The 56,176-nt window shown below is 73.5% G+C and carries 50 protein-coding genes and 2 tRNA genes (1 of these 52 cut by a window edge); 16 read left to right on the top strand and 36 right to left on the bottom strand.

Annotation, left to right across the window (positions count from 1 at the left end; genetic code table 11):
* A protein-coding gene (locus AKI01S_RS15575) for a tripartite tricarboxylate transporter substrate binding protein (RefSeq protein WP_067817187.1) crosses the window boundary here: on the bottom strand, positions 1-592 show its 5' portion. Its footprint begins 398 nt before the window's first position; 592 of the gene's 990 nt are visible here — the first part of the coding sequence; it begins with the start codon at positions 590-592; the stop codon falls past the left edge of the window.
* 151 nt (positions 593-743) lie between these two features.
* On the opposite strand from AKI01S_RS15575, the gene AKI01S_RS15570 reads away from it, so the two are divergent.
* Positions 744-2,333: a sensor histidine kinase gene (locus tag AKI01S_RS15570; protein WP_067817181.1), complete on the top strand. Its 1,590-nt coding sequence runs from the start codon at positions 744-746 to the stop codon at positions 2,331-2,333.
* Between the two features lie 6 nt (positions 2,334-2,339).
* On the top strand, positions 2,340-3,023 hold the full coding sequence (locus AKI01S_RS15565) for a response regulator (RefSeq protein WP_067817178.1): 684 nt from the start codon (positions 2,340-2,342) through the stop codon (positions 3,021-3,023).
* 9 nt (positions 3,024-3,032) lie between these two features.
* On the opposite strand, the gene AKI01S_RS15560 is transcribed toward AKI01S_RS15565, so the two are convergent.
* From AKI01S_RS15560 to ppdK, 6 genes are all read right to left on the bottom strand, one after another.
* Entirely contained in the window at positions 3,033-3,455 is a 423-nt protein-coding gene (locus AKI01S_RS15560; RefSeq protein WP_067817175.1) for a GtrA family protein, read from the bottom strand.
* Positions 3,456-3,562: 107 nt separating this feature from the next.
* A complete protein-coding gene (locus AKI01S_RS15555) occupies positions 3,563-4,744 on the bottom strand; it encodes an MFS transporter (protein WP_067817172.1) in 1,182 nt (393 codons plus the stop codon).
* 39 nt (positions 4,745-4,783) lie between these two features.
* Positions 4,784-6,022 (bottom strand): NAD(P)/FAD-dependent oxidoreductase, encoded by a 1,239-nt coding sequence (locus AKI01S_RS15550; RefSeq protein ID WP_067817169.1) that lies wholly within the window; start codon positions 6,020-6,022, stop codon positions 4,784-4,786.
* Between the two features lie 96 nt (positions 6,023-6,118).
* Positions 6,119-7,369 carry a deoxyguanosinetriphosphate triphosphohydrolase gene (locus tag AKI01S_RS15545; RefSeq protein WP_067817166.1) on the bottom strand — a complete coding sequence of 417 codons (1,251 nt, stop codon included), beginning with the start codon at positions 7,367-7,369 and terminating at the stop codon, positions 6,119-6,121.
* Positions 7,370-7,419: 50 nt separating this feature from the next.
* Positions 7,420-8,181 carry a YdcF family protein gene (locus tag AKI01S_RS15540; protein WP_067817163.1) on the bottom strand — a complete coding sequence of 254 codons (762 nt, stop codon included), beginning with the start codon at positions 8,179-8,181 and terminating at the stop codon, positions 7,420-7,422.
* A 127-nt stretch (positions 8,182-8,308) separates the two neighbouring features.
* Positions 8,309-10,999, bottom strand: a complete 2,691-nt coding sequence (gene ppdK / locus AKI01S_RS15535) for a pyruvate, phosphate dikinase (RefSeq protein WP_067817161.1) — start codon at positions 10,997-10,999, stop codon at positions 8,309-8,311.
* Positions 11,000-11,308: 309 nt separating this feature from the next.
* Between ppdK and AKI01S_RS15530 the strand changes: the two genes are divergently transcribed.
* The gene (locus AKI01S_RS15530) at positions 11,309-13,219 is read left to right on the top strand and encodes a glycoside hydrolase family 15 protein (RefSeq protein ID WP_369688721.1); all 1,911 of its coding nucleotides are present in this window, start codon (positions 11,309-11,311) and stop codon (positions 13,217-13,219) included.
* A gap of 59 nt (positions 13,220-13,278) precedes the next feature.
* Here the strand turns inward: AKI01S_RS15530 and AKI01S_RS15525 are convergent, their stop codons facing one another.
* The 3 genes from AKI01S_RS15525 to AKI01S_RS15515 form a co-directional block, all read right to left on the bottom strand.
* Entirely contained in the window at positions 13,279-15,030 is a 1,752-nt protein-coding gene (locus AKI01S_RS15525) for a bifunctional metallophosphatase/5'-nucleotidase (protein WP_067817155.1), read from the bottom strand.
* 85 nt (positions 15,031-15,115) lie between these two features.
* A tRNA-Glu gene (locus AKI01S_RS15520) sits at positions 15,116-15,187 on the bottom strand.
* A 6-nt stretch (positions 15,188-15,193) separates the two neighbouring features.
* A tRNA-Glu gene (locus AKI01S_RS15515) sits at positions 15,194-15,265 on the bottom strand.
* A 394-nt stretch (positions 15,266-15,659) separates the two neighbouring features.
* Between AKI01S_RS15515 and AKI01S_RS15510 the strand changes: the two genes are divergently transcribed.
* Positions 15,660-16,454, top strand: a complete 795-nt coding sequence (locus tag AKI01S_RS15510; RefSeq protein ID WP_169813965.1) for a septum formation family protein — start codon at positions 15,660-15,662, stop codon at positions 16,452-16,454.
* Positions 16,455-16,460: 6 nt separating this feature from the next.
* Here AKI01S_RS15510 and AKI01S_RS15505 read toward each other — a convergent pair whose 3' ends face one another.
* Positions 16,461-16,988 (bottom strand): M15 family metallopeptidase, encoded by a 528-nt coding sequence (locus AKI01S_RS15505; protein WP_245681638.1) that lies wholly within the window; start codon positions 16,986-16,988, stop codon positions 16,461-16,463.
* 130 nt (positions 16,989-17,118) lie between these two features.
* Here AKI01S_RS15505 and AKI01S_RS15500 point away from each other — a divergent pair, with 130 nt between their 5' ends.
* Positions 17,119-17,784, top strand: a complete 666-nt coding sequence (locus AKI01S_RS15500; protein WP_067817147.1) for a response regulator transcription factor — start codon at positions 17,119-17,121, stop codon at positions 17,782-17,784.
* Complete coding sequence (locus AKI01S_RS15495) at positions 17,781-18,986, top strand: sensor histidine kinase (protein ID WP_067817144.1); 1,206 nt, start codon at positions 17,781-17,783, stop codon at positions 18,984-18,986. The genes AKI01S_RS15500 and AKI01S_RS15495 overlap by 4 nt, the downstream gene beginning before the upstream one ends.
* Here AKI01S_RS15495 and secD read toward each other — a convergent pair.
* Positions 18,904-21,177, bottom strand: coding sequence for a protein translocase subunit SecD (secD, locus tag AKI01S_RS15490; RefSeq protein ID WP_067817141.1), 2,274 nt, complete (start codon positions 21,175-21,177; stop codon positions 18,904-18,906). The two genes, AKI01S_RS15495 and secD, sit on opposite strands and share 83 nt — an antisense overlap.
* A gap of 75 nt (positions 21,178-21,252) precedes the next feature.
* Positions 21,253-21,684, bottom strand: a complete 432-nt coding sequence (locus AKI01S_RS15485; RefSeq protein ID WP_067817139.1) for a hypothetical protein — start codon at positions 21,682-21,684, stop codon at positions 21,253-21,255.
* A gap of 236 nt (positions 21,685-21,920) precedes the next feature.
* Here AKI01S_RS15485 and AKI01S_RS15480 point away from each other — a divergent pair, with 236 nt between their 5' ends.
* Entirely contained in the window at positions 21,921-22,598 is a 678-nt protein-coding gene (locus tag AKI01S_RS15480; RefSeq protein ID WP_067817135.1) for a hypothetical protein, read from the top strand.
* A 58-nt stretch (positions 22,599-22,656) separates the two neighbouring features.
* On the opposite strand, the gene AKI01S_RS52810 is transcribed toward AKI01S_RS15480, so the two are convergent.
* The 5 genes from AKI01S_RS52810 to AKI01S_RS15455 all read right to left on the bottom strand — a co-directional run bounded on the left by AKI01S_RS52810 (position 22,657) and on the right by AKI01S_RS15455 (position 26,682).
* Positions 22,657-22,881 (bottom strand): hypothetical protein, encoded by a 225-nt coding sequence (locus AKI01S_RS52810; protein ID WP_067817132.1) that lies wholly within the window; start codon positions 22,879-22,881, stop codon positions 22,657-22,659.
* Positions 22,882-22,942: 61 nt separating this feature from the next.
* Positions 22,943-23,311: a hypothetical protein gene (locus tag AKI01S_RS15470; RefSeq protein WP_067817131.1), complete on the bottom strand. Its 369-nt coding sequence runs from the start codon at positions 23,309-23,311 to the stop codon at positions 22,943-22,945.
* Between the two features lie 98 nt (positions 23,312-23,409).
* Complete coding sequence (locus AKI01S_RS15465; RefSeq protein WP_067817128.1) at positions 23,410-24,798, bottom strand: glycine--tRNA ligase; 1,389 nt, start codon at positions 24,796-24,798, stop codon at positions 23,410-23,412.
* A gap of 226 nt (positions 24,799-25,024) precedes the next feature.
* Positions 25,025-26,281 (bottom strand): DUF1906 domain-containing protein, encoded by a 1,257-nt coding sequence (locus AKI01S_RS49195; protein ID WP_218009692.1) that lies wholly within the window; start codon positions 26,279-26,281, stop codon positions 25,025-25,027.
* Between the two features lie 116 nt (positions 26,282-26,397).
* Positions 26,398-26,682 (bottom strand): antibiotic biosynthesis monooxygenase family protein, encoded by a 285-nt coding sequence (locus AKI01S_RS15455; RefSeq protein ID WP_067817121.1) that lies wholly within the window; start codon positions 26,680-26,682, stop codon positions 26,398-26,400.
* A gap of 94 nt (positions 26,683-26,776) precedes the next feature.
* On the opposite strand from AKI01S_RS15455, the gene AKI01S_RS15450 reads away from it, so the two are divergent.
* From AKI01S_RS15450 to AKI01S_RS15430, 5 genes are all read left to right on the top strand, one after another.
* The gene (locus AKI01S_RS15450; protein WP_083999626.1) at positions 26,777-27,763 is read left to right on the top strand and encodes a metal ABC transporter substrate-binding protein; all 987 of its coding nucleotides are present in this window, start codon (positions 26,777-26,779) and stop codon (positions 27,761-27,763) included.
* Positions 27,760-28,458 (top strand): metal ABC transporter ATP-binding protein, encoded by a 699-nt coding sequence (locus AKI01S_RS15445; RefSeq protein ID WP_439951670.1) that lies wholly within the window; start codon positions 27,760-27,762, stop codon positions 28,456-28,458. Before AKI01S_RS15450 ends, AKI01S_RS15445 begins: the two co-directional genes overlap by 4 nt.
* Positions 28,455-29,348, top strand: a complete 894-nt coding sequence (locus AKI01S_RS15440; protein ID WP_067817112.1) for a metal ABC transporter permease — start codon at positions 28,455-28,457, stop codon at positions 29,346-29,348. Before AKI01S_RS15445 ends, AKI01S_RS15440 begins: the two co-directional genes overlap by 4 nt.
* Before the next feature lie 13 nt (positions 29,349-29,361).
* Entirely contained in the window at positions 29,362-29,748 is a 387-nt protein-coding gene (locus AKI01S_RS15435) for a Fur family transcriptional regulator (protein WP_067817109.1), read from the top strand.
* A gap of 67 nt (positions 29,749-29,815) precedes the next feature.
* A complete protein-coding gene (locus AKI01S_RS15430) occupies positions 29,816-30,241 on the top strand; it encodes an OsmC family protein (RefSeq protein WP_067817106.1) in 426 nt (141 codons plus the stop codon).
* Between the two features lie 45 nt (positions 30,242-30,286).
* Here AKI01S_RS15430 and AKI01S_RS15425 read toward each other — a convergent pair whose 3' ends face one another.
* From AKI01S_RS15425 to recO, 3 genes are all read right to left on the bottom strand, one after another.
* Positions 30,287-31,087, bottom strand: coding sequence for a TauD/TfdA dioxygenase family protein (locus AKI01S_RS15425; RefSeq protein WP_067817103.1), 801 nt, complete (start codon positions 31,085-31,087; stop codon positions 30,287-30,289).
* Between the two features lie 131 nt (positions 31,088-31,218).
* Entirely contained in the window at positions 31,219-32,016 is a 798-nt protein-coding gene (locus AKI01S_RS15420) for an isoprenyl transferase (protein WP_067817100.1), read from the bottom strand.
* Positions 32,013-32,780, bottom strand: coding sequence for a DNA repair protein RecO (gene recO / locus AKI01S_RS15415; protein ID WP_067817097.1), 768 nt, complete (start codon positions 32,778-32,780; stop codon positions 32,013-32,015). The genes AKI01S_RS15420 and recO overlap by 4 nt, the downstream gene beginning before the upstream one ends.
* Before the next feature lie 138 nt (positions 32,781-32,918).
* Between recO and AKI01S_RS15410 the strand changes: the two genes are divergently transcribed.
* Positions 32,919-33,944 carry a M4 family metallopeptidase gene (locus tag AKI01S_RS15410; protein WP_067817094.1) on the top strand — a complete coding sequence of 342 codons (1,026 nt, stop codon included), beginning with the start codon at positions 32,919-32,921 and terminating at the stop codon, positions 33,942-33,944.
* 23 nt (positions 33,945-33,967) lie between these two features.
* On the top strand, positions 33,968-34,222 hold the full coding sequence (locus tag AKI01S_RS15405) for a protealysin inhibitor emfourin (RefSeq protein ID WP_067817091.1): 255 nt from the start codon (positions 33,968-33,970) through the stop codon (positions 34,220-34,222).
* A gap of 63 nt (positions 34,223-34,285) precedes the next feature.
* Here AKI01S_RS15405 and AKI01S_RS15400 read toward each other — a convergent pair whose 3' ends face one another.
* The 12 genes from AKI01S_RS15400 to ddaH form a co-directional block, all read right to left on the bottom strand.
* Positions 34,286-35,845, bottom strand: a complete 1,560-nt coding sequence (locus AKI01S_RS15400; protein WP_067817088.1) for a glycoside hydrolase family 13 protein — start codon at positions 35,843-35,845, stop codon at positions 34,286-34,288.
* Between the two features lie 41 nt (positions 35,846-35,886).
* Positions 35,887-36,804 carry a carbohydrate ABC transporter permease gene (locus tag AKI01S_RS15395; RefSeq protein WP_067817085.1) on the bottom strand — a complete coding sequence of 306 codons (918 nt, stop codon included), beginning with the start codon at positions 36,802-36,804 and terminating at the stop codon, positions 35,887-35,889.
* A 6-nt stretch (positions 36,805-36,810) separates the two neighbouring features.
* Positions 36,811-37,740, bottom strand: coding sequence for a carbohydrate ABC transporter permease (locus tag AKI01S_RS15390; protein WP_067817081.1), 930 nt, complete (start codon positions 37,738-37,740; stop codon positions 36,811-36,813).
* Between the two features lie 92 nt (positions 37,741-37,832).
* The gene (locus AKI01S_RS15385) at positions 37,833-39,197 is read right to left on the bottom strand and encodes an ABC transporter substrate-binding protein (protein WP_067817078.1); all 1,365 of its coding nucleotides are present in this window, start codon (positions 39,195-39,197) and stop codon (positions 37,833-37,835) included.
* A 196-nt stretch (positions 39,198-39,393) separates the two neighbouring features.
* Complete coding sequence (locus AKI01S_RS15380; RefSeq protein WP_067817075.1) at positions 39,394-40,419, bottom strand: LacI family DNA-binding transcriptional regulator; 1,026 nt, start codon at positions 40,417-40,419, stop codon at positions 39,394-39,396.
* 172 nt (positions 40,420-40,591) lie between these two features.
* Positions 40,592-42,304 (bottom strand): 2-isopropylmalate synthase, encoded by a 1,713-nt coding sequence (leuA, locus tag AKI01S_RS15375; protein ID WP_067817071.1) that lies wholly within the window; start codon positions 42,302-42,304, stop codon positions 40,592-40,594.
* Between the two features lie 225 nt (positions 42,305-42,529).
* Positions 42,530-43,237: an urea ABC transporter ATP-binding subunit UrtE gene (urtE, locus tag AKI01S_RS15370; RefSeq protein WP_067817068.1), complete on the bottom strand. Its 708-nt coding sequence runs from the start codon at positions 43,235-43,237 to the stop codon at positions 42,530-42,532.
* Between the two features lie 214 nt (positions 43,238-43,451).
* Positions 43,452-44,201, bottom strand: coding sequence for an urea ABC transporter ATP-binding protein UrtD (gene urtD, locus AKI01S_RS15365; RefSeq protein ID WP_067817065.1), 750 nt, complete (start codon positions 44,199-44,201; stop codon positions 43,452-43,454).
* A complete protein-coding gene (gene urtC / locus AKI01S_RS15360; RefSeq protein ID WP_067817062.1) occupies positions 44,198-45,268 on the bottom strand; it encodes an urea ABC transporter permease subunit UrtC in 1,071 nt (356 codons plus the stop codon). Before urtC ends, urtD begins: the two co-directional genes overlap by 4 nt.
* Positions 45,265-46,143: an urea ABC transporter permease subunit UrtB gene (gene urtB / locus AKI01S_RS15355; RefSeq protein ID WP_067817059.1), complete on the bottom strand. Its 879-nt coding sequence runs from the start codon at positions 46,141-46,143 to the stop codon at positions 45,265-45,267. The genes urtC and urtB overlap by 4 nt, the downstream gene beginning before the upstream one ends.
* 37 nt (positions 46,144-46,180) lie before the next feature.
* Positions 46,181-47,413, bottom strand: a complete 1,233-nt coding sequence (gene urtA, locus AKI01S_RS15350) for an urea ABC transporter substrate-binding protein (protein WP_083999624.1) — start codon at positions 47,411-47,413, stop codon at positions 46,181-46,183.
* Positions 47,414-47,538: 125 nt separating this feature from the next.
* Positions 47,539-48,333, bottom strand: a complete 795-nt coding sequence (gene ddaH / locus AKI01S_RS15345; protein WP_067817053.1) for a dimethylargininase — start codon at positions 48,331-48,333, stop codon at positions 47,539-47,541.
* A 145-nt stretch (positions 48,334-48,478) separates the two neighbouring features.
* On the opposite strand from ddaH, the gene AKI01S_RS15340 reads away from it, so the two are divergent.
* On the top strand, positions 48,479-49,171 hold the full coding sequence (locus AKI01S_RS15340; protein ID WP_157419859.1) for a hypothetical protein: 693 nt from the start codon (positions 48,479-48,481) through the stop codon (positions 49,169-49,171).
* Here the strand turns inward: AKI01S_RS15340 and era are convergent.
* From era to AKI01S_RS15325, 3 genes are read right to left on the bottom strand one after another with little or no spacing between them, the layout of a single operon-like run.
* Positions 49,116-50,039, bottom strand: a complete 924-nt coding sequence (era, locus tag AKI01S_RS15335) for a GTPase Era (protein ID WP_083999622.1) — start codon at positions 50,037-50,039, stop codon at positions 49,116-49,118. The genes AKI01S_RS15340 and era overlap by 56 nt on opposite strands.
* 47 nt (positions 50,040-50,086) lie before the next feature.
* Positions 50,087-53,497 carry an ATP-binding protein gene (locus tag AKI01S_RS15330; protein WP_067817043.1) on the bottom strand — a complete coding sequence of 1,137 codons (3,411 nt, stop codon included), beginning with the start codon at positions 53,495-53,497 and terminating at the stop codon, positions 50,087-50,089.
* Between the two features lie 48 nt (positions 53,498-53,545).
* Positions 53,546-55,663, bottom strand: a complete 2,118-nt coding sequence (locus tag AKI01S_RS15325; protein ID WP_067817038.1) for an MMPL family transporter — start codon at positions 55,661-55,663, stop codon at positions 53,546-53,548.
* A 108-nt stretch (positions 55,664-55,771) separates the two neighbouring features.
* Here AKI01S_RS15325 and AKI01S_RS15320 point away from each other — a divergent pair, with 108 nt between their 5' ends.
* Positions 55,772-56,107 (top strand): cytidine deaminase-like protein, encoded by a 336-nt coding sequence (locus AKI01S_RS15320; RefSeq protein ID WP_067817234.1) that lies wholly within the window; start codon positions 55,772-55,774, stop codon positions 56,105-56,107.
* Positions 56,108-56,176 lie beyond the last annotated feature (69 nt).

The raw sequence follows: 56,176 nt of genomic DNA, 5'->3' as shown, positions 1-56,176 counted from the left end.
CGCCGCCGTCGAACGGCACGTAGTTGACCTGCCGGGGCGGGACGCCGGCCGCCCGCGCCATCAGCATCGGCGCGAGGTGGTCGGGGCCGCCCGGCGAGGAGCCGCCCCCGACCGGGACCGACCGGGGCCGGGCGCTCCATGCCCTGATCAGGTCCTGGATCGTCCGGTACGGCGAGTTCTTGCCGACCACGACGATGTCGGACTCCTCGATGAGCCGCGCGACCGGCGTGGTGTCGGCCAGCGTGGACGGCGAGCGGTTGGTGTGCACCGATCCGACGACGCCGAGCCCCATGGACATGGCCAGGCGGCCGTTGCCGCGTTCGCCGACGATCCGGCCGAGGCCGACGGTGCCGCCCGCGCCGGGCAGGTTGAACACCTCGATGTTCTTGCTGAGGCCCGCCTCCTCCATGGCCTTGACGGCGGTGCGGGCCGTCAGGTCGTAGCCGCCGCCGGGGGCGTTGGGCACCAGGACCCGCAGTCCGGGGATCGCGGTGCCGGTCGTTCGGTCGTCGCCGCCGGACACCAGGGGTGGGACGCACGTCACCAGCAGCGCCGCTCCCAGCGCCGCCAGCCATGCTCGGGGTTGTCTCATCCGGCCTTACCTCGGGAAACGTTACGGTGTGTGGTCTGGGCCACATGGTGCCCGCCCGGCGGCCGCGTGTCGCTCTTTGGGAGCTATCGATACTTTTGGTCGTTTCGGTCACGCCGGTAGGGTCGCCATCGCCCGGATCGGGAGGTGGGAGATGGGTCCGGCGGGCTCGCTGGCACGGCAGTTGCTGGTCTGGCAGCTACTGATCGTCTTCGCGCTGCTGGGCGGCGTGGCGGCGTACTCGACCCTGCACAGCAACGCGGTGTTCCGCGACACCGAGGGTCGCAAGCTGCTGGCCGTCGCCGAGAACGTCGCGGCCACGCCGGGCGTGCGCGCCTCGCTGGCCGACCCCGCCCGGCGCGACGCGCTGCCGTCGTTCGCCGAGGGGGCCCGCACGCTGTCCGGCGCCGACGCGGTGGTGATCACCGATCGGGACGGGCGGGTGCTGACCGCGCCCGACCCGGCCCTGGTGGGGCGGCCGCTGGCGTTCGGCGACAGCACCGTGCGGCGGGGGCGGGCGTGGGTCGGCGAGGCCGGCGGGCGGCTCGCCGCGCACGTCCCGGTGATCGGCGACGCCGGCCGGGGCACCGTCGGGTACGTCGCGGTCAGCCGGGACACCCCCGGCCTGTGGGCGGGGGTCGCCGGCTCGCCCGGCACCGCGCTGGCGCTGCTGGCGATCACCACGGTGATCGGCGTCGCCGGGTCGTTCCTGCTGGCCTCGCGGGTGAAGCGGCAGACGCTCGGGCTGGAGCCGCGCGAGATCACCGGGCTGATCGAGCACCGCGAGGCGCTGCTGCACGGCATCAAGGAGGGCGTGATCGCGATGGACCGGGACGACCGGGTCACGCTGGTCAACGACCGCGCCCGCGAGCTGCTGGCGCTGCCCGCCGACGCGGTGGGCACCGCCGTGGACGACCTGGGGGTGCACGAGCGGCTGCGCGACGTGCTCACCGGCCGCGCCCCGGGCGCCGACCAGATCGTGCTGCGCGCGGGCCGCGTCCTGGTGATCAACCGGCTGCCGGTCCGCGCGGGCGGGCGGCTGATCGGCGCGGTCGCCACCCTGCGCGACCGCACCGAGCTGGCGACGCTGCGCGAGGAGCTGGCGGTCTCCTCCCGCACCACCGACACGCTGCGCGCCCAGGCGCACGAGTTCACCAACCGGCTGCACACGATCGCCGGGCTGATCGAGCTCGGCGAGTACGACGAGGCCCGGTCCTATGTGAACCTGGTCAGCAGCGCCCATGACGACCGGCACGACCAGGTCACCGCCCGGATCGAGGACCCGGCCGTGGCCGCGCTGCTGATCGCCAAGGCGAGCCTGGCGGCCGAGCGCGGCATCGGGATGCGGCTGGCCCCGACCAGCCGCCTGGCGCCGGTCGACGAGGCGCTGTCGGGCGACCTGGTCACGGTCGTGGGGAACCTGGTCGACAACGCGCTGGACGCCCTGTCCGCCGGGGGCGGCGACGACTGGGTGGAGGCCGAGATCCGCGACGACGCCGAGACCGCCGACGGCCGCCCCGCGGTGGTGGTCGTGGTGCGGGACTCGGGGCCGGGCGTCGCCCCGGAGATCGCCACCGAGGTGTTCCGGCGCGGCTTCACCACCAAGGCCGCCGAGCAGGGGCGGCGCGGCCTGGGGCTGGCGCTGACCCGGCAGATCTGCGTGCGCCGGGGCGGTTCGGTGGACGTGCGCAACGACAGCGGAGCAGAATTCACCGCCGTCCTCCCGTCGGCCCGCAGAGAGTGAGGGAACATGATCCGCGTCCTGGTCGTGGACGACGACTTCATGGTCGCCAAGGTGCACGGCGGCTATGTCGCACGGATCCCCGGCTTCACCGTGGCGGGCGTGGCGCACACCGGCGCCGACGCGCTGCGCGCCGTCCGCGACCTGCGCCCGGACCTGGTGCTGCTGGACGTCTACCTGCCCGACATGGACGGCCTGAGCGTGCTGCGGGAGCTGCGCGCCGACCCCGCCACCGCGCACATCGACATCATGATGATCACCGCGGCGCGGGACGTGGGCACCATCCGGGGTGCGCTGCGCGGCGGGGCGCTGCACTACCTGATCAAGCCGTTCTCGGCGGCGGCGCTGCGCGCCCAGCTGGAGCACTTCGCCGCCCTGCACGCGCGGCTGCACCAGATCTCGCCCGGCGCGGCGGCGGCGCAGGAGGACGTGGACCTGATGTTCGGGTCACGGCCGCGCACGGCCCGCACGTTCCCCAAGGGCCTCAGCGAGCAGACCGCCGACCTGGTGGAGCAGGCCCTGCGGTCCCATCCGGAGGGCCTGTCGGCGGCCGAGTGCGCGGAGCTGACGGCGCTGTCGCGGCCGAGCGCGCGGCGCTACCTGGAGCACTTCGCCGACACCAACCGCGCCGAGGTGCGGCTGCGCTACGGCGGGACGGGCCGCCCCGAGCGCCGCTACCACTGGCGTTCCTAACCGGTGCTCCTAGACGGCGGCCGGAGTGAAGATCCACTTCTTGTAGGACCAGTAGCGGAACGCCGAGGCCAGGCCCAGGCCGACCAGCAGGCCCATGTTGTAGGCGATCCCGCCGTGCAGGCCGAGGACGTAGAAGGTGAACCCGGTGACCAGCACCTGGATGGCCATGCCGATGCCGTTGAGGCCGAAGAACAGCGCCATCTCGCGGCCGGTGCCGTCGCTGCCGCTGCCGCGGAACGTCCAGTGCCGGTTCAGCAGGTAGGACGACAGGGTGGAGGCGGCCGTCGGGATCACGACGCTGGTGAGCGGGGAGCCGCCGAGCCAGTGCCGCAGCACGTTGGCGCCGCCGATCGTGATCACGGTGCCGAGGAACCCGACGAAGCCGAAGCTGAGCAGCTCACGGAGGAATGTGCGGCGATCCCGCCCATTCATGACCGGTTTGACCGGTCTTGACCGCTCCAAGGTGCTCACTTGCCCAGACATTACCCGAGTCGGACAAATGCCCGCTCTCCGGTTGGGCAAAGATCACCGGGGACGGGTCACCGGTCGGCGGCGGCGGTGGCCCCGGCCAGCGCCACGATCGCCCCGGCCAGCACCGCCGGGACGGCCAGCGCCCACGGCAGCCCCAGCCCCTCGGCCACGAACCCGATGACCGGAGGCCCGCCCAGCAGGCCCAGATAGCCGACCGCGGTGACCCGCCCGATGCCGGTCGCGGCGGGCACGCCCGGCAGGTTGCCCGCCGCGCTGAACGTGACCGGGGCCACCACGGCGATCCCCAGCCCGAACAGCGTGAATCCGGCCACGGCCGCCACCGGGTGGTGCGCCACCAGGCCGAGGCCGAGCCCCAGCGAGCCCACCAGCGAGCCGGCGCGCAGCACCCGGACGGGGCCGAACCGGTGCACCACGCGGTCGCCGGCCAGCCGCCCCACCGTCATGGCGACCGCGCACCCGGCGAAGCCGAGCCCGGCCGTGCCGGGCGCCGTGCCCAGGTCCTCGCGCAGGTAGACGGCGCTCCAGTCGGCCATCGCGCCCTCGCCGACGAACGAGCACAGCCCGATCACGCCCAGCAGCGGGAGCGTCCACCGGGACACCCGCGCGGCCCTCCCCGCGCCGGCCGTCCCGCCCCCGGCGGGCTCGGGGGTGACGTCGGCGGCCGGGCCGAGCATGCCCCGGCCGCCCAGCAGCAGCACCGCCGCCAGCACCACCGCCATCGCCGACAGGTGCGCCGGGACCGGGACGCCCGCCTGCGCCGCGCCCGCCCCGACCAGCGCGGCCAGCAGCGTCCCGACGCTGTAGGAGCCGTGCAGCCCGGACATGATCGGGCGCTCGTAGGCGCGTTCCACCGCGACTCCCTGGGCGTTCATCGCCACGTCCATCATCCCGAGGCCCATGCCCAGCAGGAACAGCGCGCCGGTCAGCGACGGCAGGTCCCACGCGAACCCCAGCGGGACCAGCACCAGCGCCCCGCCCGCGCCGGTCGCCAGGCTGGTGGCGCGGCTGCCCCAGCGCGCCACGGCGCGGCCCGCGATCCGGACCGCGAAGAACACCCCGAGCGGCGCGCCCAGCAGCGCCACGCCGAGCGCCCCCTCGCCGAGCCCGAGCTCCTGCTTGATCTGCGGGATGCGGGCCACCCAGGCGGTGCCGACCAGACCGTGCACCAGGAACGCCAGGGTCACCGCGACCCGCGCGCGGCGGCGCGGTGCGGTCGTCTCGGTCGGCACGTGACGACCCTACGCCGACCCCGCCGGGAGGGAAAATCTTCAACTACCGGTGGCCAGCAGCTCCGGCAGCGGCGTCTTCGGGTCCGCCAGGCGTTCGGGATCCACCCGGACACCGGCGCGGATCAGCGCCTGCACGTCCTCGACCACGTCCCACACGTTGACGTTCATGCCCGCCACCACGCGCCCCTCCGACAGCCAGAACGCCATGAACTCCAGCGAGGGCACGTCGCCCCGGAACACCACCCGGTCGTAGTCCCCCGGCGTCGCCAGGCCCGACATCTCCATGCCCAGCTCGTACTGGTCGGTGAAGAAGTACGGGATCGGGTCGTACACGACGTCCCGGCCGAGCATCGACCGGGCCGCCGCCGGGCCGCCGTTCAGGGCGTTGGCCCAGTGCTCCACGCGCAGCCGCCGCCCCAGCAGCGGGTGGTAGGAGCTGGCCACGTCCCCGGCGGCGTAGATGTCGGGGTCGGAGGTGCGCAGCGCGGCGTCGGTGAGGACGCCGTCGGAGACCTCCAGCCCGGCCCGCTCGGCGAGCTCGCTGTTGGGCCGCACCCCGATCCCGGCGATCACCACGTCCGCCGGGATCTCCGCCCCGCCGGAGGTCACCACCGCCGACACCTGGCCCGCGCCCCAGAACCCCGCCACGCCCTGGTCCAGCCGCAGGTCCACGCCGTGCCGCCGGTGCAGCTCCGCGAAGATCTGGCCGACCTCGCCGCCGAGCACGCAGTACAGCGGGGTCGGGTTCGGCTCGATGATCGTGACGTCGTTGCGGTACTCGCGCGCGGCGGCGGCCGTCTCCAGGCCGATCCAGCCCGCCCCGGCCACCACCACGCGCCGCCCGCCGGGCGCGAGCGCCTCGCGCAGCCGCGCCGCGTCGGAGAGGGTGCGCAGGTAGTGGACGCCCTCCAGCTTGGAGCCGGGCACCTCCAGCCGGCGCGGCGACGCCCCGGTGGCCAGCAGCAGCTTGTCGTAGCCGATGCGGTCGCCGTTCTCCAGCCGCACCTGCTTGTCCCGCCGTTCGATGGCGGTCACCACCGTGGACGGGCGCAGCTCGACGTCGTGCTTGTCGTACCAGTCCGGCTCGTGGACGTGCGTCTTGTCACGGGGTTCTCGCCCGAGCAGGAAGCCCTTGGACAGCGGCGGGCGCTCGTAGGGCCGCTCCACCTCCGCGCCGATCAGCACGACGCGTCCGCGGAACCCCTCCTCGCGCAGGGCCTCGGCCGCCTTGGCGCCGGTCAGGCTCGCGCCGACGATGACGAACGTCTCCTCGGGCATGGTGACCTCCCGTTGTGGGGACCCGTAGGGGTTCCGTTCTTGTATCCCTACAGCGACGCCACCAACCCGACAAGGGTCATGTAAAGCCCCGGAGGGTTAAAAACCTCTCAGCCGGCGGTGCCGCATCATCGCCGAGGTGTCGGTCAGCGAGGCGATCTGGTCCACCACCACCCGCAGCCGGGCCGCGTCGTCCGCGGCCTCGGCGAACGAGGCGCGGAACGCCGGGTCCAGCGAATCCGGCGCGGCGGCCAGCATCAGGTCCGCCAGCTCGATGATCAGCTCGCGCTGCCGGGCCCGCGTCTCCTCGTGGTTGATCCACACGTAGTGCGCGGTGATCCCCTTGAGCAGCGCGCACTCCAGCCGCTGGGCGCGCGGCACGATCAGGTCGGCGGCGTAGCGGGTCAGCGGCCGGTCCCCGTGGGCGTCGCGGGTGGCGTCCTCGGCGGCCACGCAGAACCGGCCGATCAGCGTGCTGGTCAGGTTCTTCAGCGCCGCCAGCGTGCGCGGGGTGCCGTCGTAGCGGTCCGGCCAGTAGGGCTGCGCCAGCAGGTCGGCGAAGCGCTCCTCCAGCTCGGCCAGGTCGGAGTCGGGGCAGTACAGCTTGATCGCGGTGGCGGCGACCAGGCGGCGCTCGGCGGGGTCGGCCAGCCGGGCGAAGTCGACGTGCCCGGCGGTCAGGGCGTCCTCCAGGTCGTGGACCGAGTAGGCGACGTCGTCGCTCCAGTCCATGACCTGCGCCTCGAAGCAGGCGCGGCCGGGCGGGGTGCCGTCGCGGACCCAGTCGGCGACCGCGCGGTCGTCCTCGTAGATCCCGAACTTGCCGTTGACCGCCTCCGACTGCGGCCACGGGTACTTCATCGAGGCGTCCAGCGCGGCGCGCGTCAGGTTCAGGCCGACGCTGCGGCCCTCCAGCGGCGGGCCGTCGGGCCCGAACGACTTGGGCTCCAGCCGGGTCAGCACCCGCAGGCTCTGCGCGTTGCCCTCGAAGCCGCCGCAGTCACGGGCCACCACGTCCAGCGCCGCCTCGCCGTTGTGCCCGAACGGCGGATGCCCGATGTCGTGCGCCAGGCACGCGGTCTCCACCAGGTCCGGGTCGCAGCCCAGCGACTTGCCCAGCTCCCGGCCGATCTGGGCGCACTCCAGCGAGTGGGTCAGCCGGGTGCGCAGGCTCTGCACGTTGCCGTCGGGCTCGGCGCCGGGCGAGGCGACCTGGGTCTTGGCGGCCAGGCGGCGCAGCGCGGCGCTGTGCAGGACGCGGGCGCGGTCGCGTTCGAAGGCGGTGCGGTCCCGGCGCTTGGGGGGTTCGGGAGCCCAGCGCTGACGGTCGTGGTGCGAGTACTCCTTCATCGTCCCCCCAGCGTATGCGGCTCGTCCGACATCGCGCCGAACGGCGGATGTCATCCGGTCGGCGTCCCCTCCGGCAGCTTCTTCACGGTCTCGCTGGGGGCCTTCACGCTTTTTCCGAACAGCACGTAGGACAGGTAGCCGCCGGTCTCGCGGACGATGTAGCCGAACTGGGTGTCGCGGGTCTGCACGCTCGGCCCCGAACGCGTCGGCGAGGACGCGGCGCGGATGCCGTTGTCCTCGGCCATCCGCTTGGAGCGCAGCCCGTGCCAGGGGTCGGTGACCAGCACGGCGCTGTCCCAGCCGGACCGCTGGTAGAGGCGGCCGGCGGCCTGGAAGCTCTGCAGGGTGTCGCGGCCCTCGGGGACGGCCACCACCCGGTCGGCGGGCATCCCGCCCCGGTTGATCAGCCAGCGCCGCCCGGCGTCGGCCTCGGTGAAGCGGTCGCCGGGGGCCTTGCCGCCGACGGTGACGATGCGCGGGGCGACGCCCTTGCGGTACAGCTCCAGCGCGTGCTGGAGCCGCCACTGCAATGTCGGGGACGGGCGGCCGTCGTACTGCGCCGCGCCCAGCACGATGATCGCGTCGGAGCGGGGGCGCTCGTCCTGGCGCGCCTGGTACCACACGCGCCAGGCGACGGTGAGGGGCGTGAGCACCGCGATGGCGACCAGCCCGGCGACCACGCCCACGGTGATGATGAACGCGCGGGAGCGGGGCTCGCGTTCGCGGCGCGCGCGCTTGCCGGAGCGCCTGCCGGGGCGCTCCTGCGGCTCGTCGTTCCACTCGGGTTCGGGCAACTGGACTTCCAATGTCATCGCGCTCGCCACGTTAAATGAGACGACGCGGGGAAGGGTCCCGGTTCGGCCCGACACGCCGGGAAGGACCGTGGGATCCGTCACCGGATCCCACGGTCCCTCACCTCGCCTCTCTCACGTCACTCCGTCAACGGTTGTCGCTCCCGTCCGCCTCGATCACGGCGCGGCCGGCCTCCAGGCGGGCGACCGGGACGCGGAACGGCGAGCAGGACACGTAGTCCAGGCCGACCTCGTGGCAGAAGTGCACCGACTCGGGGTCGCCGCCGTGCTCTCCGCAGATGCCGAGCTTGATGTCCGGGCGGGTGCGGCGGCCCTCCTCGGCGGCGATCCGCACCAGGCGGCCGACGCCCTCGCGGTCCAGGGTCTCGAACGGGGAGACGCCGAAGATGCCGAGCTCCAGGTAGCGGCCGAAGAACGCGGCCTCCACGTCGTCGCGGGAGAAGCCCCAGGTGGTCTGGGTGAGGTCGTTGGTGCCGAAGGAGAAGAACTCGGCGGCCTCGGCGATCTGCCCGGCGGTCAGCGCGGCCCGGGGCAGCTCGATCATGGTGCCGATCAGGGCGGGGACGTCCACTCCGGTCTCGGCGGCGACGTCGGCCAGCACCCGCTCGGCCTCCTCGCGGACCGCCTCGAGTTCCTGGACGGCCCCGACGAGTGGGATCATGATCTCGGGTCGCGGGTCGCCCCCGGCCCGCCTCCGCTCGGCGGCGGCTTCGGCGATCGCCCTCACCTGCATGGAGAACAGGCCGGGAATCACCAAACCGAGCCGCACGCCGCGGAGTCCAAGCATAGGGTTCTGCTCGTGCAGGCGGTGGACCGCTTCGAGCAGTTTGCGGTCCTTCGGGTCGGCGTCGTCGGCTGCGAGGGCCACCTTCACCGAGAGCTCGGTGAGGTCGGGGAGGAATTCGTGCAGCGGCGGGTCGATGAGCCGGATGGTCACCGGCAGGCCGTCCATGGCCTCGAAGATGCCGACGAAGTCCTGCTTCTGCAGCGGCTCCAGGGCCTCCAGGGCCGCGCGCCGCTCGTCGTCGGTCTCGGCGAGCACCAGCTTCTCGACGAGCCGGCGGCGGTCGCCGAGGAACATGTGCTCGGTGCGGCACAGGCCGATGCCCCGCGCGCCGAAGCGGCGGGCGCGGGCGGCGTCCTCGGGGTTGTCGGCGTTGGCGCGGACCCTCAGCCGGGCCTGGCCGTCGGCGTGCCCCATGATCCGGTCGACGGCCGTGACCAGCTCGTCGCCGTCGGCGGCGCCCAGCTCGCCCTCGAAGTACCGGACGACCGGGGAGTCCTGGACCGGCACCTCGCCGAGGAACACCTCGCCGGTGGAGCCGTCGATGGAGATCACCTCGCCCTCCTCGACCACGACGTCGCCGGGCGCGGTGAACCGGCCGGCCTTGACGTCGACGTCGAGCTCCTCGGCGCCGCAGACGCAGGTCTTGCCCATGCCGCGGGCGACGACGGCGGCGTGCGAGGTCTTACCGCCGCGCGAGGTCAGCACGCCCCTGGCGGCGACCATGCCCGCCAGGTCGTCGGGGTTGGTCTCGCGGCGGACCAGGATGACGTCCTCGCCGCGCTCGGCCAGCTCGACGGCCCTGGCGGAGGTGAACACGGCCTTGCCGACGGCCGCGCCCGGGGAGGCGTTCATGCCCTTGGTGAGCCTGGTGGCCCCGTCGGCGCGGGAGGCGTCGAAGCGGGGGAACATCAGCTGCGCGAGCTGGTCGCCGGTGACGCGCCGGACGGCCTCGTCGGCGGTGATCAGCCCCTGGTCGAGGAGCTGGCAGGCGATGCGGAACGCCGCGGCGGCGGTCCGCTTGCCGACCCGGGTCTGGAGCATCCACAGCTTGCCGCGCTCGATCGTGAACTCGATGTCGCACATGTCGCGGTAGTGGTTCTCCAGCTTCTCCATGATCTCAAGGAGCTGGTCGTAGGAGGCCTTGTCGATGGTCTCCAGCTCGATCAGCGGGACGGTGTTGCGGATGCCCGCCACGACGTCCTCGCCCTGCGCGTTCTGCAGGTAGTCGCCGTAGATGCCCTGCTGGCCGGAGGCGGGGTCGCGGGTGAACGCCACGCCGGTGCCCGAGTCCATGCCGAGGTTGCCGAACACCATCGAGCAGACGTTGACGGCGGTGCCCAGGTCGACCGGGATGCGCTCCTGGCGGCGGTACAGGATCGCGCGGTCGGCGTTCCAGGAGTCGAAGACGGCCTTGACCGCCAGGTCCATCTGCTCGCGCGGGTCGGTGGGGAACTCCCGCCCGGCGTGCTCGCGGACGATGCCCTTGTAGGTGTCCACCAGGGCCCGGAAGTCCCCGGCGTCGAGGTCCACGTCGTTGTCGATGCCCTTGGCGCGCTTGGCGTCCTCCAGGGCCTCCTCGAACAGCTCGCCCTCGATGTCCAGCACGGTCTTGCCGAACATCTGGATCAGGCGGCGGTAGGAGTCCCACGCGAAGCGCTCATCGCCCGCCTGGGCCGCCAGGCCGTGCACCGACTCGTCGTTGAGGCCGATGTTGAGAACGGTCTCCATCATGCCCGGCATGCTGAACTTGGCGCCGGAACGTACGCTGACCAGCAGCGGGTCGTCGCTCTGGCCGAGGCGCTTGCCCATCGCCTCCTCCAGCGCGGAGAGGTGCCGGGCTACCTCTTCCTCAAGCCCCTCGGGAAGGCTCCCGTGCTTGAGGTAGTGCCGGCAGGCCTCCGTGGTGATCGTGAACCCGGGAGGCACGGGCAGACCGAGGTTGGTCATCTCGGCCAGGTTGGCGCCCTTGCCACCCAGCAGATCCTTGAGGTCCTTGTTGCCCTCAGTGAAGTCGTACACGAACTTCGGCACGGGGAGCTCCTTCTCGCTCCGATTCCACCCAACGACAGGACGGGGGTCTCCCCCGCCAGGCGACGGTCACACCGTGCCGACGTGGCACGATGCGACGTTCTGCCTGGCAGTGGCAGCTCTTGTCCTGCTTGCGGGGGACTGTACCCGTGTTGTGGCGGTCTGCCCGCCGCCCGGTCCTCGACCGGGCGTTATGCCAGGTCAGAGCCGCTGTAATGGTCTATTCCAGTACGGCATGACCCGACAGGTCCCCTGTCGGGTCCGCGAGGAAAGAGGCGAGCGCCATGGCATGGCCATTGCCGACGAGAGGGAATGATGGATCAAGGAGGTGAGGTTGTGAGGCCGATGGTCGCCGGAGGCCGGGCGGGAGAGCCGTTCGCTCCTATCGCCGATTTCGGGTTCCTGTCCGACTGTGAGACGACCGCGCTGGTCGCACCCAGCGGGAACATCGAGTGGATGTGCCTACCCAAGATGGACTCGCCGAGCGTGTTCGGGTCGATCCTGGACCGCGACGCGGGCTATTTCCGGGTGGGCCCGGCGGGCGTGGAGGTGCCCGCCGCGCAGCGGTACATCCCGGGCACCATGGTGATGGAGACCACCTGGTGGGTGCACGGCGGATGGCTGGTGGTGACCGACGCCCTGCTGATGGGGCCCTGGCACCACGAGACCGAGCGGTCGCACACGCACCGGCGCGCCCCCACGGACTACGACGCCGACCACGTCCTGCTGCGGATGGTCCGGTGCGTCAACGGGCAGGTGCAGGTCCGCCTGGACTGCATGCCGGTGTTCGACTACGGGCAGACCCCGGCGCGCTGGGAGCACACCGGGCTCGGCTACCACGAGGCGGTGGCCCGCGGGAACGGCATCAACCTGCGGCTGTCCACCGACATGAACGTGGGGTTCGAGGGGCCGCTGGCCACGTCCCGGACGCTGCTGAAGCAGGGCGACGCCCGGTTCGTGGCGCTGTCGTGGAGCGAGCACGAGCCGCCCGCCACCTACGAGGAGGCGCACGACCGGCTGGTGTGGACCGTCCACCACTGGCAGCACTGGCTGGACCGGGGCAAGTTCCCCGACCACCCCTGGCGCAGCCACCTGCAGCGCAGCGCCCTGACGTTGAAGGGGCTGACCTACGCGCCGACCGGCGCGGTGGCCGCCGCCGCGACGACGTCGCTGCCGGAGACGCCCGGCGGGGTCCGCAACTGGGACTACCGCTACACGTGGATCCGCGACTCGACGATGGCGCTGTGGGCGTTCTACACGCTCGGCTACGACTGGGAGGCCAACGACTTCTTCTACTTCATCACCGACGTCGCCGAGGCCGCCGAGGGCAACCTCCAGATCATGTACGGTCTGGACGGCCGCGCCGAGCTGCCGGAGTCGACGCTGGAGCACCTGTCGGGCTACGACAACGCCCGTCCGGTGCGCATCGGCAACGAGGCCTACATCCAGAACCAGCACGACGTGTGGGGCGCGATCATCGGCTCCATCTACCTGTTCGTGCGCAAGCGGGACCGCCTCGACGACCGGCTGTGGAAGATCGTCGTCAAGCAGGTCGAGGACGCCCTGGCCAACTGGAAGACCCCGGACGCCGGGATGTGGGAGGTGCGCGGCGAGCCGCAGCACTTCACCTCCTCCAAGGTGTTCTGCTGGGTCGCCGCCGAGCGGGGCGCGCGGCTGGCGCGCATCCGCGGCGACATGGAGCGCGCGTCCCGCTGGCAGCAGGCCGCCGACGAGATCCACGCCGACGTGCTGGACAACGCCCTGGACGAGCGCGGGGTGTTCACCGCGCACTACGGGGCCACGGCGCTGGACGCCTCGTCGCTGCTGATCCCGCTGCTGGGCTTCCTGCCGCCGGAGGACAAGCGGGTCCGCGACACGGTGCTGGCGATCGCCGACGAGCTGTCGGAGGACGACCTGGTGCTGCGGTACCGGGCGCACGAGACCGACGACGGTTTCGACTCGGAGGAGGGCACCTTCACGATCTGCTCGTTCTGGCTGGTCAGCGCGCTGGTGATGATCGGTGAGCTGGAGCGGGCGAAGGCGCTCTGCGAGAAGCTGCTGTCCTACGCCAGCCACCTCCAGCTGTACGCCGAGGAGATCGACCCGCACTCGGGCCGTCACCTGGGGAACTTCCCGCAGGCGTTCACCCACCTGGCGCTGATCAACGCGGTCACCCAGGTGATCCGCGCCGAGGAGGGCGAGCCCCCGGCTCCGCTGGCCTGACCCGTACCGGCCTGTTCGGCCACGTGACAAGGGCGCACCCCGCACGGGTGTGCCCTTTCTCACGTTCCGCCGGTGACGCGGTCCGGGGGCGGGGGCGTGACCGTCGGGTGCGCCCTCAGGTAGGCGACGAACGCCTCGTGGTCGGCGGGCTGGTTGCGGTACGCCTGCCGGAACCCGGCGAACGCGGGGTACCCGTCGGCTCCGATGAGGGTGTAGGCCAGGGCCGCCAGCCGGTAGTCGCGGCCGGTGTCCAGCGGCCTCCCGTCGATGGTCACGTCCCCGGGATCCACGCGGTCGCCCTCGGGGCGGGAGGCGTCGTACCGATAGCGGACGTTGCGCGACACGGCCAGCGGCGCGAAGCGGCCGTCCCGCCACTGCTGTTCGAGGGCCTGGTGGATCTGCTCACCGGTCACGGTGACGGTGAGGACGGGGTTGCCGTAGCCGTAGGCGGCCCACGCCTCCCCGAAGGTGATCACCCCGTCGGCGTCGCCCGCCGCGTTCCCCTTCGCGAACGGCAGGTCCCGGGCCAGCGCCGTCGACCCCTTGTGCGGCCGGGTCGCCACCAGGGCGAGGTCGGCGCGGCCCCGCCGGGTGCGGGCGGCGGTCCAGTGCTGCACGTCGGCGGCCAGGTCGCCCAGGGTGCTCTCGCCGTGGGCGTTGGGGGTCCGGGTGAGATCCCCGGTCTGCCGGGCGAGGGGCTCGGCGGCGCGCCGTTCCCCGCGGGCCTTCCAGTGGGAGACGATCCTCCCGACCTCGGGGTCGGGGGCGATGTCGCGGGTGACGGGGTGGTTGACGGCGGTGGTGCGGTCCCGGACCACCTCGCCGGTGCGCGGATCGAGCCGCAGGCCGATCTCGCTGATCAGCCGCCCGTGGTTGAGGCCCTCGACGACCGGCCGGGGCCGGCCGGCGGGGTCGGGGATCGAGCAGTTGAAGCCCGCGTGCCAGTGCCCGGTGACGATCGCGTCGATGTCGGGCGAGGCGGCCCGCGCGAAGTCGATCACCGGGCCGGAGGGCCTGTTGCAGCCGTTGAAGCCCGCGCCGTCGGCCTGGCCGCCCTCGTGGACGTTGGCGACGATCGCCCGCACGCCCTTGCGGCGCAGCTCGGCGGCGTACCGCGCGGCCGTCTCCACCAGCGGCAGCGCCCTCAGGCCCGGCTGGTAGGAGGTGCTGCCGACCGGGGTGTCGGTGACGGTGAGGTTGATGAACCCGACCGGGATCCGGCGGCCGCCGCTCCCCCGCGCCCACTCGACGGTGTAGGGCCGCAGGATCGGGCGTCCGGTCCGCGCGTCCACGATGTTGGCGCTGAGGAAGGGGAACCGCGCCCCGCGGAACCGCCGCCCCGTGGAGTCGGTGAAGCAACTGTCCACGTCCACCCGGCCGAAGCAGCGCCCCCGGCCCATGTGGTCCTTCAGGAACTCCGGCGAGACGTCCAGCTCGTGGTTGCCCACGGCCGAGAAGCGCAGGCCGAACGCGTTGAGGACCTCGATGGTGGGCTCGTCCTGGAAGGCGTCGACCTCGAACGGCCAGCCGCTGAAGCCGTCCCCCGCCGAGAAGGTGATCGAGTTGCGCTGGCCGGCCCGCAGCCGCTTGAGGTGCGCGGCGTTGTAGGCGGCCCCGCCGACCTTGAGCACGGTCCCGTCGGGCAGCCTCACCTGCCCGTTGGCGTCGTCGTAGGGCTGGAGGTAACCGTGGAGGTCGGTGATGGCCAGCAGTTGCACGTCCACCGGCTCGACCGCCGCCGTCGCCGTTCCTCCGGTCGCGGCCGTCACGGCCACCGCCGTGACCGCGGCCGCCGCCGCACGTCGCCTCATCCGCATGCTCTCCCGTCGCTCCGGGAGCAGGTGATCATCACCGGATGGCCGCCGGGCGACCGGCGGATGAGCGCGAGATGACAAGTGGCCGGGACGGGACTCGAACCCGCACGGGCCTCGGTGAAGGCGAGGTGACCTACCGTTGGTCGACCCGGCCGGAAAGCAGCGCATACGGGAATCGAACCCGTGTTTCCACAGCGAGAATGTGGTGTCCTTGCCACTGGACGAATGCGCCCGGAAAAAGCGGGGCCGCCTCGGGCGGCCCTTGGCGGCGACGGCGCCCGACCTGCGGAAGGGCCTAGTGGCCGGCCTCGGGACGACGTTCGCGGCGTTCCTGGCGTTCCCGCATCGCACCGCCCCTTTCCGTCGTTTCCCCGGCGACTCGCTCCACTGTGCCGCGCGGCCCCGAAAGGGCGCAACGCGTTTTCCTCGAACCGTGACCTTTTTGTCGCCCTAAAAGGCTAATGTCACGCCCCGTGACCTCACCCCCCGACCCCTCACCCTGGACCGCCCCGGACACCCCGCCAACACCCGCACCGGCCCGTCATCCGCACGGTCCGGCCGAAGAAGGGCATCCTCGCCCGGCCGGTCCTCCGGTGGGCCCCGGTGGAATGCGGCTCGGCCGCCCGGTGCTTCTCGCACTGCTCGCAGCGGTGCTCGCGACGGCGGCGGCCGTGGTGGCGCTGACCTGGCGGGACGCTCCCCCCAAGCCGCCCGCCCGGCCCGCCACCGCCCCGGCGGGGCCGAAGGTGGGCGACTGCCTGGACTTCCCCAGCGGACGGCCGATCTTCATCGACGCGCGCGTCGTGGACTGCGCCCGGCCGCACGAGGCGGAGCTGCTGGCGACCTACGCCATGCCCGCCGGGCCCTATCCGGGCGGCGCGCGGCTCGCCGGCCTCGGGCGAGACGAGTGCCAGAGGCAGTTCAGGAGGCGCTTCGGCAGCGAACAGCCGATTCCGGGCGGCCAGGTGGTCGCCCTCTACCCGATGCAGTTCGCGTGGGAGGAAGGTGACCGCACCATGCGCTGCGCGGCGGCCACGGCCGTGGGCGCCACCGTGACCGGGTCGATCGCCGGGCGGGCCGTACAGGCGCGGCTGTGGACCGAGCTCAAGGTCGGCGACTGCTTCCGCACCCTCGCGAACGTGGGGTCCAGCGTCCGGCTGGCGGACTGCGGCGAGCCGCACGACGGCCAGGTCACCCGCGTCGTGCCGTTCTCCGGCTCGTCCTACCCCGGAGAGAGGACCGTGCGGCGGATCGCCGACGCCGAGTGCTCCCGGCATAATTCGGCGGTCGCCCGCCGGGCCGGGACTCCCGTGAAGGGCTGGTACACGTTCCCCGGGCAGTCCAACTGGGAGTACCAGGGGGAGCGGACCTCCGTCTGCTACGTCACCGGGCGGCTGCGGACGTCCCTGGTGGGGGGCTGATCCGGGTCAGTGGGCGGCGGTGGCGTCGGACTTCGGGGGCGGGCACTCGCCGCCGGGCCTGGTGGCCAGCTCGAAGTGCCACATCTCGTTGGCGTAGGTCTGGCACAGGCCGAACTCCGCGCCGTTGCGGATGAGCCAGTCGTCGGCGTCGGTCGGGCCGATGTCGACGGCCTCGCCCCGCACGTGGGCCGACTTCTCGGGGGACAGCACGAAGCGCTCGGCCTGCTCGCGGCTGCCGTACCGGGCCACCGCCCGTTCCTGGAGGCTCCGCTGGTACTCCACGCTCCGCCAGCCGGAGGTCACGAACATTTCGACACCCTGCCGCCTCGCTTTGTCGGCGGCCTTCCGCACCCCCCGCAGGAGGTCCGCGTCCAGATGGCGAATGGCCGGATGGCGGGTGTCGAAGGGGGAGATCCCGCGGGCGTCGGAAATGCGCCCGTCCTCTTTCGGGGAGGGCCGGGCGTCCAGGGGCGCGGGAGCGTCCGTGCAGGCCGCGAGGGTCAGCGACGTTGCCAGGAGGGCCGAGGTGATCATGGCGGTAATGCGGTGAGCGGACATGTCGCCAATCCACCCGAAAGCGCGTTGCGAGAGCGTATGCCTTTTCACATACGTTTTCGATATACGCCGCCGCCTACCATGGGTCCCGGACCGATCGGGGGGATTCATGCGGGTTCTCGTCGTCGAGGACGAGCCTTATCTGGCCGAGGCCGTGCAGGCCGGGCTGCGCCTGGAGGCCATCGCCGCCGACATCGCCGGGGACGGCCACGCGGCGCTGGAGCGGCTGGCCGTCCACGACTACGACGTGGTGGTGCTCGACCGCGACATCCCCGGCGTGCACGGCGACGACGTGTGCCGGTGGATCGTGGGGCGCGGGCTCGGCTGCCGGGTGATCATGCTGACGGCGGCGGGCGACCTGGCCGCCAAGGTCGCCGGGTTCGAGATCGGGGCCGACGACTACCTGACCAAGCCGTTCGAGCTGCCCGAGCTGGTGGTGCGGCTGCGGTCGCTGGCGCGGCGGCCCGCCCACGGCGCGCCGCCGGTGCTGGAGCACGCCGGGATCCGGCTCGACCCGTTCCGGCGCGAGGTGTACCGGGACGGGCGGTACGTGGCGCTGGCGCGCAAGCAGTTCGCCGTGCTGGAGGTGCTGGTGGCCGCCGGGGGCGGCGTGGTCAGCGCCGAGACGCTGCTGGAGCGGGCCTGGGACGAGAACGCCGACCCGTTCACCAACGCCGTGCGCATCACGATCTCGGCGCTGCGCGCCCGGCTGGGCGACCCCCCGGTGATCCACACCGTGCCAGGCGTCGGCTACCGGCTGGAGGCGGACCGGTGAGCGGGTTCCGGCTGACGGCGCGGCTGCGGCTGACGCTGAGCTACGCGCTGTTCCTGGTGTGCGCCGGGGCGGTCACCATGGCGGTGGTCTACGTGGGCATGCGGTACGTCCCCAACTACCCGCTGGCGCCCGCCAACCCCCGGGAGACCCGGTGGGCGCCGTCGCGCGGGGAGATCCTGGACACGTTGCTGACGGCCTCGGGCTGGGCGCTGGCGCTGCTGGCCGTGATCGGGCTGGGCGGCGGCTGGCTCGTCGCGGGCCGGGTGCTGCGGCCCCTCCAGGAGATCAACCGGGCGGCCCGGCGGGCCGCCGAGGGGTCCCTGGACCACCGGATCGGGCTCACCGGGCGGCGGGACGAGTTCACCGACCTGTCCGACACCTTCGACCTGATGCTGGACCGGCTCCAGGCGTCGTTCGAACGGCAGCGCCGGTTCGCCGCCAACGCCTCGCACGAGCTGCGCACCCCGCTGTCGGTCACCCGCACGATGCTGGACGTGGCGATCGCCGACCCCGGCGGCCAGGACCACGTGCGGCTGCTGCGGCGGCTGCGCGAGACCAACGAGCGCGGCGTCGAGGTCGTCGACGCGCTGCTGCGGCTGTCGGCCATCGACGGCGCGCCGGTGGCGTCCGCGCCGGAGGACCTGGCCCGGACCACGGCCCGCGCGCTGCACGAGGTGCGGGAGGAGGCCGCCGCCCTGGGCGTGACGCTGGCGGCCGACCTCGCTCCGGCGCCCGTCGCCGGCGACGGGGCCCTGCTGGTCCGGATGGCGGCCAACCTCCTGCGCAACGCCCTGCGGCACAACCTCCCCGAGGGCGGGTCGGCGTCGGTGCGGACCGGGACTGGGGACGGCGGGTCCCGTCTGGTGGTGCGCAACACCGGGCCCGTGGTCCCGGCGGACCTGGTCGGCGCGCTGACCGAGCCGTTCTTCCGGGCGCGGGGCCGCACCGCCGACCCCGACCCGGCCCGGCGCGGCCACGGCCTCGGGCTCCCCCTGGCCGCCGCCGTCGTCGACGCGCACGGGGGACGGCTCGACCTGGCGCCCGAGCCGGGCGGCGGGCTCGCCGTGACGGTGACCCTGCCCTCCGGGGCCGCGTCCGCGCGGCCCCGGGGGGACGGGGTCAGATCACCGCGCCCGAGTCGTGCGGGTCGCGGCGGGCCGGACGCTGGAGCTTCTTCGCGTGCGGGGCGGGGGCCTTCGTGAAGCGCTCGAAGAAGACCGCCAGCGGCGTCGCGGTGAAGACGCTGGAGTAGGTCCCCACCCCGATGCCGATCAGCAGGGCGATCGCGAAGTCGGTCAGCGAGTCGCCGCCCAGGATCGCCAGCGCGGCCAGGATGAACACCGCGCCCATGCCGGTGTTGACCGTGCGGGGCACCGTCTGGAGCGCGCCCAGGTTCGCGACCTCGGCGAACGGCGCGTCGCGGCGCTCGCCCCACAGCTCGCGGATGCGGTCGAAGACCACGACCGAGTCGTTCACCGAGTAGCCGATCACCGTCAGCAGCGCGGCCAGGAAGACGCCGTCGACCGGTTTTCCGAGCCAGGCGAACACCCCGGTGACGATGGCCACGTCGTGGAACATCGCCACCACCGCGCCCGCGCCGAACGTCCAGCGGAACCGGAACGCCAGGTAGGCGAGCTGGACCAGCAGGGCGACGGCCAGCGCGATCAGGGCCTTGGTGCGCAGCTCGTCGCCGAGGCTGGGACCGATCAGCTCGTCGCGCTGCTTGGTGGTCGGGCCGCCCCGCTCGGCGAGCGCGTTCTGGATCTTGGTGACCTCGGCGTTGTCGAGCTTCTCGGTGCGGACCGAGATGTCGTCCTTGCCGGACTCCTGCACCACCGCGCGGGGGAAGCCCGCCTTGGCGACGGCCTCGCGGGCGGTGTCGATGTCGACCGGCTTGGAGGTGGAGTACTCGACCAGGCGGCCGCCGGTGAACTCCACGCCGAAGTTCAGGCCGCGCGCGAAGATCCCGGTGACGGCGAGGACGACGGCCACCCCGGAGATCGACAGCCACAGGGCGCGGCGCTTCATCAGGTCCGGGCGGCGGCGGTCCAGCCAGCGGCGGACGCGGCCGACGCCGTTCAGCCCCGACAGGGCCGGATGGCGCTCGATCACGCGGCGGGACAGGACCGCCTCGGTGAGGACGCGGCTGAGCAGCATCGCCGACACCAGCGAGCCCAGCACGCCGATCGCCAGCGTGACACCGAAGCCCTTCACCGGCCCGGAGGCCAGGAAGAACAGCAGGCCGCCCGCCAGCAGGGTCGTGATGTTGGAGTCGGCGATCGCCGACCAGGCCTTGGTGAAGCCGGTGGTCAGGGCGCTGCCCAGGCCGCGCCTGGGGGCGTGGGCGTACTCCTCCCGGGCGCGTTCGAACGCCAGCACGTTCGCGTCGATCGCCATGCCGATGGCCAGCACGAAGCCCGCCAGGCCCGGCAGGGTGAGCGTCGCACCCATCGCCACCAGCGCCGCGTAGGAGATCAGCGCGTAGCAGGCCAGGGCGATGGTGGCCAGGAACCCGGCCAGCCGGTAGACGAAGATGATGAACAGGCCGGTGAGGATCACGCCGATGACCGCCGCCCAGGCGCTGGCCTCGATGGCCTCGGCGCCCAGGGTGGGGCCGACCACCCGCTGCTCGATGATCTGCACCGGGACCGGCAGCGAGCCGCCCTGGATCAGCGCCGACAGCTCCTTGACCTCCTCGGGGCCGAAGCTGCCGGTGATCTGGGTGGCGCCGCCGGTGATGCCGACGCCGCAGGCGACCTGCTCGGTGACCGACGGCGAGGAGATCACCTTGCCGTCCAGCACGAACGCCACCCGGCGGTCGTGGCCGGACTTGCAGGCGGCCTCGGCGGTGACCTTCTCCCAGGCCCGGCCGCCGTCGCCGCGGAACTTGATGTTGACCGACCAGCCGGTGCCGCCCTGGGCGTCGAACTGCGCGGACGCCGACTCGACGCCGTCGCCGGTCAGCACGGGCGGGCCGAGCAGGACGGGCTGGCCCTGCTCGTCGGGGAGCGCCTGCTCCCCCTTGGCGGGCTTGGCCGTGGGGTCGGGCCGGACCGGGTGCGCGGTCAGCTGCGCGGTCCGGCCGAGCGCGCCGGCGGCCTGCGTCGGGTCCTGCACGTCGGGCAGCTCGACGATGATCCGCCGCTCGCCGGAGCGGGTCATCGAGGACTCGGCGACGCCGAGCGCGTTGACCCGGCGTTCCAGGACCTCCTTGGCACGGTCGGTGGCCTCGCGGTCGGCCTTGACGTTCGGGGCGTCCTTGGTCTCCAGGACGATCTGGGTGCCGCCGCGCAGGTCGAGGCCCAGGCGGGCGGGTTGGGACAGGGCGAAGTAGAGCGATCCGGCGAGCACGGCGAACGCCAGGACCACCCGCACCAGGTTGGCGCGAGTCAAGAGAGGAACCTCCACAGGGAGCACCGGCGGGGCGGCGTGGGCCGCCGGGCCGCCGGTCGGATCGGGAAAAGGGGCTCAGATCCGGTGGGAGGCGGGCGGAGCGCGGCTCCGTGACGGAACGCGGGCGACGGAGCGGACCGCGCCGGGGCGGTCGGCCGCGGCGAGCCGCACCGCCCGGTCCGGGCGCGGGTCCGTCGCGGGCGGCGGGGTCGCCTGGTCCTGGCCGCAGCACGGGGCGGCCACCAGGTGCCGCAGCACTGCGACGGTGAATTCCGCGCGGTGGTGGTCGGCGCGGTGATGGTGGGCGCGGGGGCGGGACGAACGGACGCGGGCGGCGTTCCCGGCGCCCGCCTGCGCGGGCCCGACGCGCACGCCGGAGGCCGCCGGGGCGGTCGCGCCGGCCGCCGGGACGACCATGAAGCCCAGCAGCCCCAGGGCCACCAGCAGCAGCCGCGCCAGCCGGCCCCGCTCCTCGGGATGGGGCGGGCGCGCACGGGAGCCGGGCATGTGCCTCACTCCCCTCGGCGGCCGGACGGTCACCGCCACGCTACCCCACATCGATGATCTTGTGGCGCGGGAGCGGCGAGTCCCCTCCCGTGCCCTCTCCCGGCCGCCCTGGCAACCCCGGCCCACGAACGTGTCCCCATCCGGCCAGTGCCGCCCCGCCTCCCCCGTGTTGCCTGGATCACAAAGCCGAATTACTTTCGGGTAACCCCCCGCAAATCTCCACAAAGGAGTACAAGGTGGCACGTATCAGACAGTCCGTCCTGGCGTCCGCCGTGGCCCTGGCCACCGTCGCCCTGGTCGCTCCCCCCGCCTCCGCCGCCACCACCACGATCCGCAAGGGCTCTGCCACCGCCGCCCCCTACGCGGGCAACGTCCGCGCCTCCCTGCTCGGCAACGCGACGGTGTCCACCTCCCTGGGCGGCGGCTCCTGCAACCGCTCCACCATGACCGGGTCCGTCAACTCCGACGGCACCGGCATGACGATCACCCAGGCGGCGTTCACCAACGACCCCGGCCCCGCCTGCCCCGGCGACACCGGAAGCGTCACGGTGACCACCCAGAACCTGCCCTGGAGCGGCGGCAGCGTCGTCTACGACGCCGCGCACACCGGCGGCCGGGACGCCGTCGTCACCATCGCCAACTTCCGCGTGCGGGCCGTCGCCAGCATCCTGGGCGGCATCACCTGCTACTACGGCGGCAACCTGGTCGCCAACGGCTACAACCCCGACAACCCGAACCGCCCCGTCACCTCGGTCGCCCAGGCCCAGGTCGGCGTGAACAACGCCACCGTCGCCCGGCAGAGCGGCGGCAGCTTCCTGTGCCCCTCCACCGCCACGGTGACCGCGACCTACACGCTCCAGGGTGAGACCGCCCCGGGCACGTTCAACCAGACCCTCTACGTGACGGGTTCGTGACGGAACGGCCTCCCGTGGACCGACGGGCCGCCCCCGCGTCCGGGGGCGGCCCGTTCGCTCACCCGCCCGCCCGCGTCGCCGCCAGCGGCCCGGCGACCGCCAGGACCAGCACGTACCCGGCGACGAACGGGGGCAGCCGCGCGTCCAGCCCGACCGCCGCCATCGACGCCAGCACCAGCGCGAACGCCCCGCCGAACCCGGCGGCGGCCTCGGCGAACCCGGCGGCGCCGCCCAGCACGGGTTGCAGCACCGCCAGGTACAGCGCCAGGAACGCCTCGCCCAAAGCGATGAGAGCTTCGGCGAAGTGGATGGATCTACCTCCGGTCGGGGAGGTGACAGGGACGTCAGTGGCCCTGGACGACCGGAGGCGCGCGAGCGCTCGGCCCGGTGAGGAGGACGGCGGTGGCGACCGGCGCGACGGCGCCCTGCGGCGGCGCGCGGCCGGGCGGGACCAGGTGGAGGCCGTCGGGCGGCGGCAGGGACGGCGGCGCGCCCGGATGGTCCGCGGGCGCGGCGGCCTGCGCGTGGTTGGTGATGAGGACGGGATCGGCGTGCTGGTGGTCGGGCGCCGCGGCGTCCGCGTCCGCCGTCGCGGCGACGGCTCCCGCGCCGACCTGGGCGGGGGCGTCCGGGAACGGCTGGTAGACCAGGCCGAGCAGGGCGGACAGGCACAGCGGGAGCGTCGGCGCGACCAGATCCGGCCGTCTCCGCACCCGCACTCTCCGTCCGCATCGGGATCATCACGGGGCCGGAAAGGCGGACGGGCCGCCCCCGTTCCGGGGGCGGCCCGCCATCGCGGTCCTGACGGAGGTCAGCAGCCGATCAGCTGCGCGGCCAGGAAGGACTCGACCTGGCTGAGCGAGATGCGCTCCTGGCTCATGGTGTCGCGCTCGCGCACGGTCACCGCGTCGTCCTCCAGGGTGTCGAAGTCGACGGTCACGCAGAACGGCGTGCCGATCTCGTCCTGGCGGCGGTAGCGGCGGCCGATCGCGCCGGCGTCGTCGAAGTCGACGTTCCAGTGCTTGCGCAGCTGGGCGGCCAGGTCCCGCGCCTTCGGGGACAGGTCGGCGTTGCGCGACAGCGGCAGCACCGCGACCTTGACCGGGGCCAGGCGGCGGTCCAGGCGCATGACGGTGCGCTTCTCCAGCTTGCCCTTGGCGTTGGGCGCCTCGTCCTCGGCGTAGGCGTCCATCATGAACGTCAGCGTGCAGCGGTCCACCCCGGCCGCGGGCTCGATCACGTAGGGGACGAAGCGCTCGCCGGCCTCCTGGTCGAAGAACGACAGGTCGGTGCCGGACGCCTTGGCGTGCGTGGACAGGTCGAAGTCGGTGCGGTTGGCGACGCCCTCCAGCTCGCCCCACTCGCTGCCGACGAAGTCGAAGCGGTACTCGATGTCCACGGTCCGCTTGGAGTAGTGCGACAGCTTCTCGGCCGGGTGCTCGTACAGCCGCAGGTTGTCCTTGCGGATGCCGAGGTCGGTGTACCACTGGAAGCGCTGGTCGATCCAGTACTGGTGCCATTCCTCGTCGGAGCCGGGCTTGACGAAGAACTCCATCTCCATCTGCTCGAACTCGCGGGTCCGGAAGATGAAGTTGCCCGGGGTGATCTCGTTGCGGAACGACTTGCCGATCTGGCCGATGCCGAACGGCACCTTGCGGCGCGCCGACTGCTGCACGTTCAGGTAGTTGATGAAGATGCCCTGCGCGGTCTCCGGGCGCAGGTAGGCCAGGCCGGTCTCGTCCTCGACCGGGCCGAGGTAGGTCTTGAGCAGGCCGTTGAACATGCGCGGCTCGGTGAACGAGCCCTTGACGCCGCAGTGCGGGCAGGTGATGTCGGCCAGGCCGCCCGCCGGGGCCTTGCCGTGCTTCTCCTCGTAGGCCTCTTCGAGGTGGTCGGCGCGGAACCGCTTGTGGCAGGACTGGCACTCGGTCAGCGGGTCCACGAACGCCTGGACGTGGCCGGACGCCTCCCACACCTCGCGGGCGAGGATCACGCACGAGTCCAGGCCCACGACGTCGTCGCGGCCCTGCACCATGGACTTCCACCACTGGCGCTTGACGTTGTTCTTCAGCTCCACGCCGAGCGGCCCGTAGTCCCAGGAGGCCCGCAGGCCACCGTAGATCTCACTCGACGGGTAGACCAGGCCCCGCCGCTTGGCGAGGTTGACGATCGTGTCCAACACGTCGGAACGGCGTGCCATGAGCATTCTCCATCCGGCTGGCGGTCGGCGGGATTGTCCGTACGCCCGCGAGGCCGCGCGTGGCGGCTGAGCGAGTGAGAGATCCCCGGTTTCGGCTGTGGAGCGCGCGGTCCCCCCGCGCTCCCTGCGCTTTCCCAAAAGCTTAGAGCACCAGGGCGAGGTCGCAGACGACAACCCGGCGGATCCGCGCGACCCCGCCCCGTCACATCGGCTCGGGGGACGCGGCTCAGTAGACGCGTCCGTCGACGGAGTTGCTGTCGATGTTGATCGTGACGCCGCCGTGGCGTTCGCGGTGCGGGCCCCGGTACTGCTTGATGCGGCGGTGCGGGGGCCACCACTCGGGCGGCAGCGCCGGGTCGGCGTAGACGCTGTCGTCGCCGTCCCAGCGGGCGTACCAGATCGCCCGGGGCTTGGCGATGCCCCTGGCCCGGCCCAGGTCGACGATGCCGGAGCCCACGCTGCTGTAGACGCCCGGGACGTAGCGCCGGGCGCGCAGCGTGCGCGTCCAGGAGTCGAGGAAGCGCAGCACCGCGTTCCGGCAGGAGGCGTCGCGGCTGTTGTAGGCCTCCATGTCGAAGTAGATCGGCTTGCGGCGCGGGATGCCCAGCAGGCGGGCGCGGCGGGCCGCGTCGCGGGCGGCCGCGGCGCCCTCGGCGGCGGCGTCGCGGGCGGTGAAGCGGTGCCGCTTGAACTTCGTGCAGGGCGCCTGGAGCCCCACGTAGGTGGGGATGAGGCGGTAGCCCATGCGCCGGGTCTGCCGGACCCAGGAGCGGGTCAGGTTGGGCTGGGCGCAGCCGCGCGCCGCGCCGCCGATGTAGATGTTGGCGATGCCGTAGGCGCGCCGCCAGGCGGCCATGGCCCGCAGCGAGGGGGCGGCGCAGGTGTCGAACCCCCTGCCCCTCGCCCAGCGCTTCTCGCCGGTGCCGGACGGTGGCCGCCAGGCGAGGTCGGGGACGGGCTGCGGGACGGCGCGCCGGAACGCCGCGGGCGGCTCGGCGGGCCAGGAGCCGGTGAGGCGGATGGAGCGGATGACGTTCTGCAGCGCCTCCGGGGAGTCGCCGTAGGAGCCGTTGACCGTGACGCCCGCCTCCGGGACCGCGAACCGGACCTCGTTGCCCGCGCCGGGCCGCAGGGTGTGGCGGGCCAGCCGGTCGGCGCGGACGGCGGCGCGGCGCCGCGCCGACGGCTCGCCCCGCGGCTCGACGTGCAGGGTCTCGGTGCGGCCCACCAGGCGGGCCGGGCAGTCGGGCTGCTCGCCCGGGGTCCCCAGGTAGAGGGCGTTGCGGTCGAGGCGGACGCAGCGGTCGGGGTCCCGGTCGAGCCGGTGGACCTCCCATCCGGCGGGCACCGGGATGCGCAGGCCCCGGTACTCGACGATCCGCGGGGCGGGCGCGGAGCGGGCGGCGGCCGGCGTCGCCTCGGCGAGCAGGGTCGCGACCATCCCCGTTCCCAGCAGTCCCGCGAGCAGAGCGGCGTGCGGCATCGACATCTCCCCCGTCATGATCCCGTGACGGGCCTAGTGATGACCATGGCCGCGCGCGGCGAAACGAGGCGCGCGGGTTCTTTGACGGGCGTTGACCGGCGTTGACCGGCCCTGGGTCAGCGGGAGGCCACGACCTCGTAGGCGCCCGGCTCGTCCACCGCCAGGGCGGCCAGGGGGATGAACCGCAGCCGCACGTCGTAGACGCCGAGGGCGCGGCGGTAGAAACCCGCGCCCTCCCACTCGGTGACCAGGGCCCACAGGTCGGGGTCGTCGACGGTGCGGGCCAGCCGGCCGGAGCGGTAGCCGGGACTGGCCGCCAGGGTCTCCAGCACGGCGTCCATCTCGGCGGCGAACGTCTCGGCGCGGTCGGCGGGGACCCGGTACCGGGTGATGGCGAGCATGCGCCCATCCTGGCAGGCCCGGCGGCGGCACGGAGCCGGGGTCCGGTTCGCCCCGCTTTTGACAATCATTTTCATTTTCGTGCACACTTGAACCGTGTTGACCTCCCGAAAGCGCGTGCGCGCCCTCCCGCTGACCGTCGTCTCCGTGCTCGCCCTGGCGGGCCTGACCGCCTGCGGGGACGCGGGCGGCAGCGGCTCCGGCGGTTCCGGCGGCTCCGGTGACAAGATCCGCGTGGCCGCGTCGTTCTACCCCATGGCCTGGCTCGCCGAGAAGGTCGGCGGGACCGACGCCGCCGTGCAGACCCTCGCCAAGCCCGGCGCCGAGCCGCACGACCAGGAGCTCACCGCCCGGCAGGTCGCCGACGTGGGCCGCGCCAAGCTCACCCTGTACGTCAAGGGGGTGCAGCCCGCCGTGGACGAGGCCGTCGCCAAGCACGCCAAGGGCGACAAGGCCCTGGACGCCGCGAGCGTGGTGAAGACGCTGGCCCCGCCGGCCGAGGACGAGCACGCCCACGAGCACGAGCACGGCGCGGAGGGCCACGAGCAGGACCACGGCGGCGCCGGGTCCGACCCGCACATCTGGCTGGACCCGAACCGCATGGCGACCGTCGCCGACGCGCTCGGCAAGCGGCTGGCCGTCCTGGACCCCGCGCACGCCGCCGGTTACCAGTCGCGCGCCGCCGCCGTCGCCAAGCAGCTCACCGACCTGGACGGCCAGTTCAAGACCGGTCTCGGCGCCTGCAAGCAGAAGACGATCGTCACCGCGCACGCGGCGTTCGGCTACCTGGCCGACCGGTACGGCCTCAAGCAGGTCTCGATCGCGGGCGTGGACCCGTCCAGCGAGCCCTCCCCCAAGCGGCTGGGCGAGCTGACCCACGAGATCCGCGAGGCCAAGGCCACCACCGTGTTCACCGAGACCCTGGTGAGCCCCAAGGTCGCCGAGACCCTGGCGCGCGAGGCGGGGGTGAAAACGGCGGTGCTGGACCCGGTCGAGGGAATCAAGGAGGGGTCCTCCGACGATTACCTCTCCGTGATGCGCAAGAACCTGGACACCCTGCGGTCCTCCCTGGAGTGCAAGTGACCGAAGCTCCCCCCTTCGCGATGACCGGCGGCCGCGTGCGGCTGGACGGCCGCGAGGTGCTGCGCGGCATCGACCTGACCGTGCGCGCCGGCGACGTGCTGGCCGTGCTCGGTCCCAACGGCGCGGGCAAGTCCACCCTGATCCGGGCGCTGCTCGGGCTGCTGCCGCTCAGCGAGGGCCGCACCGAGATCTACGGCCGGCCGCCCGCGCGGTTCAAGGACTGGAAGCGCGTCGGCTACGTGCCGCAGCGACTCCCGATGGGCGGCGGCGTGCCGTCCACGGTCCGCGAGGTCGTCTCGTCGGGCCGGGTCGCGCGGCAGTCGCGGTGGCGGCCCTCCTCGGCCGCCGACCGCGCCGCCGTGGACCGGGCGCTGGCGGCCGTCGGCCTCGCCGACCGGCAGCGGGAGAGCGCGCACCTGCTGTCGGGCGGCCAGCAGCAGCGGGTGCTGATCGCCCGCGCGCTGGCGGGCGAGCCCGACGTGTTCGTGCTGGACGAGCCGACCGCCGGGGTCGACGCCGCCAACCAGGAGGCCCTGGCCGACACGCTGGGCACGCTGGTCGCCGGGGGACGCACCGTCGTGCTGGTCGCCCACGAGCTCGGCCCCATGGAGCCGCTCGTCACCCGCACCGTGCACCTGGACCACGGGCGGATCCTGCGCGAGGAGAGCCCCCTGACCCCCCGGAGCGCCGCGTGATCGAGATGCTGCAGTACGACTTCATGCGGATCGCCCTGGTCATGGCGGTCCTGATCGGGCTGACCGCCCCGGCGGTGGGCACGTTCATCGTGCAGCGCAGGCTGGCGCTGCTGGGCGACGGCATCGGCCACATCGCCCTCACCGGCATCGGCCTCGGCCTGCTCACCGGCAACTCCCCCGTCCTGGGGGCGCTGGCGGTGTCGGTGCTGGGCGCGGTCGCGATCGAGGTGCTGCGCTCCCGCAGCCGCAGCGGCGCGGACGTGGCGCTGGCCGTGCTGTTCTACGGCGGCCTGGCCGGGGGCGTGCTGCTGACCAACGCGCAGGGCGGCGGCGGCGCGAGCCTCCAGTCCTACCTGTTCGGCTCGATCAGCAGCGTCACCGTCACCGACCTGTACGTGGTCGTCGGGCTGGCGGTCGTGGTGCTCGGCATCGTGGCCGTGTTCGGCCGCGAGCTGTTCCTGCTCAGCCAGGACGAGGACGTGGCGCGCGCCTCCGGCCTGCCGGTGCGGTTCCTGTCGGTGCTGATCGCCGCGACCGCCGCCGTCACGGTGGTGATCGCGATGCGGGCGATCGGGCTGCTGCTGGTGAGCGCCCTCATGATCGTCCCGGTGGCGGCGGCGCAGCAGGTGACCCGTGGTTTCCGGAGCACGATGATGCTCGCGATGGGGATCGGTGTACTGTCGGCGGTGACCGGCCTGGCGGGCTCGTTCCGGTACGACCTGCCGCCCGGCCCGTCGATCGTGCTGCTGGCCCTGGCGGTCTTCGCCGTCGCGGTCGTCGGGGGAACGGCGCTGCGCCGCAGGCGGGCCGCCCGGGGAGCGCTCGGACGGGCCGGTGCGACGCCGGCGCGCACGAAGGTGGACGCCGAGGCGGAGATGCTCGGGGGATGACGGAGGTGCTGGAGTGACCACGGCCCGCCGGAACGCGGTGCGACAGGCCCTGGCGGGCTGCGACGGGTTCCGCAGCGCGCAGGAGATCTATGCCGACCTGCGCGCGGACGGCTCCAAGATCGGCCTCACCACGGTGTACCGGGCGCTCCAGGCGCTCAGCGACGCCGGTGAGGTCGACGTGCTGCGCACCGACGACGGCGAGCAGGTCTACCGCGCCTGCCGGACCGAGGAGCACCACCACCACCTGGTGTGCCGGGGCTGCGGACGCACCGTGGAGGTCGCCGGGCCCGCCGTCGAGAAGTGGGCCGACGCGGTCGGCGCCGAGCACGGCTTCGTGAACATCACCCACACCGTCGAGGTCTTCGGCACCTGCGGCGACTGCGCGAGCCGGAACAACTGATCCACTTCCCGGGAAAAACCGCCCCGCGACGCGTCGGGGCGTTCCGTCATGGGGAACAATCGGCGGTATGGCTACGACACGTACCGCTAACGCGCACTGGGAAGGCTCGCTGATGGAGGGCCAGGGCACCGTGTCCCTGGACTCGTCCGGGGTCGGCAGCTTCGAGGTCAGCTGGCCCGCGCGGGCCGAGGCCGCCAACGGGAAGACGAGCCCCGAGGAGCTCATCGCCGCCGCGCACTCGACCTGCTACTCGATGGCGCTGTCGCACGCCCTGGCCGGGGCCGGGACGCCGCCGGAGAAGGTCGACACCAAGGCCGACGTGACGTTCCAGCCCGGCGAGGGCATCACCGGCATCCACCTGACCGTCCGGGCCAGCGTGCCGGGGCTGTCGGCGGCCGACTTCGAGAAGGCCGCGCAGGGCGCCAAGGAGAACTGCCCGGTCAGCAAGGCGCTGGCCGCCACGAAGATCACGCTGGACGCGGCGCTGGCCTGATCCGCCGTGGGAGGGGCGGCCGCCCGGCCGCCCCTCTTCCCTTTTCTAGCGGGGAACGCTGCGCCGCCCGTCCACCGCGATCGGGGTCTCGCCGCCGATCGCGAGGTGCCGGGAGTGGCGGGGGCGGCCGCCCGGGCCGGCGACCGCGCGGTGCTGGGTGGCGCGGTTGTCCCACAGCGCCACGTCGCCGGGCGACCAGCGCCAGCGGACGGTGTTCTCCGGGCGGGTCACGTGGTCCTGGAACAGCCGCAGCAGCGCCGCCGAGTCCGCCTCCTCGCTCAGCCCCGCCACCCGCCACCCGAAGCCGCCGAGCAGCAGGGCGCGTTCCCTGGTCTCGGGATGGACGCGCACGAGGGGGTGCTCGGTCTCGGCGGGCCCGGTGTGCACGACCCACAGCCGGTCGGCCAGCTCGCGCAGCTCGACGGGCAGGCCGTCGTAGGCGGCGGCGGTGTCGGCCCACTCGGTCTCGCCGCCGCTCCGCGCCGTGTCCGGCGGCGGGCCGTCGCCGCGCGCGGGCGCCTCCGTGGCGTGCGCGATGCCGAACCTCGGCGGGTACAGGCTGAAGCTGGCGTCGGTGTGCCAGTCGTCCAGCTCCGGGTGGACGGCGGTGTCGCCGAGCAGGCGGGCGAACGCCTCCAGCCCGGCGGCGTCCAGGTGGTGCTGGGCGCGGAAGAACAGGACCTTGTGCCGCAGCAGGGCGACGTGGAGGCGTTCGTGGGTCTGCTCGTCCAGGTCGGGACACAGGTGGACGCCGCGCACCTCGGCTCCGACGCGACCGGTCAGCGGAGCGAGCCAGGACGGCCGCGCGCCGTCGGGGTGAACGGGGTCCAACACCTGACGTGTCATGGTCCGACGGTAGGCCGCCCCCGCCATTAAATCAACTTAACAAGTAGGAATTATAGAGTGTCGGCCGAGAGAGGGGCCGGTACCCGCGCGCGGGCACCGGCCTCCCAGCTCAGAACGGGTCCGGAACGCGGTCAGGACGCCGGGGCGGGCTCCACCGGGTTCGGCATCGCGCCGCCGTAGCGCCGGTCACGGCTGGCGTAGATCTCGCACGCGTGCCACAGGTGGCGCCGGTCGAAGTCGGGCCACAGCGTGTCCAGGAACACCATCTCCGCGTACGCCGACTGCCACAGCAGGTAGTTGGAGATCCGCTGCTCGCCCGAGGACCGCAGGAACAGGTCCACGTCGGGGATGCCCGGCTCGTCGAGGTAGCGCGCGAACACCTTCTCGGTGAGCTTGTCGGGGTTGAGCCGGCCATCGCGCACGTCGCGGGCGATCGCCGCCGCCGCGTCGACGATCTCGGCCCGGCCGCCGTAGTTCACGCAGAACTGGAGCGTCAGCACGTCGTTGTCCCGGGTCATCTCCTCGGCCGTCTCCAGCTCGGCGATGACGCTGCGCCACAGCTTCGGGCGACGCCCGGCCCAGCGCACCCGCACGCCCATCGCGTGCAGCTGGTCGCGGCGGCGGCGGATGACGTCGCGGTTGAAGCCCATCAGGAAGCGCACCTCGTCGGGCGAGCGCTTCCAGTTCTCGGTGGAGAAGGCGTAGGCCGACAGGTAGGGGACGCCCAGCTCGATCGCGCCCATGATCACGTCGAAGAGGGAGGTCTCCCCCATCTTGTGGCCCTCGGTGCGCGGCAGCCCCCGCTCCTTCGCCCAGCGCCCGTTGCCGTCCATCACGATGGCCACGTGCCTCGGGATCAGGTCCGCGGGGATCGCGGGGGGACGCGCGCCGTCCCTGTGGGGCTCCGGCGGCGTAACGGCCCTTCTCAAACTGGCTCCCTGTCGTTGCTCGTGCTGTCGTCGGTCCCGCGCTCCACGTGCCGCAGCGACCGGATCCCGTGCTCCAGATGCCATTGCAGGTAGGCCGCGACGAGGCCGCTGCACTCTACCCGGTGGCGTCCCTCGCTCCCGTCGGCGTACTCCCAGTCGCCGCGCAGCAGCGCCAGCATCAGCTGGAACGTCGGCGGCGCGGGCGTGGCCGAGCCGGGCGGACGGCAGCGGGCGCACACCGCGCCCCCGGCCGCGATGGCGAAGCCCCGCAGCTGGCCGCGCTCGCCGCAGCGGCAGCACTCGTCCAGGGCGGGCGCCCAGCCCGCCACCGACAACGACCGCAGCAGGAACGCGTCCAGCACCATGCGCGGGTCGTGGCCGCGTTCGGCCAGCGTCCGCAGGCCGCCGACCAGCAGCAGGAACTGCCGCAGCGCCGGCTCGCCCTCCTCGCTGGTGAGCTTCTCGGCGGTCTCCAGCATCGCGGTGCCCGCCGTGTACCGGGGATAGTCGGTCACCAGGGACTCGCCGTAGGGCCGCAGCGTCTCCGCCTGGGTGATCAGGTCGAGCGAGCGGCGCTCGTAGAACTGCAGGTCCACGTGGGTGAACGGCTCCAGCCGCGCCCCGAACCGCGACTTGGTCTTGCGGACCCCCTTGGCGGCGGCGCGGATGCGGCCGTGCCGCCGGGTCAGCACCGTCACGATGCGGTCGGCCTCCCCCAGCTTCTGGGTGCGCAGCACGATGCCTTCGTCCCGGTAGAGCGTCACCCGTCCATTCTCCCGCACGCGCGGCGGTGGGTCGTTCGCCGGGAACCGCCCGCTCGTCACGGAACGTGACCGGAAGAGGACGGACCAGGGCCCGGGAAACCGTGGCCTGAATCACATCCAGGTGGCAGGTTCGTAGCCATGAGATGCACCATCGTGCCGCCCCACATGCTGGAGAACGTCGCGCGAGGCGACGACCCCGCCCTGCGCGACCTGGCCCGCCGGACCCTCGCGCTGTCCTCGGCCCAGCGCACCGAACGCCGGGTGCTGCCGGTCGAGTCTCCCCCGCCCACCGAGGACTTCGTCCCCGACCGTACGATCAACGACGCCCAGAACCGGGAGACCCTGCCCGGCGAGACCGTGCGCGCCGAGGGCGATCCGGCCACCGGCGACCGGACCGTGGACCAGGCGTACGAGTGGCTGGGGGTGACCTTCGACTTCTTCGAGGCCGCCTACCGGCGCAACTCCATCGACGGCGCCGGCCTGAAGATGATCTCGACGGTGCACTACGGCCGCGACTACGACAACGCGTTCTGGAACGGCGAGCAGATGGTGTACGGGGACGGCGACGGGGTGCTGTTCACCTCGTTCACCGGGCCGCTGGACGTCACCGGGCACGAGCTGGTGCACGGCGTCACCCAGTACACCGCGAACCTGGAGTACTACGGGCAGTCCGGGGCGCTGAACGAGTCGGTGTCGGACGTGTTCGGCTCGCTGATCAAGCAGTGGCACCTGGGCCAGACCGCCGACCAGGCCGACTGGCTGATCGGGCAGGGGCTGCTGGCCGAGGGCGTCAACGGCGTGGCGCTGCGGTCGATGAAGGAGCCGGGCACCGCCTACGACGACCCGCGCCTCGGCAAGGACCCGCAGCCGGGCCACATGGACGACTACGTGGACACCTACCGCGACAACGGCGGCGTCCACATCAACTCCGGCATCCCCAACCGCGCGTTCCACCTGGCCGCGACCGGGATCGGCGGTCACTCCTGGGAGAAGGCCGGGCGGGTCTGGTATGACACGTTGACCGGCGCGGACCTGACCCCGACGATCGACTTCCAGGGGTTCGCCCGCGCCACGCTCGGCGCCGCGACCCGGCTGTACGGCTCCGACGGCGCCGAGACGGCGGCGGTGAGGAACGCGTGGTCGGGGGTAGGCGTTCGGGTGTGAGCATCCGGAGGTGAGGCAGGGCCATGAAGGTCACGGTGACCCGCAGCGGGGGCTTCGCGGGTATCGAGAGGCGCGGCGAGTCCGACAGCGAGCGCGATCCCCTGCTGTCCCGGCTGGTGGACCGGGTCGACCTGGGCTCCGTGCCGCCGCCCGGTCGGATACCCGACCAGTTCCTGTACGAGATCGACATCGACGGCGCGCACGCCGTCGTCGGCGAGGCCCAGCTGAGCGGGCCGCTGCGGGAGCTGGTCCACCATGTGCTCGGCCGGGCGCACTGACCTCCCCGTCGGGGTGTCCGCGGGACGCCCCGACGGGCGTTGACGCCGGGGTCGGCGCCGGGGTCAGCGCAGCCAGACGGCGGTGTCGGGCGGCAGCATGCCCCCTTCCAGCGGCCCGCTGGCCAGCAGCACCCGCTCGTGCGGCGGCAGCGGCGCGGGCCCGGCGCCGAGGTTGACCACGCAGGCCAGGCCGGAGTCACGGGTGAAGGCCAGCACGTCCTCCTCGGCGGGCAGCCAGGTCAGCCGCCCGTCGCCGAGCAGTTCGCGGCGCAGCCGCAGCGCGGTCCGGTAGAGGGTGAGCATCGAGCCGGGGTCGGCGCCCTGGGCCTCCACCGTCAGGTCGCGCCAGGAGGGCGGCTGCGGCAGCCAGGGCTCGCCGTCGCCGAACCCGAACGGCGGCCGGTCCCCCGACCACGGCAGCGGCACCCGGCAGCCGTCGCGCCCCCGGTCGGTGTGGCCCGACCGGGGCCAGATCGGGTCCTGGCGCAGCTCGTCCGGCAGGTCCTCCACCTCGGGGAGCCCGAGCTCCTCTCCCTGGTAGACGTAGACGGCCCCGGGCAGCGCCATCGCCAGCAGGGCCGCCGCCCGCGCCCGGCGGGCGCCGAGCGCGAGGTCGGTGGGCGCGCCGAGCCGCCGGTCCCGGATGTCGAACGAGGTGTCGGCGCGCCCGTAGCGGGTGACCGGGCGCACCACGTCGTGGTTGGCCAGCACCCAGGTCGGCGGCGCGCCGAGCGGCAGGTGGGTGGCGAGCGTGCCCTCGACGACCTTGCGCAGCGCGGCCGGCTCCCACGGGCAGGTGAGGAAGTCGAAGTTGAAGGCGGTGTGCATCTCGTCGGGCCGCAGGTAGCGGGCGAGGCGCTCGACGTCGGGCAGCCAGACCTCGCCGACCAGCATCCGGCCCTCGTACTCGTCGGCGACGCGCCGCCAGGAGCGGTAGATCTCGTGGACGCCGTCGCGGTCGGTGTAGGGGTCGCGGCCGTCGGGCTCGGCGTCGGGGTCCTTGACCAGCAGCGCGGCCGAGTCGACGCGGATGCCGTCGGCGCCGCGGTCGAACCAGAAGCGCAGCACGTCGTGGAACTCGGCGGCGACGGCCGGGTGGTTCCAGTTGAAGTCCGGCTGCTCGGGGGCGAACAGGTGCAGGTACCACTCGCCGTCGGGCACCCGGGTCCAGGCGGGGCCGCCGAAGATCGACTGCCAGTCGTTGGGCGGCGCGTCGCCCCGGCCGGGCCGGAACCAGAACCGCTCGCGCTCGGGTGAGCCCGGCCCGGCCTCCAGCGCCCGCACGAACCAGGGGTGCCGGTGCGAACCGTGGTTGGGCACCACGTCCAGGATCACGCGCAGTCCGGCGGCGTGGGCCTCGGTCAGGAACGCCTCCGCCTCCGCCAGCGTCCCGAAGACCTCGGCGACGCCCCGGTAGTCGGCCACGTCGTAGCCGCCGTCGGCCATCGGCGAGGGGTACCAGGGGTTCAGCCACAGCGCGTCCACCCCGAGGTCGGCCAGGTAGGGCAGCCGGGACCGCAGTCCCGCCAGGTCGCCGACCCCGTCGCCGTCGCCGTCGGCGAAGCTGCGCGGGTACACCTGGTAGATCACGGCGCTCCGCCACCAGTGGTCGGGCTTGCTCATGACGATCCTCCATCCGGTACGGGAGTGGGTCGGGAGTGGGCTCAGCCCTTCAGGCCACCGGCGGTGAGGCCGGCCATGATGTGCCGCTGGAAGACGAAGAACACGACGACCGTCGGCAGGCTCGCGACGACCAGCGAGGCGATCAGCACGTTCTGCGGCACCTGCACCGCCAGGGAGGCGATGGCGGTGCTGACCGTGCGGCGCTCGCTGTCGGGCAGCACCAGCAGCGGCCAGGCGAAGTCGCGCCACACGTTCACCACCGTGAAGATCGACACCACGCCGACGATGGGCCGCGACACCGGCAGCACCACCGACCACAGCACCCGGGCCGGGGACGCGCCGTCCACCTGCGCCGCGTGGAGCAGCTCGGTGGGGATCGAGTCGAAGAACCGTTTGAGCAGGAAGATGTTGAAGGCGTTGGCGGCGGCCGGCAGCCAGATCGCCCACGGCGTGTTGAGCAGGCTGACGCCGAGCGGCGGCAGGTCCTTGACCGTCAGGTAGGCGGGCAGCAGGATCACCATCGGCGGGATCATGAGCGTGGCCAGCATCAGGCCGAGCACCGCCCCGCCCAGCAGCGGCCGCAGCCGCGACAGCGCGTAGGCGGCGGTGACGTCGACCGCCAGCGTGAACAGCCATGCCCCCAGCGCGTAGACGAAGGTGTTGCGCAGGTACAGGCCGAGGTCGAGCTGGTGCCACGCCTCCCGGTAGGCGGTCAGGTCCAGGCCGCCCGGCAGCGGGCTCGGCGGGGTGCGCGCCAGCTCGTCCGGCGTCTTCATCGCCCCGGTGACCATCCAGTAGAGCGGGAAGACGAACACGAACGTGAAGGTCACCACGACCGTCAGCAGCGTGACCGCGTAGACGGCCCGGCCGCGGCGGGTGCGCAGCGCGTTCGGGTTGACCAGCGTGCGCGGCCGGGGCCCGGCCGGGGTCCGGCGCCCGGCTCGCGGGAGGTTCGTCATCGCGTGCTACCTCGCGTCCTGGCGGGAGACCCGCAGGTAGACGGCGGAGAAGAGCATGAGCACGACCATCAGCATCAGCCCGAGCGCCCCTCCGCCACCGAAGTCGTCGTAGTTGAAGGCGTACTGGTACATCAGGTACGCGACGGTGACCGTGGCGTCCTCGGGTCCGCCGCCGGTGAGCAGGTACGGCTCGATGAACACCTGCATCGTCGCGATGATCTGGAGCAGCAGCATCACCAGCAGGATCAGCCGGGTCTGCGGCACCGTGACGTGCCAGACCCGGCGCAGCAGCCCGGCCCCGTCCAGCTCGGCGGCCTCGTACAGCTCGCCGGGGATGGTCTGCAGCGCCGCCAGGTAGATCAGCGTGCCGCTGCCCAGGTTCATCCAGGTGGCCACCAGCACCAGCGACAGCAGCGCGGTGTCGGCCGAGTCCAGCCAGCTCAGCCCGGGAAGGTGCGCGGCCCGCAGGATCTGGTTGAACAGGCCGGGCCCCGGGTCGTAGAACCACTTGAACAGCAGGACCGCCGCCGCGGGCGGCAGCATGACCGGCAGGTACACCACGAACCGCAGGTAGGCGCGGGCGTGCCGCAGCTCGTTCAGCACGATCGCGATGGCGAACGGCACCGCGTAGCCGACCACCAGCGCCAGCAGCGTGAAGATCGCGGTGTTGAGCCAGGCGCCGGCGAACGCCGGGTCGGCCAGGACGGTGCGGAGGTTGTCCAGCCCGACCCAGCGGGTGTCGCCGGCGGCGTCGGTCCGCTGGAAGCTGAGCAGCACCCCGCGCACGATCGGGTACCAGGAGAACAGCGCGAAGCAGATCAGCGCGCCGCTCAGGAAGCCGTAGGCGGTCAGGTTGCGCCGCGCCGCGCGGCGCACGCGCGGGCTGACCCGGCGGGCGCGCGGAGCGGGGCGGGCGGCGGCCCGCGTCGTGGTCATCGGAGTCCCCTCGGGGCGGGGCGGGGCGCCGGCGCGTGTGGTGCGTGTGGTGCGTGCGGTACGGCACGCCTCGCGGCGCCCCGCGGCGGAGGTCAGTTCGCCGACCGGGCGAGCAGGATGTTGGCCTTCTTCTCGGCGTCGGCCAGAAGCCGGTCGATGTCGGCGTCCCGCCTGGTCAGCACGGCCGACATGACGGTGTCGAGGAGGGCGTAGAGCTGCTGGGCCCGCGGCGGCTCCAGCTTGCCGGGGAGGGCGGCCGAGGCGTCCTCGTAGGGCTTGAAGTTGCCGACCGGCAGGTTGGCCGAGCGGGCACGCAGCTCGCGGTCCCGCTGCCCGACGGCGTTCCGCCCGAACAGCCGGGGCTGGGGCAGGCCGACCGGGCGGCCGTTGGCCTTGGCCCGCTCGTAGCCGAGCTGGCCCTGGCCGGGGGTGAGGGCGTGGAAGTCGAGCCACAGCAGCCCGGCCTTGATCTTCTCCGGTGACGCCTTCGGATGGAACAGGTAGCCGTCGCCGCCCATGAGCGTGCCGGACCCGCCGGGGAGGGGGCCCATGCCGAGGTCCTCGTACCGGGCCTTGAACTGGTCGACCAGCGCGGTGGCGTTGTCGGGGGCGCCCAGGTACATGCCGAGCCTGCCGGAGGCCATCATCCGCTGGATGTCGGCGTCCACCAGCAGCTGCTTGGAACCCATGGAGCCGTCGGTCCAGCGCATGTCCTTCAGCGCCTGGAGCACCGCCCGGCCCTGCGGGCCGTTGAACGCCGCGCGCCTGCCGTCCGGGGTGACCACGTCGCCGCCCTGGCCGTAGAGCGCGGCGGTGAAGTGCCAGCCGCCCTGGTTCCGGGCGCTGAGCTCGGCGTATCCGGTGACGCCGCCGCCGAGCGCGCTGATCTTCCTGGCCGCCTCGCGCACCTCGGCCCAGGTCCGGGGCGGGGCGTCGGGATCCAGTCCGGCCCGCCGGAACAGCGCGCGGTTGTAGAACAGGCCCATCGTGTAGTTCTGCCGGGGCAGGCCGTAGACCTTCCCGCCGTCCTTGAAGACCCGCGTCACGTTCGGGTCGAGGTGGGGGTACTGCCTGACGTGCCCCAGGTAGGGGGTCAGGTCGGCGGCCCGCCCCTTGGCGACGACGCCGCGCACGTCGGTGAAGTAGACGTAGAAGACGTCCTCGGTCTCCCCGCCCGCCAGCCTGGCCTGGAAGGTGGTGGGGTCCATGCAGGGGAAGGCGTCCTTGCCGACGATCGTGATGTTGGGGTGCAGCCGCCGGAACGCCGCGACGTCCTGGTCCCACTCCCTGCGCTGGGCCGTCTGGCTCTTGGCGGGCATGCAGCCCACCGTGATCGTCACCTTGGCGTCGCCGGCCAGCGGCCGGTCGGGCCTGGCCTCGGGGTCGCCCGCGCCGCAGCCGGCGAGACAGGCGCCGGCGGCCAGGGTGAGCGCGGGGGCCACCATCCGGGATCTCATGGGTGTTCCTCTCTGGAACGGCGCGGCCCGCCCCCTCGGGAGCGCCTGTCCGTGCCCGTCGGCCGATCCCCGGCCGATGCGAGGAACATACAGAGACCTACATCACAGGGCAAGAGATGAATTTATTTGCGCAAAAAGCAGACAATCCCATGTCAGGGCATGCTCGGACCCGAGCACGAGACGGCGCAAACCGGTGTCAGCGCGGGTCGCCCGCCCGCGTCCGGACGGGCGCGGTCGAGGCCCGCACCACCAGTTCCGGCTCGTACAGCAGTTCCTCGGCCGCCACGGCGCCGCCCGTCACCTGACCGGTCAGCAGCGTCACCGCCGCGCGGCCGATCGCCTCGATCGGCTGCCGCACCGTGGTCAGCGGCGGGTTGACGCAGTTCATGAAGGCCGAGTCGTCGAAGCCCACCACCGACACGTCCTCGGGCACGCTCATGCCGTGCCGCCGCACCGCCCTGACCACCCCGAGCGCCAGCGGATCGCTGCCGCAGACGATGCCGGTCACCCCGTCGCGCAGCAGCGACGCCGTCACCGCCTGCCCGCCCTCCAGCGAGAACAGGCTGCGCCGGACCCACGCGTCCGGCAGGTCCAGGCCCGCCCGCGCGGCGGCGGCGCGGGCCGCGTCCAGCTTGCGGCGGCTGGGCACGTGGTCCTCCGGGCCGAGCACCAGGCCGATGCGCTCGTGGCCGAGCGAGGCCAGGTGCCCGAACGCCTGCTCGGCCGCCACCGCGTCGTCGGTGGAGACCCGGGGGAAGTCCAGCTCCTCGCTTCCGGCGTTCACCAGCACCACCGGCAGCCGCACCTCCAGCAGCCGCCGGTAGTGGTCGTGCGGGGCGTCGGCCTCGGCGTACTGGCCGCCCGCGAACACCACGCCGGACGCCTGCTGCTGCAACAGCATCTCCACGTAGTCGGCCTCCGACAGGCCGCCGGGCGTCACCGTGCACAGCACGGGGGTGAAGCCGCGCTGGGCGAGCGCGCCGCCGACCACCTCGGCCAGCGCCGGGAAGATCGGGTTGCCCAGTTCGGGCAGCACCAGCCCGACCAGCCGGGCCCGCTCCCCGCGCAGCTGGGTGGGGCGTTCGTAGCCGAGCACGTCCAGGGCCGTCAGCACGGCGGCGCGGGTCGCCTCCGACACGCCGGGCCGTCCGTTGAGCACGCGGCTGACGGTGGCCTCACTGACCCCGACCTTCTGGGCGACCTCGGCGAGTCGACGTGTCATGCCGCAACTATAGGACCGAATCCCGCAAGCGGCTTGCGCGAAGTAGTCGGCCCCCGCCCCTGAGATCGTCAGGGACGGGGGCCAGACAGCGGTCACCCGACGGGGTCGCATCGTCGTGACCGGGCCTGGTCCGGGTGGGCCTCCGCGCAGGCCGCACCCGGATGTCTCGGGATCAGGCGGCCGTGCGGCGGGCCACCCGGTTGACGGCCGACAGCATGGCCTTCAGGGACGCGGTGACGATGTTGCCGTCGATGCCGACGCCCCACACGGTCTCGCCGTCCACGTCGCACTCGACGTAGGCGGCGGCGCGGGCGTCACCGCCGGCGCTCAGGGCGTGCTCGGCGTAGTCCAGGACGCGGACGTTGACGCCCACGGTGGCCAGGGCCGCCTCGAACGCCGACACCGGGCCGTTGCCGACGCCCTCGATCTCGCGGATCTCGCCGTCCACCCGCACGTCGCAGGACAGCCGGTCCTTCTCGTCCACGCGGGAGGTCGCGCGGTGCGCCAGCAGGCCGACGCGCGGGCCGTTGCCTAGGAACTCGCCCTGGAAGATCTCCCACATGCGCTCGGCCGTGACCTCGCCGCCCGCGGCGTCGGTGTGCTCCTGCACCACGCGGGAGAACTCGATCTGCAGGCGGCGCGGCAGCTCCAGGGAGTGCTCGGTCTTCATGATGTAGGCGACGCCGCCCTTGCCGGACTGGCTGTTGACCCGGATGACGGCCTCGTAGGAGCGGCCCACGTCCTTGGGGTCGATGGGCAGGTACGGGACCTCCCAGGTGAACTCGTCCACCGGGACGCCCGCCGCGGCGGCGTCCCGCCCCAGGTGGTCGAAGCCCTTGTTGATCGCGTCCTGGTGGGAGCCGGAGAACGCGGTGTAGACCAGGTCGCCGCCGTAGGGGTGGCGCTCGTGGACGGGCAGCTGGTTGCAGTACTCGACGGTGCGGCGGATCTCGTCGATGTCGGAGAAGTCGATCTGCGGGTCGACGCCCTGGGTGAACAGGTTCAGGCCCAGGGTGACCAGGCAGACGTTGCCGGTGCGCTCGCCGTTGCCGAACAGGCAGCCCTCGATGCGGTCGGCCCCGGCCATGTAGCCCAGCTCGGCGGCGGCGACGGCGGTGCCCCGGTCGTTGTGCGGGTGGATCGACAGGATCACCGAGTCCCGGTGGGCCAGGTTGCGGTGCATCCACTCGATCTGGTCGGCGTAGACGTTGGGGGTGGCCATCTCGACGGTGGCGGGCAGGTTGACGATCGTCTTCCACTCGGGGGTGGGCTGCCAGACGTCGTTGACGGCGTTGCAGACCTCGACGGCGTACTCCAGCTCGGTGCCGGTGAACGACTCCGGCGAGTACTCGAAGAAGATCTGGGTGTCGCCCATGTCCTCGGCCAGCTTCCGGCACAGCTTGGCACCCTCGACGGCGATCGCGGTGATGCCCTCCCGGTCCTGCCCGAACACCACGCGCCGCTGGAGCGTGGAGGTCGAGTTGTACAGGTGGACGATCGCCTGCTTCGCGCCGCGCAGCGACTCGAAGGTCCGCTCGATCAGCTCGGGCCGGGCCTGGGTCAGGACCTGGATCACCACGTCGTCGGGGATCCGGCCCTCCTCGATGATCTGCCGGACGAAGTCGAAGTCGGTCTGGCTGGCCGCCGGGAAGCCGACCTCGATCTCCTTGTAGCCCATCCGTACCAGCAGCTCGAACATCTTGAGCTTGCGGTGGGAGTCCATCGGGTCGATCAGGGCCTGGTTGCCGTCGCGCAGGTCGACCGCGCACCATCGGGGGGCCTCGGTGATCACCTTGTCCGGCCAGGTCCGGTCGGTCAGCCGGACGGGTGCGAACGGGCGGTAGCGCTGGAAGGCCATGCCGGACGGCTGCTGCTGCGGAAACATGGAGTGGATTTCCCTCTGCTCGAACCTTGCGGCCGACTGCACGTCGAAGTCCCGCAGCGAGGGAGCCGGCCTGTTACAGGCCCCCGCTGCGGCCGCTAAGGAGGAGCAGACCGTGCGACACGCGTGTCAAGCTAACAGATCCCATCCGGCGATCGGAAACCGCGTCCCAGATGGTGAGACGCGGTTCCCCTTTGTCCCGGTATGCGGGACCGTTGATCTACCAGGTCAGACCGCCAGCAGCCGCTTCACCTCCGCGTCGCGCAGGTCCGCGGCGGTGCCGGAGCGCCGGACGAGACCGCCCTCGATGATCACGAACGTGTCGGCCAGGCGCAGCGCGAGCTCCAGGTACTGCTCGACCAGCAGCACCGCCAGCCCGTCCTCCCGGTGCAGGCGTTCGATCGCCGTCTCGATCTCGGCGACGATCGACGGCTGGATGCCCTCGGTCGGCTCGTCCAGGATCAGCATCCGGGGCCGGGTGACCAGGGCGCGGGCGATGGCGAGCTGCTGCTGTTGCCCGCCCGACAGGAACCCCGCCCGGCGGTTCAGCAGCTCCGTCAGCCGGGGGAAGACCGCCAGCGCCTCGTCGATCGCCCCCCGGTCCCGGTGCCGGGACGCCTCCAGCGTGACCTGGAGGTTCTCGGCGACGGTGAGCTGCGGGAACGTCTCGTGCCCCTGCGGGACGTAACCCATCCCGCGCCGGACGCGCTCGTGCGTGGGCAGCCCGGTGACGTCCTCACCGTCGAACAGCACCGTCCCGGCGGTCGGCGGCAGCACGCCCATGACCGCGTTGAGCAGGGTGGTCTTGCCGACGCCGTTGCGCCCCATCACGCACATCAGCCCGCCCGCCCCGACCTCCAGGTCCACCCCGAACAGCACCCGGGCCCGCCCATAGGCGGCCTCCAGCCCCCTGACCTCCAACAACGAACCACTCACGCCGTGCCCTCCGGTCGCCTCCGAGGCGCCGTGGAGGCGCCACCTTCCCTCGTCACGGGCTCCTCCGTCTAGGCGGCACCGCGCTCCTCCGACTCCCTCACTGCGCCCCCCGGTCGCCTCCGAGGCGCCCCAAGGCGCCGCCTTCCCCCGTCGCTCTGGTCGCTCCGCTCCCGGCGCTCCTCAGTCCAGACGACGCCGCGCCCCTCCGGCTCCCTCATGCTGCCTCCTCGCGGCCGCGGCCGAGGTAGACCTCCTGGACGCGCGGGTCGTCCTGGACGGTGGCCACGTCGCCCTCCACCAGCACCCGCCCCTCGTGCAGGACGGTCACCTGGGAGGCGTAGCGGCGCAGGAACTCCATGTCGTGCTCCACCACGACCACCGTGTGGTCCCTGGCGATCTCGGTGAGCAGCTCGCCGGTGCGGTCGCGTTCGTCCCCGCTCATGCCCGCGACCGGCTCGTCCAGCAGCAGCAGCCTCGGCCGCTGGGCGACCAGCATCCCGATCTCCAGCCACTGCCGCTGGCCGTGGGACAGGACCCCGGCGGGCCGGTCGGCCAGATCGCCGAGCCCGATGGTGTCCAGGGCGGCGGCGACCTGGTCGGACATCCCCCTGCGCTGCCGCAGCAGCGCGGGCAGCGGGCGGCGGAACCCGGCGGCCAGGTCCAGGTTCTCCACCACGGTCAGCTCCTCGAACACCACCGACGTCTGGAACGTGCGTCCGATCCCCAGCCGCACGATCCTGTGCTCCCGGCGGCCGGTCAGCTCGGTCCCGGCGAACCGCACCGACCCCTCGGCGGGCCGGGTCAGCCCGGTGACCACGTCGATGAGGGTGGTCTTGCCCGCGCCGTTCGGCCCGATGAGGAAGCGCAGCTCCCCCTGGCCGACGGTCAGGTCCACCCCGTCGAGGGCGGTGAAGCCATCGAAGACGACCTTCAGCCCCCGGATCTCCAGCAACGCGTCGCTCATGTGGCCGCCTCCCGCGGTCGCGCGGCCGGCGCAGGGGTCCCGCGGCGGCGGGCCAGGGCGTCGCGGGCCTGTTCGTACAGGCCGGCCGCGCCCCTGGGGGCCAGGGTCATCACCAGGACGAACAGCGCGCCCTCCAGGTACAGCCAGCCGCCCGCCCACTGCTCGCTGAACGAGGTCTTGGCGTAGTTCATGACGATCGCGCCGAGGACCGCCCCGGCCAGCGCGTACCGGCCGCCGACCGCGACCGCCACGACCAGCTCCAGCGACGGGACCACGCCCAGCAGCGACGGCGAGATGATCCCGACGACCGGCACGAACAGCGCCCCGGCCAGGCCCGCCATGCCCGCCGAGACCGCGAACGTGACCGTCTTGACCGTGGCGGGGTTGTAGCCGAGGAACCGCACCCGGTCCTCGCCGTCGCGGACCGCGACCAGCAGCCGCCCGAACCGGCTCCGCACCAGCTGCCGCGCGCCCAGGTACAGCGCGCCGAGCACGCCCGCCGTCACGAAGTACAGGGTCCGCTGGGTGCCCTCGGCCTCGGGGTCCCGGCCGAAGACGTCGTAGAAGTTGGTCAGGCCGTTGGTGCCGCCGGTCAGGCCCTGCTGCCCGACCAGCAGGATCACGAACGCCGCCGCGAGCGCCTGGGTGAGGATCGCGAAGTACGCGCCGCGCACCCGCTGCCGGAACACCAGCGCGCCCAGCACGACGGCGACCGGGACCGCGACGACGGCGGCCAGCGCGAACCCGGCGGCGCCGAACGGCCGCCACAGCGCGGGCAGCTCCTCGACGCCGCTCCACACCATGAAGTCGGGCAGGTCGCCCCCGGCGTCGTGCAGCTTCAGGTACATGGCCGTGGCGTAGCCGCCGAGGCCGAAGAACACGCCCTGGCCGAGCGTCAGCATGCCGCCCTGGCCCCACGCCAGGCCGATGCCGAGCGCGGCGATGGCGAAGCACAGGTACTTGGCCAGCTCGTCCAGGCGGAAGGCGGGCAGCGCCAGCGGCGCGACCACCAGCAGCAGGACCGCGACCGCCGCGAACGGGGCGTGACCGCGCAGCCGGGCGCTCATGTCAGCGCCCGGGAGCGGAGGACGAACAGGCCCTGCGGGCGGACCTGGAGGAACGCGACGACCACCGCGAAGACGACGACCTTGGCGAGGCTGGCGTCGGTCCAGAACTCGGCGAACGAGTTCAGCATCCCGAGCGCCAGCGCGGCGATCACCGCGCCGCGCAGCTGCCCGAGCCCGCCCGCGACCACGACCAGGAACGCGTCCACGATGTAGTAGGTGCCGATCGACGGCCCGACCGGGCCGACCAGCGTCAGCGCGACCCCGGCGACGCCCGCCAGGCCCGAGCCGATGAAGAAGGTGAGCTGGTCCACGCGGCCGGTGGCGACGCCGCTGACGGCGGCCAGCTCGCGGTTCTGCATGACCGCGCGCATCCGGCGGCCCTGCCGGGAGCGGCCCAGGTACGCCCAGATCCCGACGACGCAGGCGACCGCCAGGGCCATGATGAACAGCCGGGCGTGGGGCAGCGTCGCGCCGGACAGCCCGACCCGGCCGGTCAGCCAGGACGGGGCGACGACCTGCACGTTGGGCGCGCCGAACAGGTCGCGCGCGGCCTGCTGGAGGATCAGGCTGACGCCCCAGGTCAGCAGCAGGGTGTCCAGGGGGCGGCCGTAGAAGTGGCGGATCGCGGTGCGTTCCAGGACCCAGCCGAGCGCGCCCGCGACCAGGAACGCCACCGGCAGCGCGACCGGCACGGCCTGCGCGCCGGCCCAGTCCTGGAGCAGGTAGGCGGTGTAGGCGCCGGCCATGAGGAACTCGCCGTGCGCCATGTTGACGACGCCCATCTGGCCGAAGGTGAACGTCAGTCCGAGGGCGGTCAGCAGCAGCACCGCGCCGATGCTGAGCCCGATCGGGAGCTGGTTGAGCAGGGAGGTCATGAGTCCGTGCCGCCTCCTCCGGAGCGTGTCGGGAAGGTCATGAGGACAGGCCGGCGGCCCAGGGGTAGGACCTCAGGTACGGGTCGGGCCTGATCGGCTCCCGGGAGGACCAGACCTCCTTGATGAGCCCGTCGGGCTGGACGACGCCGATCCGCGCGGTCTTGTGGACGTGCTGGGTCGCGCCGTCGATGGTCACCCTGCCCTCGGGCAGGTCGAGGGAGAGCCCGGCGGCGGCCTTCTTCACGGCCTCGACGTCGGTGGTCCCGGCCCTGCGGACGGCCTCGGCCCACAGGTGGACGGCGTTGTAGCCCGCCTCCATCGGGTCGGAGGTCACCGCGCCCCGGTGCCGGGCCTGGAACGCCCTGACGAACGCCTCGTTCGCCCTGCCCCCGGTGGTCTGGTAGTAGTTCCACGCCACCGGGTGGCCGGCGATGTTCTGCACGCCGATGCCCTTGACCTCCTCCTCGGCGACGGACACCGACATCACCGGGAGCCGGCCGGCGTCGAAACCCGCGCTCCTGAGCTGCTTGAAGAACGCGACGTTGCTGTCGCCGTTGAGGGTGTTGAACACCGCGTCCGGCTTCGCCTCACCGATCTTGTTGACCAGCGTGCTGTACTCGGTGTGGCCGAGCGGGGTGTACTCCTCGCCCAGGATCTGCATTCCGTTGGCCTGCGCGTAGGCCTTGATGATTTTGTTGGCGGTGCGCGGGAAAACGTAGTCGCTGCCGACCAGGTAGATGCGTTTCTTGTCTTTTTCCTTCAGATAGTCCAGGCCCGGGACGATCTGCTGGTTGGTGGTGGCGCCGGTGTAGAAGATGTAGGGCGAGGACTCCAGTCCCTCGTACTGCACCGGGTACCACAGCAGCGCCTTGTTGCGTTCGAAGACCGGGAGCATCGCCTTGCGGCTGGCGGAGGTCCAGCCGCCGAACACGGTGGCGACCCGGTCCTTCCGGATGAGCTTCTGGGCCTTCTGCGCGAACGTCGGCCAGTCGGAGGCCCCGTCCTCCACGATCGGCTGGAGCCTCTTGCCCAGCAGGCCGCCCCGGGCGTTGATCTCGTCGGTGGCGAGCGACTCGGAGTTCTTGACGGTCACCTCGCTGATCGCCATGGTGCCGCTCAGTGAGTGCAGGATGCCGACCTTGATGGTGTTCCCGTCGTTCCCGCCGGCGCCGGCGCTCGCGTTTCCGCCGTCCTGCCCGCCGCACGCGGTGAGCAGGGCGGCGGGCAGGAGGGCGGCCGCCGCCAATGGTCGCAGGAATGGTTTCCGCAACTGTCGACTCCTCACAGAATCGGCCCCGTGGGTCCGTTTACCGTGAACAAGTCTCCGGAATGAGATTTCCCGCCGACGACCGCCGCGTTACATGCGATTTACGGAACGTTCACCGTGACGAGTGGTCAGGGAATGAGCACCGAAAGGCAGGTGACGCAGCCGTCCAGCGCCTCGTACTCGCTGATGTCGACCACCGTGACGCGCAGGCCGTCGGCGGCCAGGACCTCGGCGGTGCGGGGCGCGGACGCCGCCAGCAGGACGTGGTCGGGGCCGAGCACCACCACGCGCGCGCCGGACGGCTCGGGCGCGACCCGCAGGCCGGGCAGCGCGGCGGTGTCCACCCACTCGGGGACGCCGATCAGGGTGCCGTCCGGCAGCGCCGTCACCGCCGTCTTCAGGTGCAGGCAGCCGGTGACCTCGACCGGGACCACGCGGCGCCCGCCCAGCAGGTGGGCCAGCCGGCAGACGCCCTCCTCGTTGGTGCGGGCGGTGCGGCCCACGTAGACGGTGTCGCCCGCCTGGAGGACGTCGCCGCCGTCCAGGGTGCCGGGGGCCTCGACGGTCGCGACGCGCAGGCCGAGGTCGCGCACGGCGCGTTCGGTCCCGGCGACCTCGGCGCGCCGCCGCTCCGCGCCCGGCCGGGTCAGGACCGCCAGGTCGCCGCCGACCACGACGGTGTCCTCGACGAACACCGCGTCGGGGCAGTCGTCGGCGGGCGGCACCGCCCGGACGTTCCAGCCCGCCGCGCGCAGCGCCGCCACGTACGCCTCGTGCTGCCGCCGGGCCAGGTCGAGGTCCACCGGCCGCCGCTCGGCATGGGTGACGGTCCCCTCCGCCAGGAGCGGGCCGGGCTCGCGTACGAGCGCGGTGTTCACAAGCCCGGTGTTCACAAGCCCGGTGTTCGCAAGCGCGGTGTTCATGGCCTCGCCTCCGGCCGGTCCGCCGCGCGGCGGTCCGGCACGCCGTTGTGCCCGTTCTCCGGTCCCGTCGCGTTCCAACGTACCGATCAACACGCCCCGCCGGGGCCGCCCTGGCCAAGCCGGGCGTTCCCCTTACGCTGGGTGCATGAGCGGTGACCTGGGACCTGAGGCGGCCGACCGACGCGACCGGCCGGACGCGGAGCGGCGGCCGCGCCCGGAGTTCCTGCCCCCGGAGGGCGCTCCCCCGCCGCCACCTCCCGCACTGGACACTCAGGACATTCCAAGCACTTCGCCCTCCCCGCCCGTGTCCGCCGAGGAGCCGCGCCGCAGGGCGGGTCTCCCGGACGCGGCGTGGAACGTCCTGAACCTCGTGGCGGCGGCGGCGCTGCTGGTGGCGGCTTTCCTGCCGTGGGTGCACGCCCGGATGGTGCTCGGCGCGTTCGGCGACCCGGTCACCCACGACGCGGGCTCGGCGGCCGGGATCGACGTGGACGGGACGGTGCTGGTGGTGCCGGTGCTGGCGCTGACCGCGGCGGCGATGACGTTCTGGTCGATCGCCGTCCGCGACCCGCGGATCGCGGCGCTGACGGCCGTTCCGGGCGGGCTGGCGCTGCTGGCCTGCGGGCTGTTCGTGCTGCGGCTGGACTCGGCGCGCGCCGAGCTCGGCGCCGACGGGCCGCTGATCGGCTACCAGATCGCCGTGGGGTACGGCTGGTACCTGGCGGTCGCCGCCGCGCTGCTGGTCGTCGGGTTCGCGCTGGCCCGGCCGCTGGCGGCCCGGCTCAGTCGTCGAAGCCGAGACGGCGCAGCTGCTTGGGGTCGCGCTGCCAGTCCTTGAGCACCTTGATCCGCAGGTCCAGGTAGACCTTGGTGCCCAGCAGCGCCTCGATCTGCTGGCGGGCGCTCTGGCCGACCTCGCGCAGCCGCGAGCCCTTGTGGCCGATGATGATGCCCTTCTGGCTGGGCCGCTCCACGTACAGGTGGGCGTAGATGTCGGTGAGGTCCTCGCGGTCCTCGCGCGGCCCCATCTCGTCGACCAGCACGGCGATCGAGTGCGGCAGCTCGTCGCGCACGCCCTCCAGCGCCGCCTCGCGGATCAGCTCGGCGACCAGGACGTGCTCGGGCTCGTCGGTCAGGTCGCCCTCGGGGTAGAGCGCGTGGCCCTCCGGCAGGTGCCGGATCAGCAGGTCGCCGACCAGGTCCACCTGGAAGCCGTCGGCGGCCGAGCAGGGCACGATGTCGGCGAACTCGCCGAGCTCCCCCACCGCCATCAGCTGCTGGGCGACCTTCTCCGGCGGGGCCAGGTCGGTCTTGGTGACGATCGCGACGATCGGGGTCCGGCCGACGTTGGCCAGCTCGCGGGCGATGAACTTGTCGCCGGGCCCGACGGGCTGGTCGGCGGGCACGCAGAAGCCGATCACGTCCACCTCGGTGAGGGTGGAGCGGACCAGGCTGTCCAGGCGTTCGCCGAGCAGGGTGCGCGGCTTGTGCAGGCCGGGCGTGTCGACGACCACCAGCTGGGCGTCGGGGCGGTGCACGATGCCCCGGATGGCCCGGCGGGTCGTCTGCGGCCGGCTGCTGGTGATGGCGACCTTGGTACCGACCAGGGCGTTCATCAGGGTGGACTTGCCCACGTTGGGGCGGCCGATGAAGCAGGCGAAGCCGGAGCGGAAGCCCTCGGGTGTGGTGTTTCCCAGCGATGTCACAACGTCAATTGTCGCCTACGCCGGAGGGTGGACCGTCAGGCGGCCGGTCAGGCGGCCGTGGTGTCCAGCGCGTCGCGGGCCTCGCGGGCGGTCCGCGCCCACTCGGCCGCGCCGACCCGCTCGGCGACGCGTTCGGCCGTCGCGTAGTGCTCGGCGGCCTCCCCGGGCCGCCCCAGGTAGGCGGCCACGTCGCCGAGGGTCTGGGCGACGGGGCCGATGGTGGCGACCGCGCAGCCGCCGCCCGCCAGCCGCCCGGCGTAGGGCAGCAGCGCCGTGTAGCACTCGGCGGCCAGCTCCCGGTCGTCCAGGGCGACGGCGCGGCGTGCCCGGAACGTCATCGCCAGGTCGAAGAAGTAGTCGCGGCGGACCGGCGCGGCCTCCGCGGCCGCCGCGCGCGCCTCGGCCCGGCGTCCCCGCGCGGCCAGCGCGAGGGCGAGCAGGTCGTCGGCGGCGCCCACGTCCGGCCAGTTGTCGCGGACCCAGCGCATCTGGTCGGCCATCTCCCCCTCGCGGCCCTGGAACGTCCGCACGCAGAAGATCCCGAACGCCTCCACGCCGCGTTCGCTGCCCCACACGCCCGTCCGGGCGATCGACTCGGCGATCTCGGTGTAGGCGCGTTCGGCCTCGGCGTACCGGGCCGCGACGACGTGCCCGAGCGCCCGGTACCAGCTTCCGATCAGGGCCAGCAGCGGCAGTCCGTACTGGTCGGCCAGCCGCAGCCCCTCGGCCCGGTGGGCGTCGGCGGCGGCCAGGTCCAGCCCGGTGACGTGGGCCTGCTGGAGCAGCAGGTGCGCCAGGACCCGGTAGGTGGCCAGGCCGTCCCGGGTGGCGAGGTCGAGCATCTCCTCGGCGATCCGCAGGCGCTGGTCGTTGTCGCCGGCGGAGCGGTAGGAGTTGAGGAACAGGCCGTTGAGGGCGACGGCGAGCAGCCGGGGACGGCCGAGTGCGCGGGCGGCGGCGACCGCCTCCTCGGCGGCGCGCGGGCCCCGGTCGTGCGGCTCGCCCTCCAGCTCGATCGCGACGGAGGTCAGCAGGCGGACGCGCAGCTCGGGGTCGGCGCCGGGCGGTCCGGCCAGCGCCGCCTCGGCGGCCTCGACGATCTCGTGGTCCACGGTGTTGTACTTGCGGCTGGTCCACAGCGTCGGCACGTCGAACGCGACGATCGCCCGTGCGAGCAGCGTCAGGTCGCCCAGGGCGCGGGCCTCGGCGACGGCGCGCTGCCGCCGCTCGCGGGCCCGCACGACCCGCCCGGACAGGGCGCAGGCGCGGATGGCCGCGGCCTCGATCTCCAGCGCCTCCCCCACCCGGCCCCGTGTGCGCAGCGTGTCGGCGGCGCGTTCGTACAGGTCGGCGGCCATGGCGTGCGCGAACCGGCCCTCGGCGGCCTCGGCGGCCAGCCGCGCGTAGCGGACGGCCCGGTCCGGGTCGGTGCCCGCCTCCAGATGGTGGTGGGCGAGGGCGGCGACCTCGCCGGGGCGGTGGCGTTCCAGCGCGGCGGCGACCCGGCCGTGGAGGCGAACGCGGCGGGTCCGCGACAGGTCGGCGTAGAGGGTGTCGCGGACCAGCGCGTGCGCGAACCGCATCCGGCCCGGCGCGGGCTCGGTGACCAGGCCCGCCGCCAGTCCCGCCTCGACCGCGTCGAGCACGGCGTCCTCGTCGCCGGACAGGTCGGCCAGCACGGCCAGGTCGGCGTCGCGGCCGACGACGGCGGCGTCGCGCAGCACGGCGCGGGCGGGCTCGGGCAGCCGGGCCAGGCGGCGGCGCAGCACGTCGCCGACCCCGGCGGGCACGGCGCCGGTCGCGGCCGCCGGGCCCTCGGCGTCCAGCAACCGGGCGGTCTCGCGTGCGAAGAACGGGTTGCCGCCGGTGCGCTCGGCGATGGCGGCGAGCTCGGCGTCCCCGACCTCGGCGCGGCACACCGCGCGGACCAGCACGGCGACCTCGGCCGCCGACAGCCCGTCCAGCGCGACGCGGGTCGGCTCGTGCCGGGCGAACGCGGCCAGCGCGGCGGTCAGCCGGTCCGGGGCCTCGGTGTGCCGGAACGTCCCCACGACCAGCACGGGCAGCCCCCGCACCCGGCCCAGCACCCGGACCAGCAGGGCCAGGGTCTCGTCGTCGGCCCGGTGCAGGTCGTCCAGGACCAGCAGCAGCGGGGTGCGCTCGGCGAGTCCGGCCAGGTAGTCGGCGACGGCGAGGTGCAGCCGGAAGCGGGCGGTGGTGGCGTCGCCGACGGTGGCGGCGCCCGTGCTGGCGGCGGCCGTGCTGGCGGCGGCCGTGCTGGCGGCGGCCGTGTCGTCCAGCAGCGGGGCGAGCCGGTCGTCGGCGGGCGGGGTGTCGGCGGCCAGGTCACGCAGCAGTTCGGCCCAGGGCCAGGCGGCGGGGGCCCCGCCGGTCTCGGGGGCGCGTCCCCAGGCGCAGCGCCGGCCCTCGGCGGCGAGACGTTCGGCCAGACGTTCGGCCAGGGAGGTCTTGCCCATCCCGGCGTCACCGCTGACCAGCGCGAGGCCGCCGCGCTCGGCCGCCGCCCGGAGGCGTTCCAGCTCGGCGCGCCGCCCCACGAACAGGGAACCCCGCGGCGCGCCCGGCCGCACGTCGCCAAGGTGCCGGCCATGCGAGGCCGGGCCCGGTTCCGCGTCGCGTTCCCCGGTCGGCACGGTGGGGGCTCGGTACGGGGCGCTCGGTGCCTCGGCGCGGAGGTCCGTCAGGTCCAGGGCCGGGGCCTGGGTGAGGATGTCGTGTTCCAGGCGGCGCAGCGCGGTGCCGGGGTCCACGCCGAGTTCCTCGGCCAGGGCGGCGCGGGCGCGGCGCAGCGCGTCCAGGGCGTCGCCCTGGCGGCCCGCGCGGTACAGGGCCAGGGCCAGCAGGCGCCACGCCTCCTCGCGCAGCGGATCGGCGGCGACGTGCGCCTCCAGGTCGGGGACGGCCTCGGCGGCGGCGCTCAGGCGGAGCATGGCCTCGGCGCGGCGTTCGACGGCCAGGCGGCGGCGCTCCTCCAGCCGGGACGCCTCGGTCGCCGCCCACGGCAGGGCGGCGAACTCGGCGTAGGCGGGCCCCCGCCACAGGCCCAGGGCCTCCTCGGCCGCGCGGCGGGCCCCGGCCGGGTCGCCGGTCGCGGCCCGGTCGACCAGGGCGTCGAACCGCCAGGCGTCCACGTCCCGCTCGGGCAGCCGCAGCGCGTAGCCGGGCGGGTCGGTGACCAGGACGCGGGCGGGGGCGCGGGGCGGGCGGTCCGGTTCCAGGGCGCGCCGCAGGTGCGACACGAACGCCTGGAGCCCGGCGGCGGCACGGGGCGGCGGACCGTCCGGCCACACCTGCTCCACGAGGCGCTCGGCGGGGACCATCCGGCCGCGCGCGACGACGAGCCGGGCCAGCACGCAGCGCTGGCGGGGCCCGCCGAGATCGGCCTCCGCCCCGTCCAGCAACGCCTGGAAGCTGCCCAGCACCCGCACGGTCGCCATGTCCCGGCCAGCGTAGACCGGGGCACGGCGACCGCGCCGCGAGGGGCGTCACACGGGGACGGGCTCGGTGCGGCCGGGCTCGGGCTCGACGCCGTGGACGTCGACGTCGGGCAGGATCCGGGCCAGCGGGCGGGGCAGCCACCAGTTGGCCCGCCCCAGCAGCGCCATCGTGGCCGGGACCAGCACCATCCGCACCACGGTGGCGTCCAGCGCGACCGCGACGGCCAGCCCCACCCCCATCTGCTTGATCACCAGTCCGGGGTCCAGCGCGAAGCCGAGGAACACCGCCACCATGATCAGCGCGGCGCTGGTGATCAGCCGTCCGGTCGCGGCCAGCCCGGTGGCGACCGACCCGCGCGCGTCGCCGGTGCGCAGCCACTCCTCGCGGACCCGCGACAGCAGGAACACCTCGTAGTCCATCGAGATCCCGAACAGCACCGCGAACAGCAGCAGCAGGATGAAGCTCGACACCGGCACGCTGTGCGGCAGCCCCAGCAGCTCCGTGCCCCACCCCCACTGGAACACCGCCGTCAGCACGCCGTAGGCCGCGCCGATCGACAGCAGGTTCATGGCGGCGGCCTTCAACGGGGCCAGCAGCGACCGGAACACCACCATCAGCATCAGGAACGAGGTGGCGACGACGACGCCGATCACCGGCCAGAGGCGGTCCTCCAGCCGCCGGGTGAGATCGACGTAGGCGGCGGTGAACCCGGTGATCTCCGCGCCGTCGGGCAGGACCCGCTCCCGGATGCCCTCGACGAGCCCGGTCACCCGCTCGTCCTGCGGACCGTAGGCGGGGGTGACGACGATGACGGCGGCGTCCCGTCCCGGCGACACCTGCGGCGGGGCCACCGCGACGACCCCCGGCGCCCTCGCCAGCCCGCTCCCGAGCCCCGGCAGCGCGTCCGCCGGCACCCTGCGCAGGTCCACCGCGACCAGCAGCGGGCCGTTGGCCCCCGGCCCGTACGCCTCGGCGACCAGGTCGTAGGCGCGCCGGGCCGTGTTGGAGGTCGGCTCGCTGCTGGCGTCGCTCGGCCAGGTCCGCATCCCCAGCGCGGGCGCGGCCAGCGTCAGCATCAGCAGCAGCGCCGCCAGCAGCCACGCCCACGGCCGCCGCGCCACCAGGTCGGCCCACCGGCGCACCCGCGGCGAGTCCACCACGACCACGGCGCCCGCGCGGCGGTCCCGCCGCCGCAGCACCCGCCGGCCGGCCAGCCCCAGCACGGCGGGCAGCAGCGTCACCGCCGCCGCCACGGTCATCGCGACCACGATCCCGGTCGCGAACCCCATCGCCATGAACGCGGGCATCCGCGACACCACCAGCCCGCTGAGCGCCAGCAGCACCGTGGCCCCGGCGAAGATCACCGACTGTCCGGCGGTGGCGACGGCGCGCCCGGCGGCCTCGGGCACCGCCAGCCCCGCGGCCAGCCCCTCCCGGTGCCGGGTCAGGATGAACAGCGCGTAGTCGATGCCGACACCGAGCCCCACCATGATCGCCAGGGTGGGCGCGGTGGTGGCCACGTTCGTGACCGCCGCCAGCACCGTGATCCCCGACACCCCGGCCCCGAGCCCGGCCAGCGCCACCACCAGCGGCAGTCCCGCCGCGACCACCGACCCGAACGCCAGCAGCAGGATCACCAGCGCCGCGACGACCCCGACGGCCTCGGCGGCGCCGCCGGGCGCGGTGACGTTCTCGGGCACCTGCCCGCCGAACTCCACCGCGTGCCCGGCCTTCAGCGGGGCCGTGGCGTCCCGGAGCCGGTCCAGAGTCCGCGCGGTGGGCAGGCCGGTGACGGGGACGTCGTACCGCACGGTGACCAGCGCGGTGGCGCCGTCCCCGCTCGGCACGGCCGGGGCGACCCCGCTGACGTGCGGCAATCGCTGCAACCGCCCGCGCGCGGCCTCCACCGCCGCCGCGTCCACCTTTCCCGAACGAGCCCGCACGACCACCCGCGCGTCGGCCCCCGACAGCGCCGGGAAGCGTTCCTTCAGCAGATCGGTGGCCTGCTGCGAACCGGTCCCGGCCAGCGTGTAGTCGTCCTGCAACGCGCCCCCCGCGACCACGGAGACGCCGGCGGCGGCCCCCACGAACAGCACCCACGCCACGACGACCCGCCAGGGCCGCAGCGCCGCGGCCCTTCCCAGGCGGTACAGAAATCTCGACATGCCCGAGAGCCTGGCCCGCGCCCCTTGCCGCCCACTTGCGACCGGCTTGCGACCGGCTTGCCGCCGACTTGCGACCGCCCGCGAGCGGCCCCGCCGCGGGTCACTACGCTGGGACGCGTGAATCCCGAGGACGAGAAGATCATTACGTTGGCGCGGTCGTCGCGGGCCCGGAACGGGGCCGCCGAGGGGGCGGCCGTGCGGGACGAGACCGGGCGGACCTACGCCGCCACCAGTGTGGACCTGCCGTCGCTGAAGCTGTCGGCGCTCCAGGTCGCCGTGGCCATGGCCGTCTCCAGCGGCGCTGAGGACCTGGAGGCCGCCGCGCTGGTGACCACCGCCGGCACCGCCGCCGAGGCCGACGTCGCGGCGGTGCGGGACCTGGGCGCCAAGGCCCCGGTGTTCGTGGCCGGACCCGACGGGGCGCTGCGCACGACCCTCACGTGATCAGGGGGCCGGGGCCGTGGGCGCCGCCGCCCCGCGCCGGTGCGCGGCCCGCAGCTTGCGCAGCGCCCG

The sequence above is a fragment of the Actinomadura kijaniata NBRC 14229 genome (assembly GCF_001552175.1).
Taxonomy (GTDB): domain Bacteria; phylum Actinomycetota; class Actinomycetes; order Streptosporangiales; family Streptosporangiaceae; genus Spirillospora; species Spirillospora kijaniata.
The sequence above is the reverse complement of the archived record's forward strand: the minus strand, read 5'-3'. Positions and strand labels throughout refer to the sequence as shown.

Excerpts from the sequence above, each read along its gene's own strand:
- AKI01S_RS15570 (WP_067817181.1), top strand. The coding sequence starts at position 744 with ATGGGTCCGGCGGGCTCGCTGGCACGGCAGTTGCTGGTCTGGCAGCTA.
- AKI01S_RS15565 (WP_067817178.1), top strand. The coding sequence starts at position 2,340 with ATGATCCGCGTCCTGGTCGTGGACGACGACTTCATGGTCGCCAAGGTG.
- AKI01S_RS15560 (WP_067817175.1), bottom strand. The coding sequence starts at position 3,455 with ATGAATGGGCGGGATCGCCGCACATTCCTCCGTGAGCTGCTCAGCTTC.
- AKI01S_RS15550 (WP_067817169.1), bottom strand. The coding sequence starts at position 6,022 with ATGCCCGAGGAGACGTTCGTCATCGTCGGCGCGAGCCTGACCGGCGCC.
- AKI01S_RS15545 (WP_067817166.1), bottom strand. The coding sequence starts at position 7,369 with ATGAAGGAGTACTCGCACCACGACCGTCAGCGCTGGGCTCCCGAACCC.
- AKI01S_RS15540 (WP_067817163.1), bottom strand. The coding sequence starts at position 8,181 with ATGACATTGGAAGTCCAGTTGCCCGAACCCGAGTGGAACGACGAGCCG.
- AKI01S_RS15530 (WP_369688721.1), top strand. The coding sequence starts at position 11,309 with ATGATGGATCAAGGAGGTGAGGTTGTGAGGCCGATGGTCGCCGGAGGC.
- AKI01S_RS15525 (WP_067817155.1), bottom strand. The coding sequence starts at position 15,030 with ATGAGGCGACGTGCGGCGGCGGCCGCGGTCACGGCGGTGGCCGTGACG.
- AKI01S_RS15505 (WP_245681638.1), bottom strand. The coding sequence starts at position 16,988 with ATGATCACCTCGGCCCTCCTGGCAACGTCGCTGACCCTCGCGGCCTGC.
- AKI01S_RS15500 (WP_067817147.1), top strand. The coding sequence starts at position 17,119 with ATGCGGGTTCTCGTCGTCGAGGACGAGCCTTATCTGGCCGAGGCCGTG.
- AKI01S_RS15485 (WP_067817139.1), bottom strand. The coding sequence starts at position 21,684 with ATGCCCGGCTCCCGTGCGCGCCCGCCCCATCCCGAGGAGCGGGGCCGG.
- AKI01S_RS15465 (WP_067817128.1), bottom strand. The coding sequence starts at position 24,798 with ATGGCACGCCGTTCCGACGTGTTGGACACGATCGTCAACCTCGCCAAG.
- AKI01S_RS49195 (WP_218009692.1), bottom strand. The coding sequence starts at position 26,281 with ATGCCGCACGCCGCTCTGCTCGCGGGACTGCTGGGAACGGGGATGGTC.
- AKI01S_RS15455 (WP_067817121.1), bottom strand. The coding sequence starts at position 26,682 with ATGCTCGCCATCACCCGGTACCGGGTCCCCGCCGACCGCGCCGAGACG.
- AKI01S_RS15430 (WP_067817106.1), top strand. The coding sequence starts at position 29,816 with ATGGCTACGACACGTACCGCTAACGCGCACTGGGAAGGCTCGCTGATG.
- AKI01S_RS15425 (WP_067817103.1), bottom strand. The coding sequence starts at position 31,087 with ATGACACGTCAGGTGTTGGACCCCGTTCACCCCGACGGCGCGCGGCCG.
- AKI01S_RS15410 (WP_067817094.1), top strand. The coding sequence starts at position 32,919 with ATGAGATGCACCATCGTGCCGCCCCACATGCTGGAGAACGTCGCGCGA.
- AKI01S_RS15405 (WP_067817091.1), top strand. The coding sequence starts at position 33,968 with ATGAAGGTCACGGTGACCCGCAGCGGGGGCTTCGCGGGTATCGAGAGG.
- AKI01S_RS15400 (WP_067817088.1), bottom strand. The coding sequence starts at position 35,845 with ATGAGCAAGCCCGACCACTGGTGGCGGAGCGCCGTGATCTACCAGGTG.
- AKI01S_RS15395 (WP_067817085.1), bottom strand. The coding sequence starts at position 36,804 with ATGACGAACCTCCCGCGAGCCGGGCGCCGGACCCCGGCCGGGCCCCGG.
- AKI01S_RS15390 (WP_067817081.1), bottom strand. The coding sequence starts at position 37,740 with ATGACCACGACGCGGGCCGCCGCCCGCCCCGCTCCGCGCGCCCGCCGG.
- AKI01S_RS15385 (WP_067817078.1), bottom strand. The coding sequence starts at position 39,197 with ATGAGATCCCGGATGGTGGCCCCCGCGCTCACCCTGGCCGCCGGCGCC.
- AKI01S_RS15380 (WP_067817075.1), bottom strand. The coding sequence starts at position 40,419 with ATGACACGTCGACTCGCCGAGGTCGCCCAGAAGGTCGGGGTCAGTGAG.
- leuA (WP_067817071.1), bottom strand. The coding sequence starts at position 42,304 with ATGTTTCCGCAGCAGCAGCCGTCCGGCATGGCCTTCCAGCGCTACCGC.
- urtD (WP_067817065.1), bottom strand. The coding sequence starts at position 44,201 with ATGAGCGACGCGTTGCTGGAGATCCGGGGGCTGAAGGTCGTCTTCGAT.
- urtC (WP_067817062.1), bottom strand. The coding sequence starts at position 45,268 with ATGAGCGCCCGGCTGCGCGGTCACGCCCCGTTCGCGGCGGTCGCGGTC.
- urtB (WP_067817059.1), bottom strand. The coding sequence starts at position 46,143 with ATGACCTCCCTGCTCAACCAGCTCCCGATCGGGCTCAGCATCGGCGCG.
- ddaH (WP_067817053.1), bottom strand. The coding sequence starts at position 48,333 with ATGAACACCGCGCTTGCGAACACCGGGCTTGTGAACACCGGGCTTGTG.
- AKI01S_RS15340 (WP_157419859.1), top strand. The coding sequence starts at position 48,479 with ATGAGCGGTGACCTGGGACCTGAGGCGGCCGACCGACGCGACCGGCCG.
- AKI01S_RS15330 (WP_067817043.1), bottom strand. The coding sequence starts at position 53,497 with ATGGCGACCGTGCGGGTGCTGGGCAGCTTCCAGGCGTTGCTGGACGGG.
- AKI01S_RS15325 (WP_067817038.1), bottom strand. The coding sequence starts at position 55,663 with ATGTCGAGATTTCTGTACCGCCTGGGAAGGGCCGCGGCGCTGCGGCCC.